Origin of the sequence: Litoreibacter roseus (genome assembly GCF_009811795.1) — a bacterium.
In the GTDB taxonomy this organism is placed as follows: domain Bacteria; phylum Pseudomonadota; class Alphaproteobacteria; order Rhodobacterales; family Rhodobacteraceae; genus Litoreibacter; species Litoreibacter roseus.
The window spans coordinates 1-56,691 of sequence record NZ_BLJE01000004.1 but is presented as its reverse complement, the minus strand read 5'-3'; the positions used below and the strand labels follow the sequence as shown (position 1 = coordinate 56,691).

General features: G+C 57.7%; 54 protein-coding genes and 4 pseudogenes (1 of these 58 only partly in view). 27 read left to right on the top strand and 31 right to left on the bottom strand.

Annotated features, from left to right (window positions below; all coding sequences use genetic code 11):
* Positions 1 to 781 carry the 3' portion of a hypothetical protein gene (locus KIN_RS16320; RefSeq protein ID WP_159809067.1) on the top strand. Its footprint begins 356 nt before the window's first position, so 781 of the gene's 1,137 nt are visible here — the last part of the coding sequence; its start codon lies beyond the left edge, outside the window; its stop codon occupies positions 779 to 781.
* 62 nt (positions 782 to 843) lie between these two features.
* Positions 844 to 1,131 (top strand): DUF7056 domain-containing protein, encoded by a 288-nt coding sequence (locus KIN_RS16315; RefSeq protein ID WP_159809065.1) that lies wholly within the window; start codon positions 844 to 846, stop codon positions 1,129 to 1,131.
* Here the strand turns inward: KIN_RS16315 and KIN_RS16310 are convergent.
* From KIN_RS16310 to KIN_RS16290, 5 genes and pseudogenes are all read right to left on the bottom strand, one after another.
* Positions 1,122 to 2,207: a lysylphosphatidylglycerol synthase domain-containing protein gene (locus tag KIN_RS16310; RefSeq protein ID WP_159809063.1), complete on the bottom strand. Its 1,086-nt coding sequence runs from the start codon at positions 2,205 to 2,207 to the stop codon at positions 1,122 to 1,124. The two genes, KIN_RS16315 and KIN_RS16310, sit on opposite strands and share 10 nt — an antisense overlap.
* A gap of 202 nt (positions 2,208 to 2,409) precedes the next feature.
* Positions 2,410 to 3,258: pseudogene (locus KIN_RS16305) on the bottom strand (glycosyltransferase family 2 protein); the annotation flags it as partial.
* A 552-nt stretch (positions 3,259 to 3,810) separates the two neighbouring features.
* On the bottom strand, positions 3,811 to 5,325 hold the full coding sequence (locus KIN_RS16300; RefSeq protein WP_159809061.1) for a tripartite tricarboxylate transporter permease: 1,515 nt from the start codon (positions 5,323 to 5,325) through the stop codon (positions 3,811 to 3,813).
* Between the two features lies 1 nt (position 5,326).
* Complete coding sequence (locus KIN_RS16295; RefSeq protein WP_159809059.1) at positions 5,327 to 5,809, bottom strand: tripartite tricarboxylate transporter TctB family protein; 483 nt, start codon at positions 5,807 to 5,809, stop codon at positions 5,327 to 5,329.
* Positions 5,810 to 5,864: 55 nt separating this feature from the next.
* Positions 5,865 to 6,851 carry a tripartite tricarboxylate transporter substrate binding protein gene (locus KIN_RS16290; protein WP_159809057.1) on the bottom strand — a complete coding sequence of 329 codons (987 nt, stop codon included), beginning with the start codon at positions 6,849 to 6,851 and terminating at the stop codon, positions 5,865 to 5,867.
* Positions 6,852 to 6,958: 107 nt separating this feature from the next.
* On the opposite strand from KIN_RS16290, the gene KIN_RS16285 reads away from it, so the two are divergent.
* The 5 genes from KIN_RS16285 to KIN_RS16265 all read left to right on the top strand — a co-directional run bounded on the left by KIN_RS16285 (position 6,959) and on the right by KIN_RS16265 (position 12,811).
* Entirely contained in the window at positions 6,959 to 7,627 is a 669-nt protein-coding gene (locus KIN_RS16285) for a response regulator transcription factor (RefSeq protein WP_159809055.1), read from the top strand.
* The gene (locus KIN_RS16280) at positions 7,617 to 8,984 is read left to right on the top strand and encodes a sensor histidine kinase (RefSeq protein WP_159809054.1); all 1,368 of its coding nucleotides are present in this window, start codon (positions 7,617 to 7,619) and stop codon (positions 8,982 to 8,984) included. Before KIN_RS16285 ends, KIN_RS16280 begins: the two co-directional genes overlap by 11 nt.
* Complete coding sequence (locus KIN_RS16275; RefSeq protein ID WP_159809052.1) at positions 8,963 to 9,967, top strand: ABC transporter substrate-binding protein; 1,005 nt, start codon at positions 8,963 to 8,965, stop codon at positions 9,965 to 9,967. The genes KIN_RS16280 and KIN_RS16275 overlap by 22 nt, the downstream gene beginning before the upstream one ends.
* A 194-nt stretch (positions 9,968 to 10,161) precedes the next feature.
* Entirely contained in the window at positions 10,162 to 10,614 is a 453-nt protein-coding gene (locus KIN_RS16270; protein WP_159809050.1) for a (2Fe-2S)-binding protein, read from the top strand.
* A 1-nt stretch (position 10,615) separates the two neighbouring features.
* Positions 10,616 to 12,811, top strand: coding sequence for a xanthine dehydrogenase family protein molybdopterin-binding subunit (locus KIN_RS16265; protein ID WP_159809048.1), 2,196 nt, complete (start codon positions 10,616 to 10,618; stop codon positions 12,809 to 12,811).
* A 1,004-nt stretch (positions 12,812 to 13,815) separates the two neighbouring features.
* Here the strand turns inward: KIN_RS16265 and KIN_RS16260 are convergent.
* Complete coding sequence (locus tag KIN_RS16260) at positions 13,816 to 14,319, bottom strand: ABC transporter permease (protein WP_207710141.1); 504 nt, start codon at positions 14,317 to 14,319, stop codon at positions 13,816 to 13,818.
* Positions 14,320 to 14,421: 102 nt separating this feature from the next.
* On the opposite strand from KIN_RS16260, the pseudogene KIN_RS22805 reads away from it, so the two are divergent.
* Both KIN_RS22805 and KIN_RS16250 read left to right on the top strand, forming a co-directional pair.
* Positions 14,422 to 15,119: pseudogene (locus tag KIN_RS22805) on the top strand (IS6 family transposase).
* Positions 15,120 to 15,362: 243 nt separating this feature from the next.
* Positions 15,363 to 15,791 (top strand): cupin domain-containing protein, encoded by a 429-nt coding sequence (locus KIN_RS16250; RefSeq protein WP_159809046.1) that lies wholly within the window; start codon positions 15,363 to 15,365, stop codon positions 15,789 to 15,791.
* A 468-nt stretch (positions 15,792 to 16,259) separates the two neighbouring features.
* On the opposite strand, the gene KIN_RS22580 is transcribed toward KIN_RS16250, so the two are convergent.
* Entirely contained in the window at positions 16,260 to 16,895 is a 636-nt protein-coding gene (locus tag KIN_RS22580) for a TetR/AcrR family transcriptional regulator (protein ID WP_159809044.1), read from the bottom strand.
* A 93-nt stretch (positions 16,896 to 16,988) separates the two neighbouring features.
* Between KIN_RS22580 and KIN_RS16240 the strand changes: the two genes are divergently transcribed.
* The 7 genes from KIN_RS16240 to KIN_RS16205 all read left to right on the top strand — a co-directional run bounded on the left by KIN_RS16240 (position 16,989) and on the right by KIN_RS16205 (position 25,002).
* Complete coding sequence (locus KIN_RS16240) at positions 16,989 to 18,122, top strand: efflux RND transporter periplasmic adaptor subunit (RefSeq protein WP_159809042.1); 1,134 nt, start codon at positions 16,989 to 16,991, stop codon at positions 18,120 to 18,122.
* Positions 18,119 to 21,193 (top strand): efflux RND transporter permease subunit, encoded by a 3,075-nt coding sequence (locus KIN_RS16235; protein ID WP_159809040.1) that lies wholly within the window; start codon positions 18,119 to 18,121, stop codon positions 21,191 to 21,193. The genes KIN_RS16240 and KIN_RS16235 overlap by 4 nt, the downstream gene beginning before the upstream one ends.
* On the top strand, positions 21,190 to 21,393 hold the full coding sequence (locus KIN_RS16230; protein WP_159809038.1) for a hypothetical protein: 204 nt from the start codon (positions 21,190 to 21,192) through the stop codon (positions 21,391 to 21,393). Before KIN_RS16235 ends, KIN_RS16230 begins: the two co-directional genes overlap by 4 nt.
* 15 nt (positions 21,394 to 21,408) lie before the next feature.
* A complete protein-coding gene (locus KIN_RS16225; RefSeq protein WP_159809036.1) occupies positions 21,409 to 21,789 on the top strand; it encodes a DoxX family protein in 381 nt (126 codons plus the stop codon).
* Positions 21,786 to 22,844 (top strand): patatin-like phospholipase family protein, encoded by a 1,059-nt coding sequence (locus tag KIN_RS16220; protein WP_159809034.1) that lies wholly within the window; start codon positions 21,786 to 21,788, stop codon positions 22,842 to 22,844. Before KIN_RS16225 ends, KIN_RS16220 begins: the two co-directional genes overlap by 4 nt.
* Positions 22,845 to 22,856: 12 nt before the next feature.
* Positions 22,857 to 24,215, top strand: coding sequence for a short-chain fatty acid transporter (locus KIN_RS16215; protein ID WP_159809032.1), 1,359 nt, complete (start codon positions 22,857 to 22,859; stop codon positions 24,213 to 24,215).
* Positions 24,216 to 24,660: 445 nt separating this feature from the next.
* Positions 24,661 to 25,002, top strand: a complete 342-nt coding sequence (locus KIN_RS16205) for an alpha/beta hydrolase (RefSeq protein ID WP_243144952.1) — start codon at positions 24,661 to 24,663, stop codon at positions 25,000 to 25,002.
* A 342-nt stretch (positions 25,003 to 25,344) separates the two neighbouring features.
* Here KIN_RS16205 and KIN_RS16200 read toward each other — a convergent pair whose 3' ends face one another.
* Positions 25,345 to 25,605 carry a hypothetical protein gene (locus KIN_RS16200; protein WP_159809026.1) on the bottom strand — a complete coding sequence of 87 codons (261 nt, stop codon included), beginning with the start codon at positions 25,603 to 25,605 and terminating at the stop codon, positions 25,345 to 25,347.
* Between KIN_RS16200 and KIN_RS16195 the strand changes: the two genes are divergently transcribed.
* A complete protein-coding gene (locus tag KIN_RS16195) occupies positions 25,604 to 26,569 on the top strand; it encodes a PDR/VanB family oxidoreductase (protein WP_159809024.1) in 966 nt (321 codons plus the stop codon). The genes KIN_RS16200 and KIN_RS16195 overlap by 2 nt on opposite strands.
* On the opposite strand, the gene KIN_RS16190 is transcribed toward KIN_RS16195, so the two are convergent.
* The 8 genes from KIN_RS16190 to KIN_RS16155 form a co-directional block, all read right to left on the bottom strand.
* Positions 26,566 to 27,456 (bottom strand): AraC family transcriptional regulator, encoded by an 891-nt coding sequence (locus tag KIN_RS16190; protein WP_159809022.1) that lies wholly within the window; start codon positions 27,454 to 27,456, stop codon positions 26,566 to 26,568. The two genes, KIN_RS16195 and KIN_RS16190, sit on opposite strands and share 4 nt — an antisense overlap.
* Before the next feature lie 295 nt (positions 27,457 to 27,751).
* Entirely contained in the window at positions 27,752 to 28,063 is a 312-nt protein-coding gene (locus KIN_RS16185; protein ID WP_159809020.1) for a YciI family protein, read from the bottom strand.
* An 89-nt stretch (positions 28,064 to 28,152) separates the two neighbouring features.
* A complete protein-coding gene (locus tag KIN_RS16180) occupies positions 28,153 to 28,515 on the bottom strand; it encodes a hypothetical protein (protein ID WP_159809018.1) in 363 nt (120 codons plus the stop codon).
* Between the two features lie 61 nt (positions 28,516 to 28,576).
* Positions 28,577 to 29,725: an OmpP1/FadL family transporter gene (locus KIN_RS16175; RefSeq protein ID WP_159809016.1), complete on the bottom strand. Its 1,149-nt coding sequence runs from the start codon at positions 29,723 to 29,725 to the stop codon at positions 28,577 to 28,579.
* Between the two features lie 157 nt (positions 29,726 to 29,882).
* Positions 29,883 to 31,265, bottom strand: a complete 1,383-nt coding sequence (locus tag KIN_RS16170; RefSeq protein WP_159809014.1) for a Rieske 2Fe-2S domain-containing protein — start codon at positions 31,263 to 31,265, stop codon at positions 29,883 to 29,885.
* A 225-nt stretch (positions 31,266 to 31,490) separates the two neighbouring features.
* A complete protein-coding gene (locus tag KIN_RS16165) occupies positions 31,491 to 33,269 on the bottom strand; it encodes an FAD-dependent oxidoreductase (protein WP_159809012.1) in 1,779 nt (592 codons plus the stop codon).
* 126 nt (positions 33,270 to 33,395) lie between these two features.
* Positions 33,396 to 34,175, bottom strand: a complete 780-nt coding sequence (locus KIN_RS16160) for a chlorocatechol 1,2-dioxygenase (RefSeq protein ID WP_159809010.1) — start codon at positions 34,173 to 34,175, stop codon at positions 33,396 to 33,398.
* Between the two features lie 56 nt (positions 34,176 to 34,231).
* Positions 34,232 to 35,170, bottom strand: a complete 939-nt coding sequence (locus KIN_RS16155) for a LysR family transcriptional regulator (protein WP_159809008.1) — start codon at positions 35,168 to 35,170, stop codon at positions 34,232 to 34,234.
* Between the two features lie 98 nt (positions 35,171 to 35,268).
* Between KIN_RS16155 and KIN_RS16150 the strand changes: the two genes are divergently transcribed.
* On the top strand, positions 35,269 to 36,420 hold the full coding sequence (locus tag KIN_RS16150; protein ID WP_159809006.1) for a muconate/chloromuconate family cycloisomerase: 1,152 nt from the start codon (positions 35,269 to 35,271) through the stop codon (positions 36,418 to 36,420).
* 9 nt (positions 36,421 to 36,429) lie between these two features.
* On the opposite strand, the gene KIN_RS16145 is transcribed toward KIN_RS16150, so the two are convergent.
* From KIN_RS16145 to KIN_RS16130, 4 genes are all read right to left on the bottom strand, one after another.
* A complete protein-coding gene (locus KIN_RS16145; RefSeq protein WP_159809004.1) occupies positions 36,430 to 36,714 on the bottom strand; it encodes a muconolactone Delta-isomerase in 285 nt (94 codons plus the stop codon).
* Entirely contained in the window at positions 36,714 to 37,856 is a 1,143-nt protein-coding gene (locus tag KIN_RS16140; protein ID WP_159809002.1) for a muconate/chloromuconate family cycloisomerase, read from the bottom strand. Before KIN_RS16140 ends, KIN_RS16145 begins: the two co-directional genes overlap by 1 nt.
* A gap of 5 nt (positions 37,857 to 37,861) precedes the next feature.
* Positions 37,862 to 38,764, bottom strand: coding sequence for an MBL fold metallo-hydrolase (locus tag KIN_RS16135; protein WP_159809000.1), 903 nt, complete (start codon positions 38,762 to 38,764; stop codon positions 37,862 to 37,864).
* A gap of 86 nt (positions 38,765 to 38,850) precedes the next feature.
* Complete coding sequence (locus KIN_RS16130) at positions 38,851 to 39,789, bottom strand: LysR substrate-binding domain-containing protein (RefSeq protein WP_159808998.1); 939 nt, start codon at positions 39,787 to 39,789, stop codon at positions 38,851 to 38,853.
* 92 nt (positions 39,790 to 39,881) lie between these two features.
* Between KIN_RS16130 and KIN_RS16125 the strand changes: the two genes are divergently transcribed.
* From KIN_RS16125 to nrtS, 5 genes are all read left to right on the top strand, one after another.
* Complete coding sequence (locus tag KIN_RS16125; RefSeq protein WP_159808996.1) at positions 39,882 to 40,736, top strand: CoA transferase subunit A; 855 nt, start codon at positions 39,882 to 39,884, stop codon at positions 40,734 to 40,736.
* Positions 40,733 to 41,509 carry a CoA-transferase subunit beta gene (locus KIN_RS16120; protein WP_159808994.1) on the top strand — a complete coding sequence of 259 codons (777 nt, stop codon included), beginning with the start codon at positions 40,733 to 40,735 and terminating at the stop codon, positions 41,507 to 41,509. Before KIN_RS16125 ends, KIN_RS16120 begins: the two co-directional genes overlap by 4 nt.
* Positions 41,509 to 42,711, top strand: a complete 1,203-nt coding sequence (gene pcaF / locus KIN_RS16115; RefSeq protein WP_159808992.1) for a 3-oxoadipyl-CoA thiolase — start codon at positions 41,509 to 41,511, stop codon at positions 42,709 to 42,711. The genes KIN_RS16120 and pcaF overlap by 1 nt, the downstream gene beginning before the upstream one ends.
* Positions 42,712 to 42,808: 97 nt before the next feature.
* Positions 42,809 to 43,870, top strand: a complete 1,062-nt coding sequence (locus KIN_RS16110) for a maleylacetate reductase (protein WP_159808990.1) — start codon at positions 42,809 to 42,811, stop codon at positions 43,868 to 43,870.
* Positions 43,854 to 44,156, top strand: coding sequence for a nitrate/nitrite transporter NrtS (nrtS, locus tag KIN_RS16105; protein ID WP_159808988.1), 303 nt, complete (start codon positions 43,854 to 43,856; stop codon positions 44,154 to 44,156). Before KIN_RS16110 ends, nrtS begins: the two co-directional genes overlap by 17 nt.
* A gap of 125 nt (positions 44,157 to 44,281) precedes the next feature.
* On the opposite strand, the gene KIN_RS16100 is transcribed toward nrtS, so the two are convergent.
* Positions 44,282 to 45,220, bottom strand: a complete 939-nt coding sequence (locus KIN_RS16100) for a helix-turn-helix transcriptional regulator (RefSeq protein ID WP_159808986.1) — start codon at positions 45,218 to 45,220, stop codon at positions 44,282 to 44,284.
* A gap of 72 nt (positions 45,221 to 45,292) precedes the next feature.
* Between KIN_RS16100 and KIN_RS16095 the strand changes: the two genes are divergently transcribed.
* Positions 45,293 to 45,772, top strand: coding sequence for a 2,4'-dihydroxyacetophenone dioxygenase family protein (locus KIN_RS16095; RefSeq protein WP_159808984.1), 480 nt, complete (start codon positions 45,293 to 45,295; stop codon positions 45,770 to 45,772).
* A 137-nt stretch (positions 45,773 to 45,909) separates the two neighbouring features.
* On the opposite strand, the gene KIN_RS22710 is transcribed toward KIN_RS16095, so the two are convergent.
* The 10 genes from KIN_RS22710 to KIN_RS16050 all read right to left on the bottom strand — a co-directional run bounded on the left by KIN_RS22710 (position 45,910) and on the right by KIN_RS16050 (position 53,821).
* Positions 45,910 to 46,278 (bottom strand): integrase core domain-containing protein, encoded by a 369-nt coding sequence (locus KIN_RS22710; protein ID WP_159808982.1) that lies wholly within the window; start codon positions 46,276 to 46,278, stop codon positions 45,910 to 45,912.
* 251 nt (positions 46,279 to 46,529) lie between these two features.
* Positions 46,530 to 47,057, bottom strand: a complete 528-nt coding sequence (locus KIN_RS16085) for a hypothetical protein (protein WP_159808980.1) — start codon at positions 47,055 to 47,057, stop codon at positions 46,530 to 46,532.
* Positions 47,054 to 47,848 (bottom strand): ABC transporter permease, encoded by a 795-nt coding sequence (locus KIN_RS16080; RefSeq protein ID WP_159808978.1) that lies wholly within the window; start codon positions 47,846 to 47,848, stop codon positions 47,054 to 47,056. The genes KIN_RS16085 and KIN_RS16080 overlap by 4 nt, the downstream gene beginning before the upstream one ends.
* Positions 47,841 to 48,779, bottom strand: coding sequence for an ABC transporter permease (locus KIN_RS16075; RefSeq protein ID WP_159808976.1), 939 nt, complete (start codon positions 48,777 to 48,779; stop codon positions 47,841 to 47,843). Before KIN_RS16075 ends, KIN_RS16080 begins: the two co-directional genes overlap by 8 nt.
* The gene (locus KIN_RS16070; RefSeq protein ID WP_159808974.1) at positions 48,776 to 49,501 is read right to left on the bottom strand and encodes an ABC transporter ATP-binding protein; all 726 of its coding nucleotides are present in this window, start codon (positions 49,499 to 49,501) and stop codon (positions 48,776 to 48,778) included. Before KIN_RS16070 ends, KIN_RS16075 begins: the two co-directional genes overlap by 4 nt.
* A complete protein-coding gene (locus KIN_RS16065; protein ID WP_159808972.1) occupies positions 49,495 to 50,178 on the bottom strand; it encodes an ATP-binding cassette domain-containing protein in 684 nt (227 codons plus the stop codon). Before KIN_RS16065 ends, KIN_RS16070 begins: the two co-directional genes overlap by 7 nt.
* Positions 50,175 to 51,698, bottom strand: a complete 1,524-nt coding sequence (locus KIN_RS16060; RefSeq protein ID WP_159808970.1) for an ABC transporter substrate-binding protein — start codon at positions 51,696 to 51,698, stop codon at positions 50,175 to 50,177. Before KIN_RS16060 ends, KIN_RS16065 begins: the two co-directional genes overlap by 4 nt.
* 10 nt (positions 51,699 to 51,708) lie before the next feature.
* A complete protein-coding gene (locus tag KIN_RS22460) occupies positions 51,709 to 51,981 on the bottom strand; it encodes a DUF6525 family protein (protein WP_243144951.1) in 273 nt (90 codons plus the stop codon).
* Positions 51,978 to 52,613: a DUF1826 domain-containing protein gene (locus tag KIN_RS16055; protein ID WP_159808968.1), complete on the bottom strand. Its 636-nt coding sequence runs from the start codon at positions 52,611 to 52,613 to the stop codon at positions 51,978 to 51,980. The genes KIN_RS22460 and KIN_RS16055 overlap by 4 nt, the downstream gene beginning before the upstream one ends.
* Positions 52,610 to 53,821, bottom strand: coding sequence for a GTP-binding protein (locus KIN_RS16050; RefSeq protein WP_159808966.1), 1,212 nt, complete (start codon positions 53,819 to 53,821; stop codon positions 52,610 to 52,612). The genes KIN_RS16055 and KIN_RS16050 overlap by 4 nt, the downstream gene beginning before the upstream one ends.
* 105 nt (positions 53,822 to 53,926) lie before the next feature.
* On the opposite strand from KIN_RS16050, the gene KIN_RS16045 reads away from it, so the two are divergent.
* The 3 genes and pseudogenes from KIN_RS16045 (at position 53,927) to KIN_RS16035 (ending at position 56,225) form a co-directional block, all read left to right on the top strand.
* The gene (locus KIN_RS16045; protein WP_159808964.1) at positions 53,927 to 54,355 is read left to right on the top strand and encodes an Rrf2 family transcriptional regulator; all 429 of its coding nucleotides are present in this window, start codon (positions 53,927 to 53,929) and stop codon (positions 54,353 to 54,355) included.
* A 156-nt stretch (positions 54,356 to 54,511) separates the two neighbouring features.
* Positions 54,512 to 55,089: pseudogene (locus KIN_RS16040) on the top strand (tyrosine-type recombinase/integrase).
* Positions 55,090 to 55,263: 174 nt separating this feature from the next.
* Positions 55,264 to 56,225: pseudogene (locus KIN_RS16035) on the top strand (IS110 family RNA-guided transposase).
* Positions 56,226 to 56,691: the final 466 nt, after the last annotated feature.

The window sequence follows — 56,691 nt, the reverse complement described above, 5'->3', positions numbered from 1 at the left end:
GACCGCCCTTGTTGCTGTCGCGCTTTTACTAAGCATTTCCACCTTCATCGAGAGAGGCTTTCGACTACGGTCTGAACCGCTGGCCATACTTCTTGCGGCATGCGCAGTGCTGGCGGTGATGTCAGATCGTACGGACCGAACCCGAGCACTGCTGATCGCAGGACTCCTGAGCGGCTTCGCCTTTGTAACCACCCAAAAATCGGTCTACTTCAATGTCGCGCTCGGCGCAGGTCTCGTCACAGATGCCTTGTTGGCGCGCGACATCTTGAAAGGCATCAAACGCGGTGGGTTGCTTGTCATCGGATGGGCGTTGGCCTTGGCGATCTACTGCATAGGGTTTGGGGGCGCTCAAGCCGGCGATGTTCTACATGCCCTCGTTACAGGTCCCCTTGGCCTGGCGGTGAACGGCGGAAACTTCTACGAAGGCCTAAGCACTTTTGTGTTGCAGACGTTCACGCGAAATCTCGTTGGTTGGGGCTTGATGGCTGTAGGCCTGCTTTTGATCGCCGCACGTATATTCCGAATGGACGGTGCGCCCCGGGTTTATCTCGTTCACACGATCCTGCTGACACTCTTTGTCTTCTTTCACAACCAGACGTGGCCCTACGTTTTCACGATGGTTCTGCCCTTCCTTGCCCCCTATGGCGCGCATAGCTTGATGAAGATTATCAGCCGCGCGGGTGGCAGCCTCGTCATCCCTGCAGCGCTTGTTGCGGCAGTGGCGATCCCAAGCGCGGCCAAAAATATCCGCTACGTCGGCATGACAATCGCGACCAGTTAGCGACAGTTCAGACTGCAGAGGCCTTGCTGGCTTCGGGCGACACCTATTTCGATGGCATTGGAATGGTACCACCTCGCCGGATGGAGCCGCGGCTGTGGCTTGATGCGGAACGTGTCCGCCGAACTATGGCGGAAGGTGAGGATGGAGATTTGCCAACCGCGCTGCAAGGCGATGGGCGACCGGATTTGGTTATCGAAAGCTATCGGACTGATGCATTGAAGGATTTACTCCACGGGCCGCTGGCAAAGGGATACCGGCGGGAAACGCCTCATATTCTGATGCGAGACCCGAGAGGCGGCGCAAAGTTTGACCCCAATCGCCCTTACCTGTTCTCAGGGATTTACCGCTGATTTCGCGCAAAGACCGCTGAAACGCGCTCGTTGAACGCCAAGTATGGATAGACCAGCAAAAAGGAGGCCAACGACACGACACGAAGCGCCAATGCTGTTTCCGCAGCACCCGCAGCGTCGGCGCCGTTGAGAATGAGTACACTTGCCCATGTGAGTTCTGTTGCACCTAGCCCAGCCGGTAGAAATGGAAGGGACGACACCAGCAAGATCAACGGAAAGGCTTGAACCAGCGGCAACAGAGGGATCTGCGGCAAGATCATCTTCACAATGGCCAAATTGAGCCCAAGCAAAAGCAGATAGCGCAGAAGACTCAAGTTCATTAGGCGCGCCAGAATCGATCTGTTTTGAGCTGCCGCCAATGACAGGCCATCCGCGATAACTTTCGTAAATTTCCCTAAACGTGCTGGAAGAACAGTCCCCGCACGCACTAAAGCTTTAGTCAACGCTGCAAGTATCGGGCGAATGGCAATCGTCACGAGAACAATCAGCCCAAAGACGACAATTAGCGCCACCGGAAGAGCGCCACCCGCCGCAACCATGACCACACTTGCCGTTGCGACGATGCCCAGCGTCACAAGCTCTAGGGATTGTTCGAATAACGATGTGCCCGCGGCGGCGCGCGCACTGATACCAAAGCGGCGCGCAACCCAAGCCCTGACAATCGGCGTGCTGACCTGAATGGAGATGGTCTGCCCGATCAGCGCCCCGTTTGCTGTCGCCGCGACAGCAGCACCAAGCGGAATGGACTGCCCGCTTACCCGTGTCTCGGCCAGCACCATTTTCCATTTCAACGCAGCAAGACTGACGATACCCGCCTGCACGACGGCCATGTACAGATAGGCTATTGCGGGAAGGGGCGCCTCAGCGTTGGCGGAAAGCACGGCTGGTTCCAAAAGGATAGAGGAAAGAGAACTCCGCAGCATAAAAAGTGACGCTACCGCACCGATCAAACCGGATCCCAAGGCGATCCAAAGTGCTTGAAACGGAGCACAGGCCAGTGTCAGGGGTACGGAGGCGATCGTCCATCCAGCGAAAAACCCTAGCCAAAGCAACATCACGTCACTGGCTGTGCGCATTGCGGCAGGGGGCCTACCGCTCATAATCTCAGGGGCGATAAAGAGGTCGATCGGCGCGAATGCGGTGCTGGCTCGCGCACACTAGACGGCATCGACGGATGCCAAGGCAACATCGCAGAATCAGCTTTGCCCGCCTCAAGACAAGCGCTCTGTGGATTGGCTATTCTATTTAGTGCTGTGTTTGTAAGAATATGCGTGGTCATCACTTCGACTCATTCTCATTCGCTAATAGCCCCGGCGATTGCGGAGAGAGCGAGGCGATCACCGCTTGGCGCTGAACACGGCGGCGCGGCTCGGCGGATATATCGTAGCTGAAGAAGAACAGCAGCATCTGTAAGCCAGAGATCACTGGCAGCACGGACATCATCACAGTACCGGTCGTCGCCGGGACACCACTTCGGATCGATGCACCCCATTCAACGGCGCCAAAGATTACGCCAAACAGCAAAAGCAATCCGCCAAAGAACAGGTTGAGGGAAGCCAGCGAAAATCCACGCAAGAAATAGAGGTACACGATCCTCTTGAAGGTCGCGGCAAGATGTTTGCCCAGGAACTCGGTCACAACCGCGCGGATCTTAAGCCCGCTGACTTCGTCGGCATAAACCGCACGCATGGGAATATCGAGCACGACCGCGCGCAAGTCACCAAGCCGGATCAGCATGTCGCTTTCAAAGAAATAACGTTCGGACAGGCGGTCAAGCTCCAGCGCTGCGACGGCACGGGTATGAATAGCAGTGTAGCCATTTGTCGGATCAAAAATGCTCCAATATCCACTTGAAAGTTTGGCCATGAAGCTGAGCATCGCATTGCCCAGCAGCCGAACGCCCGGCATGCCTCGCACCGCGCGCGCAGAAAAAAAGCGGTTTCCCTTGGAGTAATCGGCATCCCCGGACAGGATAGGTTCCGTGAACAGCGGAATGAGATCGGGGTTCATCTGACCGTCGCCATCAGGCTTCACGACGATATCCATGCCGTCCGCCAAAGCCTGCCGGTACCCGGTTATCACCGCACCACCCACACCTTTGTTAACCTCGTGTCGGATCACAGTAACCCGCGCATCCTTGGTGTTCGCCTCGACTTAATCGCCTGAGTTGTCTGGGCATGCGTCATCCACCGCATAGATACGTTCGACCGAGGGGCCGATTTTCTCGATCAAGCCCATGACGTGGGCTGTCACCCTGTAGCAAGGAATTACCACGCTGATGCGCATTGAAAGTGCCTGCCTTTTTGCGACGAGTGTCCGCCGATCAATAGTAGATGTTTTCTATACGGGCCGCTTAGCTGCGCAAAGCTGACGCATAAGGGAAGCTTTGAAGCGTTGCAGGAAATCCCTTTTACAAATACCAGCCATGCGACGGCATTTGTTAGGCAATGGCACGTCGTAATTGGGGAAAGTCATACCTCGAACGTCACATTGGGCACATTATCGTTGTAGTTGGAAAAATCGGCGCGGTCACGTATGCACCGAGGCGAAGATTTTATGTTCATCGCATATTTGCCAGCAGTCCCGGCGAAGGTGTCCGGCACGCGCGCATTCCAAGCCGGTAGAGCCATCCCGTCATGCGCACAAGTGGGGGCCAACGACGGCATATCGCATGGACTGCTAGTCGCCGTCCGCCACTCCGCTGGCCTTACGTTTCGCAACACGTGAGCGGTAGCTGGGCAGCACGATCAATATTGCCGCGATCACCAAAAGACCCAAAGTCATCGGGCGTTCCCAGATAAAACTGATGCCGTCATAAAGTTGCATCGAGCGGGCGAAGTTATCTTCCAACATGCCGCCCAGAATAAAACCGATCAGCAGAGGGGCCAGCGGATAATCTGCGAATTTAAGAGCGGTGGCGCAGATCCCAAAGCCCACAAGCAGCAGCAATTCCGTCGCATTGTTCTGGCCGATATAGGCGCCCATCAGCGTAAAAAACAGAATGAAGGGGATCAGGTAGTTTCGCGGAATGGACAGAACCTTGGCAATGTACGGGATCAGCGGCAGATTAAGAACCAACAATACAAGATTGCCGATGAACATTGACATGATCACAGCCCAGAAGATCTGCGGATCATCCAGCATCAAGCGCGGGCCAGGCGTGACGTTCAGCGCGATGAGCGCGCCCAGCAGGATTGCTGTTGTGCCGGAACCCGGGATGCCCAGCGTCAGAAGTGGCACGAACGACCCTGTGCAAGCGGCATTGTTTGCGGTTTCAGGCGCGGCCAAACCCTTGATGGAGCCTTTGCCAAACTCCTCCTGCTCTGCTTTTGTCGCGATGTTGCGTTCAACCGCATAGCCAAGAAAGCTTGCAATCGTAGCGCCCGCGCCGGGCAAAACCCCGATGAAAAATCCCTGCAAAGACTGTCGGCCTATCACTGGGGCAATGGCCTTCGCCTCGGCACGCGTTATACGCAAGTCTTTGATCTCGCCGTCGCCCTCGCCTTCGATCTTGCGCGGCTTCAGGACTAGAAACAAAGCCTCGGGCAGCGCGAACATGGCCATCGCCAAAGTAATAAAGCCAAAGCCCGTCTGCAGATCCATGATCCCCATGGTGAAGCGTGGCAGGTTGAACAGCGCGCCTTCTCCAACGGTTGCCATGATCAGGCCCAAGACGGTCATCAGCAATGCTTTGGCCACCTGCCCCGTTCCAGCAAATGCTGCGATGGCAGAAAGCCCCACGACCATAAGCGCGAAGTATTCGGCGGAATGGAACAGGAGCGCCACGGACGACAAGGCAGGCGCAAACACCATCAAAAGGATCGCACCGATGGTGCCGCCTGCGAAGCTGGCAATGGCCGCAATGGTCAGCGCCTTCCCGGCTTTCCCTTGCCGGGCCATAGGATAGCCATCAAAACTACTGGCAACAGTCCCCGCCACACCAGGTGCATTCAGCAAGATGGAAGATGTAGAGCCGCCGAAGATGGCACCATAATAGACGCCGGCCAGCAGGATCAGCGCGGCGGACGGATCCCCTATGGAAATTGCCACCGGGATCATAATTGCAATGATCGACATCGGGCCAAGACCCGGCAGCATACCAATAAATGTCCCGATCAAACATCCGCCGACCACCATCAGAAGATTCTGGACAGAAAGAGCCGTCTGAAGGCCGATCAGAAGTCCTTCAAGCATATTAGCCTCCGAAAAAGCCCGGCAGCGGGCGCATGTAGATGCCAAGAACTTGTTGGACGAGATACCAGACGATCAGCGTCGCAACCAATGCGATGGGCACCATCATCAGCCATTTACGCTCGCCCAATATGTAAGAGCCCACGATCAAAAACGCGGTCGTTGAGAAGAGAAACCCCAGCGGGCGGAGGCACAGCGCGTAGGCCACCATCAGAGCCAGAAGTGTCAGCGCCTGACCGATGTGGTAGTCACCAAGGCGACGATAATCGATTTCGCCCTCTTTCGCTTCGCCCTTCTCCAAACCGAGAAGGATGATGAGCGCGGTGATAATCCCCAGAACGGACAGAACTTTCGGGAAAGTGCTTGGCCAGATCGGATTTCGCCTCATGAAAGGCGCAAGGCTGCTATCCATCGTAAACCACGCGGCATAGCCATACGCTAAACAGATCCCGAGCAAGATCAGCGCGATCCAGCGATCAAGTGCCATGTTCCCCTCCCCCGAACGAAGAGGCAGAGCAGTTGCCCGCTCTGCCAGATGGATTTTACAGGAAACCCAGCTTTTTCATGAGATCGCCGATGACCTGTTCCTGCGCTTCGAGAAACGCTTCGAACTCTTCGCCTGAGTTGTGGATGTTTACCCAACCGTTACGGGCGCGCACCTCTTCCCATTCGGGCGTTTCGTACATCTTGTCGATAGCGTCCTGATACATGGCCAGCTTGTCTTCCGGCAAACCGGGCGCTCCGAAGAACCCACGCCAATTGACGAAGGTTGTGTCGATGCCTTGCTCTTTCATGGTCATCGCGTCGGGTGCCGCGTCGACACGTTCCTCTGAGGTTACGCCGATGATTTTAACTTCGCCCGCATTCGCCAGATCAACAGCTTCGGAAAACCCGGTCGACAGGGCGGCAATCTCGCCAGACAGCAACGCTGCCATAGCTTTACCGCCAGCGTCATATGGAATGTACTTTACATTGAGCGCGTCCTTGCCCGCAGCTTCCATTGCCATTGCCGCAACAAGGTGATCCATACCGCCCGGCACGGAGCCGCCACCGATGGCCGTGGCCGATGGATCCGCGTCATAGGCCGCCAACAGGTCCGCCATATTATTGATCGGGCTGTCCTTACCCACCACGATCGCTGCGTAATCACCGATTGTACCTGCCACCAGCGTCAGGTCGCGGAAACTCTGCGGGAATACCCCGGTCAGCGAGCGGATCACGATGGGGGTCGAGTTGACCATGAGCGTGCCGTGGTTGCTTTCGGCGTTCTCGATCAGATAACCGATGGCTTTACCGCCGCCGCCGCCGGACATGTTCTCATAAGATGCGCTGCCGACCAGACCTGCTTCTGTGAGCGCTTCACCTGTACCGCGGGCGGTGCCGTCCCAACCGCCACCAGCGCCGCCGGGGATCAGGAAGTGGATGCTGTCCAGAACCTTGTGGCCATCAGCCGATACAGGGCTGGCAAACCCAAGCGCTGCAACGGCAGCAGCAATCAGGGCGCGACGGCCCAGTTTCAATGTCGTCATTTTTTCCTCCCATTTGACAACCGACCGCATGGCGGCTCAGTTGAGAGCAACAAAACACGATAACCTGACACCGACCTGTCACAGACCCAGAATGGCTGGCGCCCTTCATGAAATTCCTTCTTGTCGAAGATAACCAAGAACTCGCGAATGCCATTTTGTCACGCATGTGTCTGGATGGGCATGTCATTGATCATGCAGCGAATTTGCAAGACGCCACCGCGTTTGTTGAAACCGGCGAATACGATCTGATCCTGCTCGACATTATGCTGCCCGACGGCGACGGACGGTCGTTTCTAAAGCAGCACCGTGCCAGCGATCTGGACACGCCGGTGATCGTTCTGACGGCTCGCAGCCAAGTATCAGATCGAATCGGTTCCCTCGATCTGGGGGCGGATGACTACGTCACAAAACCGTTCGATCATGCCGAGCTTGAAGCCCGTTGCCGGGCCGTCCTGCGCCGGAAGGCGGGTAAGGCCACATCAACCGTCGAGATCGGCGGAATTGTATTCGATCCCGTTGCCGGGCATCTGGCCGTCAAGGGCGAAGTGGTCAATTTGCGCAACCGGGAGCTTCGCCTTTTGGAGCTTCTGATCAACGCGACCGGCAAGATATTTTCGAAACAAAAGCTGGCGGACAGACTGTTTTCCTTCGACGATGACGCCTCTGAAAACGCTATCGAAGTCTACATCGCACGCCTGCGGAAGCACCTTGAGGGCTCCGAGCTGAAAATCACGACCTTGCGCGGGCTGGGGTATCGGTTGGATCATGACAGCTAGCCTGATCGCGTCTGGATCGCTCAGAAACCGTCTGGTGCTGACGCTGATCGGTGGAGCCGCAATCCTGACGCTTTTGCTGTTCTTTGCGATCCGAAACTACGCGATCCAGATTGCTCAACAGGGGCAAGACAATATCCTTGGCGCTTCGGCGACATCGATCCTCGATGCTGCGTCCATCCGGGATGGGACACTTGAGATCGACATCCCCTACGCCTCCTTCTCCATGCTCAGCACTCCGTCGGACGACCGGGTTTTTTACGCGATCTACCAAGATGGCAATTTTCTGTCAGGGTACGCTGGACTGTCCAACCCGTCCGTTAACCCGGGGAGACGAAGCAGCTTCGAAACGACCCAGTTTCAAGGCGAAACTGTTCGTGTGGCGACAGCGGCACGCACATTGATCGGGGCAGAGAACCGCACACAAATCCGGGTGTATCTGGCCCAAACCCAAGATGCACTTTCCGGAACGCTGGATAAGATCTCGCGCAATGCGGCTCTGTTTGGCGCCGGGTTCTTTGCGCTCGCGACGCTCCTTTCTTTTTGGGCCTCTTCTACAACCATCGGTCAACTCAAACGTCTGACAACCTCCGTCACACGACGGGGGCCGCAAGATCTGCGCCCGTTCGAAAAGCCTGTTCCGTCTGAGATGTTGGCGCTTGTGACATCGCTCAACTCACTCATGGGCCGATTGGACCAGTCGCTGAGACAGTCCGAAGATTTTATTGCAGAGGCCGCACATCGGGTACGTACACCGCTTGCCACGGTCCGGTCTTACGCAGAAGCGACCTTGCAACGGGTAGACAAACAGGAGAACCGGCAAGCCATGCGGTCGATGATACGGGCGATCGACGAAAGCTCCCGCGCCGCTGGGCAGCTTCTTGACCACGCCATGACTACGTTTCGGGCAGATCATCTTGAGCGCCAAGAGATCGACCTGGTCGAGTTGGTTGGAGAGCTTGTGGAGCGTTTGACGCCGATTGCCGACATGAAGGACGTCAGGCTCAATCTGCGCAGCGAAGGCAAAATCACCTGTTCCGGCGATCCGATCCTGATCCAGAACGCTGTGCGCAACTTGATCGACAATGCACTGAAATATGCGCCCGGCGAAAGTGCCGTCGACATTGCAATGATAATGAACCCGGACATTCAGATCAAAGTGTGTGACAGCGGCCCCGGATTTCCGCCGAACGAGATCGACATACTAGCGACCCGTTTCACCCGCGGCCAGAACGCAGCGGGCACCATCGGATCTGGTCTGGGTCTGACTATTGCGCAGGACGTCGCGATGGCCCACGGGGGTGATCTGTTGCTGTCAAACCGACCGGAGGGCGGCGCATGCGCTACATTATCGCTTTAATCGTCTGTATTTACCCTCTCTTGGGCTCGGCGCAGGAATGGGAGGATCAACAGCGCTTCAATGATGGGGTATCCGGACCACCACTTCGGATCATCGCAAGTACCGATACCGCGCTGTTCGCGCCCATTATCGAAAGCTTTATTTCCGAAAACCCGACTACCGCTATCGAATATCTTGTCACTGGGACAGCGGACATTGATCGCCGTTTCAGGGCGGACCCAAATGACTTTGATCTGGTCATTTCCAGCGCGATGGATCTGCAACTCAAACTGACCAATGACGGGCTGGCATTGCCGCTTGAAGATATCTTCGCGCCGGCTTGGGCTCAATGGCGACAAAGTCTGTTTGCCTTCACCTCAGAACCCGCCGCCATCGTCATCAATCGGGCCGCCTTTACGGGTCATGCCGTCCCGCAATCCCGCCAGGATCTGATCCAAGCGATGCGCGCGCGACCGGAGATATTTCGCAACCGGATTGGCACATACGACGTGCGTCAATCAGGTCTTGGCTATCTGTTTGCAACCCAAGATGCACGCGCCTCGGAAACATATTGGCGGCTGATGGAGGTTATGGGCAGTCTTGACGTGCGCCTCTACTGTTGTTCCGGCGATATGATCGATGACCTTGCAGACGGCACCATCGCTGTCGCTTATAATGTCCTCGGCAGCTACGCCGCCGCCCGGATCGAAAGCAAGGATACGCTCGAAATCATCCTTCCATCGGACTTCCCGACCACCATGATGCGCACGGCGATGGTCTCACGGGATGCACCGAACCCCGCTCTTGCAGAAATGTTCATCCGGCATCTTATTACCCGGCAGTCGAGACCGAATGAGGATAGTCTTTTACCGCCACTCAGCGGCCCTCTAAACAAGGCTGAACGCGCGACCATTGCGCTGGAACCGGCACTGATGACTTTTTTGGATGGACTCAAGCGGCGCAAATTCCTTGCCGAGTGGGAAGACGCGGTCATCCAAAAATAAGCGTCGATCGGCGAAATTCCTCCACCCACAAATCAGTGATCTGCCAAGGCCTGAGCGTCCCGGGACACGGGAGCGCTTCGCCCTATCTTTGAAGGGGAGGCGTTTCAGCGACGCGGCGGTGCCGTGCAGGGCGCCTGACCTCTTAAAAGCCGATAACCAGAAATTGCACCCAGCGCCAAAGGAGAAATTTGAACATGACACAATTCACGCTCAATGGTCGACCGGTGGAAGTCGACAGACCGACGGATGAACTTCTGCTGCTCGTTATCCGTGACGCGCTGGGTCTGAAGGGTACGAAGTATGGTTGCGGCGCGGCCATGTGCGGGGCCTGTACTGTTCATGTCGACGGCGCACCTGAGTTTTCATGCCAGCTGGCAGTTGGCGATATCGAAGGGGCAGAAGTCACCACGATCGAAGGTCTGTCCGAGGATGGAACCCACCCGCTGCAAAAGGCTTGGATTGATCAGCAGGTGCCACAGTGCGGCTACTGCCAATCCGGGCAAATCATGCGCGCCGCCGCCCTTCTGTCCGAAAACCCCGAGCCGTCTCGCACCGAGATTGCAAACTACATGAGCGCAAATCTCTGCCGGTGCGGCACCTACAATCGAATTTTCAAGGCGGTCGAGCAAGCCGCGCTGGAGGTGTGAGATGACCGCACAGATCCTAAGGCCCAACCTCTCACGCCGCACCCTCCTGAAAGGTGGCGCAGGTCTGGTATTTGTCCTTGGTGTAGGCGGACTGTCCGCTGTTGAAGTGAATGCGCAAGACGCAACGCTTGACGTAAACCAATGGCTGACGATCTCGCCGAATGGCGCCATCACGATTGTATTCCCCTCCACGGAGATGGGGCAGAGCAGCTACAGCACCCTTCCGCAGATGCTCGCAGAAGAGCTTGATGCGGACTGGAATGATGTGGTGATCGCGCAATTGAACGAAGATGATCGCGCCTTTGGGAATCCGATTTTCGGCGGAGTTCTCTACACCGCAGGAAGCACCGCCGTGCAAGGATACTACGATCCGATGCGCCGCGCCGGTGCCCAGGTGCGCGATGTTCTTTTGCAGATAGCAGCGCAACAGTTGGGCGTTGCCAAAGACAGCCTGCGCACCGAAACAAGCACCGTTATTGCAGAGGACGGCACCCGGCTGAGCTACGGCGCGCTGGCGGCGACAGGTCTGGATGGCGTGCAAATTCCCGATGCTGAAGCTGTGACACTGAAAGACCCGCAATCATTCCGCATCATCGGACAGGATATTCCGCGCCGCGACGTGCCTGCGAAAAGCACCGGCAAGGCCGAATACGCGATTGATGTTGAACTGGACAACATGGCTCACGCGGTTGTCTTGAGAACCCCGGTCGAGGGGGAAACCCCGACTGCGGTCGATGATGCCGAGGCCCGCACGGTCGAAGGCGTGATTGATATCGTGACCTTACCCGATGGCGTATCCGTTGTTGCCGAAACGCTCTGGGCCGCCCTTGGCGCACGTGATCTGTTGCAGGTCGAGTGGTCCACCACGTCGCCTGCGCGGAATTTTAACAGCGAAACGACGCTTGCATCCTACGCAGAGGCCGTGCGCGATCCTGAGGCCGATGTCGCGGTCTGGGCTGAAAAAGGCGATGCCACTTCAGCTATCAAGAATGCGGACAGCACGGTCAGCCACCTCTACCTTTCGGACTACGCCTACCACGCGCAGATCGAACCCATGGCTGCGGTCGCTTCTGTTGATCCTGACGGATTGGGGGTTGAGGTTTGGGCAGGCACACAGACGCAGTCTTGGACGACCCATACGATCATGGAGACATTGGGCACGACGCAGGATCGTATCCGTCTGCACATGATGACAATGGGCGGCAGCTTCGGGCGACGTACCGCCTTCGTTCAGGATTACGTGCGCGACGCCGTGCTGTCCTCAAGGGCGGTGGGACGCCCGGTCAAAGTCACCTGGACGCGTGAGGATGATGTTAAGAATGGCACGTTCCGCCCTGCCGCAGCCCAACAGCTGGAGGCCGGTCTGACCACCGATGGGCAACTGACGGGCTGGCATCACAAAGTGGCCACACCCACCGTAATCGGGTTTTTCAATCCCGGCCGGTGGGAGATTGTGAAACCCAACGACGTGATCTCGATGCGCGGGGCCGAGAGCAAGTTCTACGACATCGCAGATTTCCGCGCGGATCATATCATCACCGAGCGGCAAGCGCGGCTGGCCCCCTATCGAGGGATCGGTGCGGCCTATACCAGCTTTGCTGCTGAGGCCTTTATGGACGAACTTGCCGAAGCAGCGGGACGCGATCCATTAGAGTTCAGACTGGATCTCGTTCGCGACAACCAACGCGGGCAATACCTGCTGGAAAAGGTCGCAGATATGTCTGGCTGGCAAGATCGGGGCGACCGTGCCCTTGGGCTGTCCTTCGCGGGGTATAGCTCCTCGATGGCTGCCGGGGTCGCTGAGATTGAGGTCGATGACAGCAGCGGCGAGATCCTCGTGACGCATATCTGGGCGGCCGTCGATGCCGGTCGCATCGTTTCACCGGACAACGCTCACAATCAGATCGAGGGGGGCATCGTCTTTGGCCTTTCCAGCGCGCTGAGTGAGCGGATCGACATCGAGAAAGGTGAGGTCGTGCAGAGCAATTTTTACGATTACGAAATTGTCCGCGCCGATAGGGTGCCGCCAATTGACATTCATATCGCGTCCGTCGATGCACCTCCGACGGGTGTGGGCGAGGTCGGGACACCAATGGTGTCTTCGGCGATTGCCAACGCATTCTACGCGGCTAGGGGTCAGAGATTGAGGCATATGCCATTTACCCGCGACCGGGTCCGCAGTGTGCTGCAAAGCTAGAGGCCGCCCAACATGTCTCGCAAGGTCCGCGCTCTGAATTGAGAGTGCGGAATCTTCGGTTTTAATTAGCAGATATCCAGTTTCCCTTTAACTATCGACGTGTCGTTCAGATTTGTGTTGCGATGGATTGGACACCCGTTAAGCGCGTATGCAATAATCGGATCTTCTTCGCAATTTTCCATCTGCGCGATTATGCACATTGGAGTGAGATAGCCAGTCGGGACAGGTTTGTTCAACAGAACTCCCGACGGCATCATATAAAAAAGCTCTTGAGAACGGTGGTGTTGCGTTGGGCACGCGCTTGGTGATGATCGCTCTCCGGAGCGAAAGCCGCATAGTCGGGCTTGATGAACCCCGAACAGTTCCTTAGCTATCACAATGCTTAAGCTACTACTCAATAGCGGTTTATCTGAGACTCCACCGGGTCGGCATCCAACGCCCAGCTATTGAACCTCCGTTCAATTGGATAGTAATTCATTCGAGATGCTCATAGGCAAACAAAATTATCTGTATATTGAAAATAGGTACGGTTCACCTAGCTATCTTGTGTAGGATAAGTGTGGTTATCGGTAGCCAGGGAGATCTTGCGACAAATACAGCACGACCTCGATAGCATTATGAGATGCACCAGTATGTCAATCGCCTGCTATGAGTGTACAATCATGAAAAGACTAACCATGGGTATCGGCTATGTGACCCCGATACAGAAATTGTAAGCGGCTTAGATTCTACTGACGCGCCTCTAAAAATCGGAATTATCGCTGTCAGTTATGCTGGGTGTCCTGTTCCGCAAACGCGTCCCGTAAAACGTCGCCCACCATATTGATTGCCATCATGCATGCGACTATGGTGAGCTCAAGCCAAATTATTTCGAGCGGCGTCGAGCGCATGTGGATGCGCGCGTCCAGTAGTATGGTCCCCCATCTGGGCAACGGCGGCTGCACGCCAAAACCAAGAAAATCTAAGGCGGGAATGCCAAGAATTGCGCGGGCGAATATACCCGCCTAGAGGATTGTCAGAGATGGTAAGAGTGATGGTAGATAGTGCCGGCGGGCAATACTGATCGGTGACATGCCTGCCAAACACATCCGCGCGTTTGCAGTGACAGCCCGAATACCCCGCGCGTACCGCGTCCATCCGGTTATTGTCAGGCCGAAGATCAAACCTTCGGTTTCCGCCCCCAACATGCCTGCGATTACGACGGCGGTAACGAGATCGGGAAAGGCGAGGAAGGTGTCTGTTGTGCGCATGACGATCCAATCTACCAACCCGCCACTTCGAGCCGCTGCAAGGCCCGCGAGCGTACCAACGCACAGGCCGATAACGGAGATGAGAAATGCAAAGCCAAGCGACCACCGCGCGCCATGTAGAAGCCTTGATAGAATGTCGCGCCCTAAGGCGTCAGTTCCTAAAAGCCACCCGGCGCTCGGCGGACTGAGACGGCTTGGGATATCAATCGCTAGATTGATGACCACGAACAGAACTGCTTTTAAGAGGGGCTTTTGCATTAATCGATTTGTATGGCGAAATTCGGGCTTTCGAGGTTGAGCATGCCCCGTCGGCCCCCATTCAAGCATAACCGCTTCCCGCGCGAGGTTATACTCTGAGCCGTGCGTTGGTACCTGTGCTATTCGCTGTCCTATCAGAATGTCGCTGATCTCATGGCAGAACGCGGCATCGCCATTGATCGCTCGATTGTGTATCGCTGGGTGCAGAAGTTCGGTCCCGAGCTGGCGAAACGGACCAAGAAGCACCAGCGGCGGGCGAGCGTCGACTGGCACATCCCCTCTCGGTAGATCACTGCGTGATCGCCTGCCTGGCGCGGGATGAGACCTACATCCGCGTCGGCGACAAATGGCGCTACCTATGGCGAGCCATCGATGCAAAGGGACAGATGGTCGACTTCCGGCTCACAGCACGGCGAGATGCAAAAGCAGCGAAGACCTTTCTGAATAGAGCGGTCGAACGCGTTCGCCTGCACCGACCGGTCACGATCTGTACTGACAAGGCCCACACCTACCGGCGCGTCATCCGTGAGATCGACTACCGATAGGATCCACATTTTGACAGCATCCGACATATCGACAAAAAGTGGCGAAACAATCTCATTGAAAGCGATCATGCCGCGATGAAACGGCTGCTTTGATACCGCCAGAGTTTCCGGTCCTTACGATCAGCCAAGGCAACCCTGAGTGGGATAGAAACCATCCGAACCATCAAACGCGGCCATATCCATCACAGGCGACCAAGCTTCACGGGCAAGATCGAATTCATCAGCATGCTGTTCGATATTGCCGCGTGCCCCTAGGTCTGCACTGACGCCAGCCTCGACCAAAAGGAATTAACGCAACAGTACCCTCAAACAGATCGCTAATGGTCGTCTCCGCAAAACCCTTTTCCCAAAACCTATCGGTGACCGCATCGATAATTTTACCGTCATCTGTGATCGCCGGGCGATCGCGCTGAATATTGTTGAACCCACCAGTCTTTTAATTCTCGCGATTTATGAACTAACGAGCATGTTAAATATAACTAGCAGGAGATTAATTCCGTGACCTTCTTCCGGACCACCGCAATGATCACGGTTGCAGCAATGCCTACGGTACTGATCGCTGAAGTGTCAAAGCTGAGCCTTACCGAAATGCCGCTGAACCAAACACCGATTGAAGGCGTGTCGTCGGCCATAATGTCCGGAGCGATGGATGCCGAAGGTGCTTTCGGCGCGAATGCGATTATGAAAGCCTGCAGCATTTTTCCACCGCACAGCCATCCCAACGCCCGTATGTCCTTGGTCGTCGAGGACACCATGTATCTGGGGGTCGGGACTTCCATCGATCCAGATGCGGAACAGGTGTTCGAGGCTGGTACGGTTGTACTCACACCCGAGGGCGTTCCGCACCGGATGGCGGCGCGAGACGGCGACGTCCAAATGCTTGAGATAAGGACTGGGCCGACCACGACTGACTGGACAAACGAATAGTCAGACCTGCAACCATATCAAATACTGACGAAAGCCGCACGTATGCCAGCGTACCACGAGGCATTAACGGGATATTGAGCGGCCATATCTCAACGACAACTTTGGCGCCATGGATCCCATCATAATTTTCCGCGAATCTATTAGGAGCGATGATGATCTTCGGATCGAAACGCTGTGCGCTTCAAACACAGGAACAGACGTAAACAAACCGACTTTCATTCGTCTTGCATATCGGCCTGATCTCGTTGAAAAACTTATCCGATCTTATCAGCTTGGAGCGGTTATCAAGGCAATCCGTTTGGCCTGTGGATTCTCCACTTGCTTCGTCAGGTGGAGCCCGGAACTATTGGCCCGAGCTTCATCAGTTTGCGGGGATTCTGGGCGGCAGCTGTGAGAGCCATCTCGATTTTCTTGCGACAATTGTAAGCTGTCAGGTTGAGCTCCGAGTGACGCACGAATAGACCGATTTCAACGCGGCAAAGCACCGTGTAGGAACAAGAGCACTGCTTTGGATACCTGGCGTCTAATTTGCTTTGTCGAAACTTCATAGTCACCCGTCATCATTGCCTTTAACTCCAGCCCCCCTTTGATCATCTCGGTAAGGGCGCGAGAAGCGACTTCAACGTCAGGCAGGTCCAGTTTGCCTTCGGCGACAAGCGCTGAGAAATAGGTTTCAAGCCGTTCGTAGAGAACAGCGGGACCCGCAGCGTACGCTTGTTGCCCCAAATCTGGTCGCTCTCCCGCCGCAACGATGAATTGGCGCAAGGTTCGCAAGACAGTCGGCTGGAGCAATCCCATCAGGAACTCGGTCCCGATTGCCTCAAGCTGCGATTGGATGGATACCCCGTCCTCCGCGGATTTGGGGACGTGCGTTCCTGATAGGATCCTTCCAAGTTGATCCTTCATGACCGCTTCAAACAAGCCCTCCTTGTTACCGAAAAGATCATAGATATTCCGCCGGGATCCACCCGTACGCGCGATGATCATATCCAGTGATGTCTGCTCAAACCCCTTTTCGATGAATAGTGTCCGGGCGGCATCGAGGATCACCCGCTTTCGCCTGTCTTGAGCAAGGTTAACGGCCTGAGATTTATCGGCACACATCTGACGTTCCCAAAATTCTTCTTGACTTGGTATTTATCAGTACCATATCTGATCGGCAAGACGGTACTGGCAAATACCACGAAAGGTAACGCAATGATCCGCCCCCTCGCCGCCCTATCTGCCGTGCTTCTTCTTATGGCCTGTCTTCCGGGCAACGAAGACGAGACGACACAGTCCGACGATCCGGTGCGAGCCGTCAAAACAGTGGTGGCACAGCATTCGTCTTCGACACAGCTTCGAACCTTTCCTGCCATACTGGAGCCTCCGCAAATTACACAACTGGCATTCGAGGTCGGCGGGCGCTTGGGAGCTGTTGACCTGCAAATTGGTCAGAACGTTGCCAAGGGCGACGTGCTGTTGACGATTAATCCCGAAGACTTCGATTTGCAGAAACAACAGGCGGAAGCCGCGTTGGCCGAAGCGGAAAGCGGGTTGCAAAACGCGCGCGACGAGGCCGACCGTCAAATTCAGCTATTTGAAAGAAACGTTGCATCCCGCGTGGCACGGGATCGTGCCGTTACGGCCCGCGATCAGGCGTTGGCCCGTGTTGAGCAGCTTCGCAGGACTCTTGATCTTGTGCGCGGTAGCAACGCCGACACTCAGCTACTGGCGCCTTTCGATTCAATTGTGAACAGCATCGAGGTTCAGAATTTTGGTGCGGTCCAGCCCGGCCAGCCTGTTGTCACACTCTACCAGGACAACGGGCTTCAGGCCCGCATCCTTGTCAGTTATCATGTCGTCTCCCAACTTTCCCTTGGCGATGCGGTAGTGATACGTTCCGCAGATCAGCCCGATGTCTCCCTTCCTGCCCGAATTTCTGAAATAGCGCGGCGCGCGCCTGCCGTTTCCGCGTTTCCGGTTATCGTCAAACTTGAGGAAACACCCGAAAATTTGCGGTCCGGAATGGCGGTTGAGACGGTCATCGAACTGCCCATTGAGCAAGACACTCAAGGCATCTTGCTGCCCGTAAGCGCCCTTGCCACGCACCTCACGGTAGACCTCGCACGTGTCAGGGCAGACGGACAGAAGCGGAGTGGGCAAGTCTTTGTCGTGAAAGATGGCGTTCTTGCAAAGCGTGACGTGGTAATCGCCGGCATTGACGGCACGGAGATGATTGTCAGCGGCGGTTTGAAGCCCGGTGACCGCGTTGTGACAGCCGGGGTCCCATTTCTCTACCCGGATCAACGTGTCAGCCTGTGGAATGAAACGGCGGAGGTCACTCAATGACCTCTCTCACCGGAATGGGTCTGAAGAACACGCGGGTCACGACGCTGATGATGATTTTGATCGTGGCGTTAGGCCTAGGCACATACTTGGGCTTTCCCAAGCGTGAGGACCCTGCGATCACCGTTCGGACCGCCGTGGTCGTTGCGGCCAACCCCGGTCTTACCCTGACGCAGCTCGAAGAGCTTGTGGCAAGACCGCTGGAAGAGACCGCGCGCGCGATCCCCGGCGTGGATGAAGTGCGCACGCAACTGATCTCGGGCGTGGCGATCCTTCAGATTGATCTGGAGACCTCCGTGCCCGAGGATGGCATTGATGCCGTGTTTTCCGAGATCGACGACGATATGCAGGACGCCGGGCGCGGCATGCCTGCAAACACCCAAGGGCCGATTGTAAACACTGATTTCGGCGATGTCGCGATTGCAACCATCGCTCTGACCGCCGATGGTTTCACGCCCCGACAGGCCGAACGGTTTGCCGAGGACCTGCGCGACCGTATCTATGGCATGGATGAGATTTCTGCCGTTACTCTCTATGGGGTTCAGGAGGAACGCATCTTGCTTGAGGTGGACCGCGAGCGTCTGGCCACCATCGGCACAACGATAAACCCCGTCATCAACGCGCTGCGTGAACAGAACGTGCGGCTCCCTGCCGGGTCCGTCGTTTCGGATGGGCAAAGGATCGCGCTTGAAACCTCCGGTGATTTCGCATCCATCGAAGACATTGAAAACACCCTTGTCGAGTTGTCGGGTATCGGTTTGGTCAGGTTGGGGGATCTGGTCACTGTCCAGCGCGGCCTTGCCGATCCCGTTCAGCAACCGATCTACTTCAATGGCACCCGTGCGATCCTGCTCTCCGCCGAAATGTATGCGGGCGAGGATATCGTAGCAGTGGGCGCGGATCTGCGGGAACTGCTCGCGGACTTTGAGGCAGATCAACCCTGGGGCGTCGAGGTCGCCTTTTCCACTTTCCAGCCAGAAGTAGTGGAGGAGTCCGTCAACAATGCCCTAAACAACATGCTTCAAACCTTCGTTGTGGTCCTGCTGGTGATGTTCGTTTTTTTGGGTTACCAGCAGGCGCTAGTCATTGCCTCAATTGTGCCCTTTGCCGTCGCCTTTGCATTTACACTCATGCCTGCCTTCGGCGTGGAGCTCCAGCAGGTCTCCATTGCGGCAATAATAATCTCCCTCGGACTGCTGGTCGACAACGGCCTGGTGATCATCGAAGACATGGACCGCCGGATCCGCGAGGGTGCTGCGCGTAAGGAAGCAGCACTCGCTGCGGGCCGCCAGTACACCCTACCGCTGCTGATCGCCTCGATCACGACAGTCTCGGCTTTCCTGCCGTTGTTCCTGCTGGATGGCACGGAAGGGGAATACGGCTATTCTCTGGGTGCAGTTGTCGCACTTATGTTGACTGGGTCTTTTCTGTCCGCGCTTTATTTGCTGCCTCTGCTTGCCGTTTGGATCCTGCCGGAACCTCAGAAAAACCAGAAACCGGGTCCTTTTGACCATCTTGCACGCGCATACGGACGCGTTGTGGCCTGGATCATGCGCGCCCCATGGATCGCGGTGCTGGTGACGGTCGGCGTGCTTGCCCTGTCGATCAGCCAGATGGGCAACGTCCGCCAGCAACTGTTTCCGCTGTCGGAGCGCAACCAATTCCTAGTTTATTTAGATCTGCCGAGGGGCACCGATATCTCGGAGACTGAACATGCAACCAAACGGCTCAGCGACTGGCTGATCGATCAAGAGATCAATCCCGAAGTGGTCGATGCCACAGCTTTCGTCGGCTTTGGCGGCCCCCGCTTTGTCTTGACGCTGGACCCTGCGGATACTGATCCAGCCTCCGCCTTCTTCATCGTCAACACAACCACCTTCGAGGCGTCGGCGGACGTCATCGACCGCGCTAACGCTCACATCGCGCAGGCGTTTCCAAACGCCCGTGCGCGGCTCAAACGTCTGGCCATGGGTGGGCGCGAACCAGGGATCGAGGTAGAAATCTCTGGCCCCGACGCCGACAAGCTCCTCGCAGCAGCCTACGAGGTCGAGCAGTCATTCACTTCCGCGCCTGGCATGGTCGAAAATCAGAACGATTGGGGCAGCCGTCTCTTGCGGGGTCGCATCGTGATTGCGCAAGATCGCGTGCGCGAATATGGCCTCAGTTCGCAGACGGTGTCGGAGGCGCTGGAGGGGTTCCTTGACGGCGCGCAAGTATCCGTCTTCCGCGATACCGACAGGCAGATCCCCATCGTTCTTCGCGGCGAGGAATCCGCGCGTGATAGTTTCGAGGACATTGCCAATCTATCCATCGCAACGGATGACCAGATTGTATCTCTCGATCAGATTGCCCAGCTTGAGCCAGATCTGGAATTCTCATCGCAGCGCCGACTGGATCAGCGCCGCACCGTCACCATCAGCGCGATTTCCTCTGAACTCTCGGCTTTCGATCTGGTCAAACACATCCAGCCGACCCTCGACAGGCTGTCAGAGGAGTTGGGCGCTGCCTATGAAGTTAAAATCGGCGGTGAGGTTGAACAGGCTGGCGAAGTCCGCACGAAACTGGGCGCAGGATTTCCGGCTGCGATCACCGTGATGCTGCTCGCGTTGATGATCCAGTTCAACTCGTTCCGCCGTGTCGGTCTGACGTTGCTCTGCGTGCCGCTGGTGGTCGCCGGCGTCCCTCTTGCGCTGATCGGATTTGGCCAACCGCTGAGCTTTTTTGGCACGTTGGGAATGATCGCGCTGAGCGGGATCATCATTAACAATGCCATCGTTCTGATTGACCAGATCGACATCGAACGTGAAGCCCTGCCACTGGACGACGCTATTGTACGGGCCGCGCAGACACGGTTTCGACCTATTCTGCTGACCTCGCTGACCACGGTGCTTGGCCTTGCCCCTATGGCCATCGGCGGCGGTGCCCTGTGGGAGCCGATGGCAACGCTCATGATTGGCGGCCTCGGCATCGCGTCGATCCTGGCGCTCTTCTACGTTCCTGCACTGTACCGATTGCTTTTTTGGGAATCCGACAAGGGATCGCAGCCAGCCAGAACCGCGGGACAAACGGCATGATCAAGGAGAGAGCGGATATCGCTGTCGTCCATGCACGCCCAACCGCGGGGGTCAGGATGCGCGGGGTCGAGTTTGCATCCATCTGGTTGGGGCGAACATTTGATGGTGGAGAGAAACCACGACGCGGAATTTCTAAGCCCCCTGCCATCAGTGCTGCGTTTGCATTCACCAGCAAGGCCGCAGACATGCGCGCCGTCTGAACGAAGGGAATGACGATGACCAATCTTGCAACGCAAGCCAACAGATCAAAGCGCGGCTGGGCGACGACCATGCACGTGTTGCTGGCGCTGATCTTCGCGGTGGCGGGCATCGCCGAACTGCTGGGAATCGAAGCTCTGGTTGCGACCTTCGACACACTGGGATTCGGACAATGGCTGCGGTGGGTCACGGCCGTTCTGGAGATACTTGACGCCGGTCTGATCTTGCTGCCGGGCAGCGTGCTGCTCGCCGCACTGCTGATGATCGGGATATCTGTGGGTGTCACGATAAGCCAGTTGCACTTCATCGGAAACAGCCCTGTCCCGCCACTTGTCCTTATGATCTTGTCATGCACCGCTGCATGGCTATCACGTCTTTCAGATGAGCCACGGTCATGAGCCGTTCGTCACCAGACACGGTGCCAGTGATGCTGGCCTTGCAGGGCGGTGGATCCCACGGGGCGCTTGCCTGGGGTGTTCTTGACTGTCTTTTGACGCATCCGGGAACGACCATCACCGCGCTCAGCGGGACAAGCGCCGGCGCGATGAACGCATCCCTGACCGCTGCGGGTCTTGCCACTGGCGGTCCCGACGCGGCACGCGCTGCGCTGAATGAGTATTGGCATGCAGTCTCTCGCGCTGGCAGGTTCTCTCCGGTCCAGCGGACCGTCTTCGACCGTTTGTCCGACAACTGGAGCCTTGATCGCAACCCAGCCTATCTCGCACTCGACTTTCTCAGCCGGGCCTTTTCGCCCTATCAGTCCAATCCTGCCAACTTCCATCCGCTGAGACGGCTTCTTGAAGAGCAGCTCGATATTGACGCCCTGAACCACCCATCGGCGCCGCGCGTCTTCCTAACAGCAACGAATGTCCGGACTGGCATGCCGCATGTCTTTACGCAGCCTGATCTTTCCATCGATGTGCTTCTGGCCTCTGCGGCATTGCCAAACCTGTTTCAGGCCGTGGAAATCGGCGGCGAAGCATATTGGGATGGCGGATATACAGGCAACCCTGCGCTCTATCCGCTGGTGCGCAGCGGCCTCGGGCAGGATTTGATCCTTGTACAGACCAACCCGTTCTTCAGACCGGATGTGCCACGTACTGCCCGTGAGATCGCAAACCGATTGAACGAAGTAACCTTCAACGCTGCCCTGTTGAAGGAGTTGCGATTTGCAATGCATTTCCGCGATTTAGTGCCTGACATCGACGCCACCCGCTTGCACCGGGTCCTGAGCGATGACGATTTGGCCGGATACGCACCATCGTCCAAGATGAACGTCGAACAGGCTTATCTGGACCGGCTCTTTCGTCAAGGTCATGCCAGGGCGGAGGTTTTTCTGGCCAAGCATGGACAATCGCTTGGGGTCGCGCAGACTTTCGACCCATCACCACTTTTCGCAGAACTGATGTCTGGCGCCGGTATCCCCGACACAGTCACCGCTGCCGCTGAATAGGATGATCTTAAAATGAGCCTGAGCACCGATGTTGCCCACCGTCCATCATTGTTTGGTCGCCTGACGGGCGCGCTGGACAAGATGATGCAGAACTATCTGCCCGATCCATTGGTCATCGTCATTCTGTTGACGTTGATCGTTTTCGGTCTTGGCATCGCAATCGAGGGTGAAACGCCTGTTAGGATGATCACCCACTTCGGCGATGGGTTCTGGGCGCTGCTTGAATTCTCCATGCAAATGGCACTGGTCCTGGTAACAGGGTTCATTTTGGCTTCCAGCCCATTCTTTGATCGGCTTATGGGTCAGTTGGCAAGGCTGGCCAAAACGCCAGGCCAGGCCATCGTACTGGTGACAGTCGTGGCCCTTGGTGCCAGTTGGCTGAATTGGGGCTTCGGACTGGTGATCGGCGCGCTATTCGCCAAGCGGTTGGGCCGCGAAGTGCCCGATGTCGACTACCGCGTGCTGGTCGCTGCTGCCTATTCAGGGTTTGTCATTCAGCATGCCGGGCTGTCGGGTTCCGTGCCGCTCACAGCGGCAACACCGGGCAACTTTCTCGAAGCGGATATCGGGCTTTTCCCCGTGTCGGAAACCCTGTTCGCGCCGTTCAATCTGCTCCTGTTGGTCTGCGTCTGCATCGCCGTGCCGGTCTTAAACTGCCTGATGCTCAACCACGGCGGTCCGGTCGTTCGCGCGGGCGACGTCAGATTCGAAACCGAAGCGGTCCAGGTACCCTCGAAAGGAAAACCGACACCCGCACAATGGATAGAACGCACACCTTTGCTGGGATGGAGCATCGGCGCATTTGGTTTGTCGTTCATCGTCCTGCAGACCGTGAACGGTACATTTTCACTGACACTAAATACCATAAATTTCCTGCTATTGTTCCTAGGCCTTGCCCTGCACGGGTCTGCACGTGCTTTCCTTGCAGCAATGCGGGAGGCGGTTCAGGGCGTTGGCGGAATCCTGATCCAGTTTCCGTTTTATGCAGGTATCATGGGCATGATGATGGGGTCAGGCCTTGCAGCCGGCCTGACCGACCTGTTCGTCAACGGCGCGAGCGCCGAGACCTTGCCGATATTGGCATTCTTCAGTGCGGCGGCGGTCAACATTCTGGTGCCGTCCGGCGGCGGGCAATGGGCTATTCAGGGCCCTATCGTGATGCCCGCGGCACAGGCTCTTGGCGCCGATCAGATCCGCGTGCTGATGGCCGTTGCCTGGGGTGACGCATGGACCAACATGATCCAGCCTTTCTGGGCGCTGCCGGCGTTGGCAGTGGCGGGCCTTTCGGCGCGGGATATCATGGGATTCTGCGTTATCGTTCTTTTGGTAACCGGTGCCATTCTCGTGCCCGGTCTGTTGTGGTTTCCATGACGGTTGTCCTGAACAGGCGCAGTGCCATTTTGGGCGGCGCGGCCATGAAGTTCTGTCGATTGTCCACCGGATTCCGGTAGGCGAGCAAGGCAAGCCTCCGACCCGCTTCAGCACACGCTGATCGTCATTACCCTACTTCGCATCCTATGATGTTTCGGTGCGGCCGATGCACCGCAAGGGACGACTTGAACTCAACTCACCGGCTGCTCCAGACAGGCACGCCGCTATGCAAGCGGCATGAGGACATTCCGCTGCGGACTTTGCCAAAGCTCTGAGAACCGGCGGGGCGGCCGATGCGGAGCTAACCCTTTTCGTTTACGGGTTCAGTTACACCCACGCTGAAAGTGTGATGCACCAGGGACAGATCAAGCAGGACTTTGACCTGCGCGCGGTCCCCAACTGCTGTTCTCCTGACACTCGTTGGGATTGCCCGTCGGCTACGCCTATGACCGCGGCAGCGCCGCCTATTCACGTGACGGGCTGGAGGCCGCGATCAGAATGGTACGGAATAGCAACCGCGACCCGTGTTTCTGATCGGGCATTTCATGGGGGCATGGCTTGTGACGGAAACCCTCACGCAAATCGCGATATCGCGCCGCCCCCTCCGACGACCGCTTGGCGGGCGCTCGCGCTTATCGCGCCCGATATCGACATTTCGGCGTTCCGTCAGCAGGTTACCCGGATTGGCAAGCAGCCTGACCTGACCTTGGTGATCGTCTCTCAAGCAGACCGCGCGTTGCAGGTATCCGCCTGTCTTTCTGGCAGACTCAACGGTTGGGAGACCTGAGCGATCTAGACAAGCTGCGGCGGATGGGGTTGGTCCCGGTGGACCTGAGTGCACTCTCCGACGGAGATTGGGGCGACACTTCAACGCTGCCACCTCACCCACCGCAATTACGCTGCTGGACGGTCTGCGCAGCGGCGTGTTCCTCGACGCCAGCCCGACCCAAATCTTGGCCCGGGCCACGAGCGATACCCGGTAGGATAGCTTGTGCAGTGATGCCGCCGGAAATCTGAAGCAACCAGAACTGAAAAGGGTGTGCTATGACCACGATCAAAGGCGATCACGCCCATGTTTACTTTGACGCGTCAACACTGGACGCGGCGAGGACGCTTTGCGGAAGCCTGCTCACTCATCAGCGCCGAACTGGCATTCTCCTTTCTGGGTGACGCGCAAGAGAAGAGTGATGTCGGCCAACCTGCCTTGTATCTGCTGTCCGGAGTGACCGGACAAATCCACCACGTCGACGCGCCGGATCTTGCCAAAGTGGACGCGGTCGAGACCTGAGCCAAACCCGCGCTTTGGACGCAGGAACAAGGCAACCGGACGAACCGGCAAAACCGGATCAGTGAACTCTGCAAGACTGAACCAAAAGGGGAGGTCCATCATGTCAAACACACTCAAGGTCACCGTGATCGGCAAAGCCATCGTAGGAGAGGATACAGTCGCCTTTAGGTTGGCAGGCCAGGACACCGCCCTGCCCGCGTGTGAAGCCGGGGCCCATATTGACGTGCATCTGCCATCCGGCCTGATCCGGCAGTATTCGCTGACCCGCGCAACCGAAGACAACGGACGCTACGAGATCGGCGTTTTGCGCGACGCAGGTGGGCGCGGCGGTTCCGTCGAAATATGCGATACGGTGCGCGTGGGCGACACGGTCGAGATATCCCCGCCACGCAACAACTTTGGCCTGCACCCAAGCCACGGCAAATCCGTTCTGTTGGCCGGGGGTATCGGCGTCACCCCGCTGCTATCCATGGCCCGAACTCTTGAAGCAAGGGGAGCGGGCTACGAACTGCGCATCTGTGCCAGAACACCGGAACGCGCTGCCTTCCGCTGTGAAATACAAGACGAGGCAATTGCCGCCAATATCATCTACCACTATGACGAGGTCGACGACCCCAACCCGCTGGATATCGCCGCATTCGTCGGTGGTTTGCGCAGCAACGACCATCTCTATGCTTGCGGGCCCACCGGGTTTCTTGACGCGGTGCAGGAGGCGGCTTCACGGCTGCCTGCTGGACACTTTCATCAGGAACGTTTCAAGGCGAACCTCGCCCCGTTGTCCGCCGAGGATGCCGGAGAATTCGAAGTTCAACTCAAGGGCGATGGCCCAGTCTATCCCGTGGCAAAGGAATGCTCGATCCTGGAGACCCTGAGAGAGCAGGGTGTCTCGGTCCCTCAATCCTGCCTGGAGGGCGTCTGCGGCACCTGCATCGTTCAGGTGTTGGACAGCGGCGAGATCATCCATCGCGATACGAGCCTCTATCCTGACGAACAAGAACAGAACTCCGCGATTGCGCTGTGCGTGTCACGCGGTGCGCCCGGATCAAGGATCGTGCTGGATCTCTAGGCAGGAGCACCCTGAGTTTGCGCCCGCCGGTACGCGCCAGGGCTAACCCCGACAATGCGTCGGAACGCCTTTATGAACGCTGCGTCCGACTGATAACCCGATTGCCACGCGATCTCGGAAATCGACAGGTTGGGAGTGCCAAGCAAATGGGTCGCGGCGTCGATGCGGACTCTTGTCAGATACTGGTAGGGGGTCTGCCCGGTCGAATTTCGGAACGTTTCGGCAAACGCGGATCGGCTCAACCCGACCTCCTTTGCGAGACTGTTGAGCGACCAATCTTCTGCGGGGCGTTCGTGCATCGCCCGGATAGCGTTGCGCAACCGCATATCGTGAAAGGCACCGTCCACACTGGCACCTTCGGGCGCAGAACGCTCCATGACACGCTCGATCAAGACAAGCGCGAGCGCTTCGGACATCCGTACAAAAACTGCATCGTGGGTATTGGTACCGGTATCGGCGAGCTCACAGATGACCGACACAGTTGATTTTAGCCTGGGATCTGCGGCGATCTCGGCGCACGTGGCGCTAATCAGGGTTGGCACCAGATCAGGAATTGGATTGATGGACACGGCATGGCGCGCCGCAAAAACCCTTTCGGCCATTCGATTTCGGGTGCGCAGGGCGGCAAACGGCGGCGCGATCGTGCCACGGGCCTGTTGTGGCTCTCCGGGCAGGCGCAGACGGTGCGCGGTGCCTTTGGGCAATCCCACCAGGCCGCCGCGTTCGACACGCTCAAACGCGCCGCCTTCGACAGAGACCTCTATATGGCAGGTCTGCGGAATGTAGAGAGAACTGAACTGTTGCACGGGTACGTCGTAGTGATGTCCTTTTTCAATATGCACGTACCCCGCGTCGATCCGTGACATCCGGATATCCAATAGTGACATCTCTCCTCCTCCCCAAGATTTGGACGAAACTCGATACGCTTCCGGCATCGGGTTTTACCCAAAATGGTATTTATAAATACCATACAGGATTCGGTTTGATGTATCAAATCTCATGTGACAGCGGGATGGGCTTATCCGACAACTTGCGACCAGATGTAAGCTGCTCGAAAACACAACGCAGACGTGGCTTCCCCCTTAGATACAAGATGTCGCTCGGCGCACGTCGGCCCGTAAGAACACACCATTGCTACCGATCGCTTTGCACAACAGCCAGTACCAAGGATGTCGAGTGCTCCTAACTGGGCTGGTGCGCAGGTGCGTCCGGATTGCCGATCACCCACTTCCAAGGGTCGATGCGGCTGGATAAAAACAGACCTGACTGCGCCATCGGATCGTCTTGCTGAAACTGCTCGACAGCGGCGATATCATCTGCGGCGACGACCAGGTGAGATCCGATCATCTCCCCGTGACCGTCCAGAAGAGGGCCCGCCATCACCAGCTTGGCGCCCGGATGATCCGACTTGAGATAGGCGATATGTGCCTCGCGAACCTCCATGCGAAGGGCCGCTTTGTCGGGGTTGTCGTGATTGTTAATGATATAGTGCATGTTTGAAGTCTCCGATTTGTCAAAACTGAAAGGTCTGGGGATCGCCGGAGCCGGCGCATGCGACAAGGTCCGGCCATGCATGCCGACGATCAGGCCCCGCTGACGACGCGCAGCAGTGGGCCGCCTTGCAGCCGGTAGCCATCCTTTTCGCGCGAAAATGTGGCACAGTTTTCTTTGCCGCCGCGAAATTCATTCCACGTCAGGCACATCTGCTGCCCGTTGATCCGCCATTTACCGACGTCGTCCTTCACGGTCGATTGCATCTTGGCGTGTCCGTCGCTGCTGAGCTGAAGAACAAATGTCATCCCGAGGCGCTTCCCCTTGAGCGTCTTGTTCAGAAGTTCTGAGCGCATCTCGGACTCGGTCAGTGGTCCGGCAAGGGCGGGTGTCGCGCCGGAGATCATCAGGGCAAGGGTTGCTGCCGTAAGGGAAAAGGCGGGTGTCCGTTTCATGGTTTTTCCTGTCTTGGGTCGGGTTCAGATTTTTGTGGTAAGACGGTTGCGATTGAGAAAATCAGAAGTAGTAACCGATCTTGAAGGCGATGCCTTCGGCACTGTTGTCGGTAAAGACACCACCACTTGTCGTCGTCGCATCATCAAATTTGACGTAAGTATAAGCTGCCTGAAGCACGACATTGTCGTTCAGAATGTACCGTCCGCCCAACACCAGACCGATTGAGTTCTCGAATGGTGTCAGCCCTGGTTTCGGGCTTGCGCCGCCGGTGCGGTATTCGACCATTCCGGTCAGCGCCAAATTTTCCGTAACGACGCGACCCAATCCCAGTGCGAAATGCTGGGAGTCTGTGAATTGGGTCGGGTTCAGCCCATTGAACGAGATGTCAGCCTCTGACCAGTCAGCCCAGCGATAGCGGCCAAATATCAGGTTCTTCCCGTCCCCGATCGGCAGTTGGCTTCGGAAGTTCAGGGTCAGGGACTGCGGCGTGCGATGTATTGTGTCATTTTCAAGCGGCGTGCCAGTGACCGCCGGCACAAAGGATACCCCGACAGGCGATTCAACATCGGCGATTGCCACCAGACCGTCGTGACGGGGTTTCGTCACATGGGTGTGCTTCACAGCGGATGTGTACTCGGCCGTGAACAACAAGCGGCGCTCAGGTATCTCGAAGGCGTAGCCAAGCGAATACCCCAGCTCAGTGCTGCTGCCGAAATCAAAGCGGACACCGCCACGGTTCAGATACCCTGAGTAGCGTTGAACGCGGACCGATCCGAACGCACTGTGATTGCGCGTGAACTTGTAGCGTGCGGAGATACCCACTTCATCCGCACCGAAATCACCGCCGGTGCCTTGCGCCGGGACCGGCGCACCGGGAGGCGTGCCAAGAGGATACTGCGCCAATAGGCCGTAGGGTTGCGAGAATTGCAGGCCAAAAGACAACTTTTCGTTGACATCGTATTTGATCGCAAATTGAGGCGTGAAAAAATCGCGACCGATATTCCCGGTTGCGACATCACCGCCCGGCGCCGGAAATACGCCGGTGATTTCGGGCATCAGATAGCCCGCACCGATCTCGGCATAACCGCCGGGCTGAAACAGAAATTCGGTGTTGGGCAACGCGCGGTCAAATCCCTCGGCCCCCGCTGTTTCGGACAATACGCATATGCCAATGGTTAGGCCCAAAAGGCCTTTGGTTGAATTTTTCATTGGGGTCCCTCCCTGGGTCCGCCCCTTTTTGCTGGGGTCGGTTCTTATTGGCGGAGCGGTGCTGTTTCAGCTGGTGCTCCGGTCTTGGTCGTTGAAATCTGGGGTTTTGCCAGGCATCATCACTGGGGCGGCGATGCCTGGAACGTGGGCTCGACGATCAACCCGTCGACGCGACCCGTTTTGTGGGCGCGCGGTGTACAAGCGGGTCCAGCCCCATATCTTCACGCAGTTTCATTTCTGCCTTATGTGCATCTTTCATGATCTGCCGCACTTTGACGATGGCCCGGTCCGTCCGGGCCAGATAGTCCAGATCCCAGCGCGCAACGCGGCCTTGTGCCATTTGCATCGGAGCATCTCCCCCGACAAAACAGGCCATCCCCGGCAGCGCGTCCGATTGCAGGGCGCGCGTCAGTACCGTCTGGATCATCTTGGCTCCGACCTTACCGGCTTTCTCGGTCTTGATTGAGCCCATCATCCAGGCTTTGAAGCTGCCGACATCTTCGGGGACGAACCACAGATAGAGCCCGTTTACCTTGCCCTCCATGAACTCTTCGCCGTGGTGCACGAGGTTGGGCATGAACCATCGGATGTCGTCGATCGCCTTGTCACCGCCATGTCCACCAGTGTCGCGGAGATGGGCGTAGATACCGTTGCCCGGGAGTTCCTCAAATGCGACCCCGCCACCCATTTTCTGATCTCCGAACAGGTAACAGCTGCGGTGCAGACATCCGACATGTGTCATGTCGACGGTGTTGTCGAGGCTGTTCAGATAGCTGTAAGGAACATGGAGGGTGTTGCGGATTTCCGTGCCCGGCGCGAACACTTCGTGCGCGTGCGGCATCGAATCGAGGAAAGGTTTGGGTTCCTGCACCCCCATATAAACAAAGATGATCCCCCCCACCTCTTCGGCGGGGTAGGACTTTGCCTTGACCTTGGCACAGGCCGGGCTGTTGGGACCATCGGCCAGAAACGCGACGCAGTTGCCCTGCCCGTCGAAGGTCATCCCGTGATAGCGGCAGGTGATCGTACCAACGTCCCAGACATTTGTCTGACCCAGCGACAGCAGGGGGCCGCGGTGCGGGCAACGGTTTTCCAGGGCGTTCGGCGTCCCGTCGGCATTGCGAAACAGGACGATATTGTCCCCCAGCAATTTGACCGATTGGTGCTCGTTGTGTTTCAGATCATCGGACATAAGCGCCGGATACCAGTATTCTCGCAAGCCCCAGAACGGGACTTCATGCTGATGGGCCTCGATGTAGTCCCACGGAACCTCGGCAAGCGAGTCCGGCTTGTCGCCGTCACCAAAAGGCTTTTTGTACCAATCCGCCATGAAACCGGCGTCAGACGTCAATTCTTGCAATTCAGGTTTTGGGTTGGCGTTTTTCAATCCGCCAAATCCGGGCACGCGACCCACGCTGTTTGCCAGCTTCTTGCCAGTGTATTTTTTCAGATCGCTGCGCAGCCGCCGAAAATAGCTGGTCGTTGGCGCAACGGACGAGAACTGGTCTTCATCTTCCAATGCTTCGCGGATGATGGACATGTCTTTCCTCCCTTAACTTGCATGTTCCTTGATTAGAAACACAATCCCACGCCCGGGATTTGCAAACAGGATCATTCGTCCGTTTTCACTGCCCATTCGTACAAAGGAAGAACTTATTATGACAATATTTTCAGATGTTTAGCGCTATTTTTCAAATGCGGAAACACAACAGGTCCCAGAGCGGAAACCGCTCTGGGACCTCAGTTTTCAACGCCAGTTTGCGTGCTATTCAGCGGCCCGTATCTGGCGACCGGTCGCGCGGCCCAAGACGGCGGACATTGCATTGACAAGATCGTTGGCGGCAGTTCCCGAATAGGTTTCCGCGCGATATGCGATATGAAAATCCGGCCGCACAAGCAGTGCACCGCTGTCAACTGTCCCACGTATTGCTGCAAAATCGCCGTAGTGATCCTCAAAAGCCTGACCTGGCCCAATCACACGGACGTCAATCTCGACACCCAAGGATTCGCGCACCGCATCCGCAGCCTTGCGCCATCCTTCGCCGCCCAGTCCCGTCAACAGCGTAAAGCGGCCCTGCCCACACAGATCCTTGGTCGATACACGATGCCCATCGGCGCGGTACACCCATACATGTGGGACCGGCGCGCCAGGACGCGATGACGCCTGATGATAGAGTTCTTCATCGCGGAACTCTTCTGGATCGGATCCATCTGAAACGATGGCCGTGCTGTCGTAGCGTTGGTTCATCTCAACGCCATGCGCATTGTAGACATAGTCGGTGCCCGCGATCGCGGCGCGCAATTGAGCGCGTTGTGTCTCTGCCTCGGTCGTGGATTCCTTGCGCTTGGCCATGTTGGCGTACATCTCGTCGACGCTCTTTGCCTGTGGCAAACCGAGGGCCATGGCGATCGGTGGGAAATCACCGAGCGATTTATTGGCACGTTTGACGATCTGCTTGGCCACCGGCGCACGCTCTGTTGTATAGGTTTCAAGCAGGCTTTCGTCGGCCTGTCCGCGCAGGACCATCGCAATTTTCCAGCACAGATTGAAACTGTCCTGAATGGACGTGTTGGAGCCGAGGCCGTTTGTCGGCGGGTGGCGGTGGATCGCGTCTCCGGCACAAAACACCCGCCCCTTCTGAAGGTTGGTGGCGTACATATCGTTGACCGTCCAGGTGGACGTGCCTTCGATCTTGACCGGAACGCTGTCGTCACCGATCAACTTGTGTACGATCTCGGTGGCAAAGGCATCGTCCAGATCGGGCGGCCCCTGTTCGACATCATATCCCCAGATGGCCAGCCATTTGTTCCACGGGCGCACCATACGCACGACCCCGATGCCAAGCCCGCCGATGTCCGATCCGGGCTGGATCACCCAATAGAGAACGGACGGGCGGTGTGCTACGTACTTCGACAGATCCGCCTCGAACACCATATTAATGGAGCCGGATTTCCCCATCTGTCCTTCAAGCGGCAAGCCAAGATCGGCGAGGACTTGGGAATTGGCCCCGTCCGCACCGATCATGTATTTGGCCCGAACCTCGAAGTCTTCTCCGCTCAGCCGGTCGCGTAGCAAGGCCGTGACCCCGCTTGCGTCCTGCTGGTGCGAAACGTATTCGGTATCGAACCGCACCTTACCCCCATCCAGCGCGGCAGATTTCACAAGGATCGGTTCCAGCAGGTTCTGGGGAATGTCGCACATCGACGTCGGCGAACATTCGTCGTAATCCGCGCGGCGGCGCACGTCCGTGCCCCATGTCCTGATCCGGCCGAACTCCTCGCCCGCCAGACTTGCGCAGATGGTATTCTCCCCCATCTGATCGTTGGGAACCGCATATCTCTTCGCGTCTTCCTCAAGTCCAAGGTCGCGGATCACCTCCATCGTGCGCTGATTGGTGATGTGAGCGCGCGGCGTAGGGGCCGTCCAGCCATACCTGTTCACAATCATCGTCTTGATGTCGTATTTGGCCAGAAGTGCTGCGGCTGCGGCCCCAGCAGGGCCTGTCCCGATGATAAGGACTTCGGTTTCGTAACGTGCCGTCATTGGAATCCTCCCAGAATGACGAAACGCGCCTGCGACTTGCATCACATGCCGCATATTCCGTCACCAATGATGTGTTGCTTGAAACTTTGGACGGTGCCGCGACACGGCACCGTTCTAATCAGCGGTTTATTCAGCGGCCTGCATCTTGGCCGCTGCGGGCTCGAGTTCGAAATTAACCTCCATGACCCGCACGTCGCCATCGTAGGCTTCGGCCACCATGAATTCGCTGCCACCGCCGTTGCAGCTGTCGTTTTCGATGTACTGATCACCCTCGAAATAGGCTTGACTGATCACGTCGCGCAGGCCGTCCGCGTGAACCCAGTAGTGGATATGCGCGGGGCGCCAGGAATGGCCGCCCATGTATTCCTCAAGCAACTGGCCTGTCGGGCCCTTGTTGGGAATTTGATAGGGGACCGGCAGGATCGAATAGCACTCGTAGTTGCCGTTTGCGTCTGTCGTGATCTTGCCACGGTAGTACTTCTTGTCGATCTCGCCGTGTTTGGCGATGCCGGAATAGCGGCCTTCGGGCGTTGAGTGCCAGACGTCGATTACCGCACCGGCAACGGGCTGACCGTCCGTGCCTTTCACCTTTCCCCGCATCACCATGCGAGGCTGGTCATTGTCTTCGTCGCGAATGGCAAGCTGACCGTCCACAAGCGGCGCATCTTCAACAAAGTAAGGGCCCTGGATCGCGGCGCGCGATCCCTTGCGGGTCTTGTTCTCAATGTCCACGACTGTGGAGTTGAAGAATACGTCGATCAAAAGCGGGATTTCCCCGGCCTGCTGTGTCTTTGCAAGGTGCATGAACCCGGCGCGGTATTCTGGAAAAGTCACATTGTGCTTGCGCAACACATCGCGTGTGGCCTCGACGATATCCATTGTGATTTCCTTGACGCGTTCTGACATTCTCTTCCTCCCTGGAACGGTTAATGGTTCCTCTATTGGGTAGCCCAGGCCAATCATTACGCTCCAATACTTTTGAAACCGCCCCTCGATGCATTTTCCGTATCGACCGAAGCGGATACAGACACGCTTCTGAGAACCTTGAGAAATTCCTTGAGGACGGGGGGCTGATCCTCAGCCAGATACACACACGAACTGGGTGCAAGCGTGCTACAGTTCTTGATCAGTACAAATTCCAGCGCGGGAAACCGAAGCGCTGCAATCGCTTCGGGAACGATGGTGCAGCGTGTCCCACTGGCGATTAGCGCAAGTGCCGCGGTCGAGTCAGTGGCAACACTGTCCACATCGAATTCGACATCCGCCTCCCGGAAAAGGGATATGATTTCATCGGCAAAACTCGGACGATCGCCGGCGGGATAGAGCACGACAGGCAAGGACGCGAGGTCGGACAGAGGCACCTCATCCTGTTTGGCAAGGGCCAGATCTGCGGGAATTGCCGCGTATAGGGGTTCTCTTGAGATGAGCTCGATCTCCAGTCCCGCAGCCTGATTATAGTAGCGCCCAAAGCCGATATGGATACGCCCATCGCGCAGTGCATTGACCTGCTCGGCCTTGCCCATGCGGGTCAGTGACACTTCGATCTCTGACTGTGCCCGATGAAACGCTCGCAGCATCAAGGGCACGGTCTGATAGACCGTCGATCCAAAAAATGCGATGTCCAACCGGCCCAATTCCCCACGTTCGGCGGCACGGGTACGATCCATCGCGTTCTTGGCCTGCGACAGGACCTTTTGAGCGTCGGCGTAGAATACGCGGCCCGCCTCGGTCAAGTCCACGCCCTTGGGGGTCCGGGTCAGCAATACCGCCCCCAGCTCATATTCCAGCGCCTGGATCTGCCGGCTGATCGGCGGTTGTGACACATTCAAGCGATGCGCCGCGCGCCCGATGTTACCTTCCTCAGCGACCGCAACGAAATACCGCAGCTGTCTGAATTCCATCGCCATACTCCTTCGGTATCAACCAAGTTCCGCAACGGTATTTTACCGTAAGGCAATTCAAAGGCTAGACAAGCGTAACTCTGAAACAAGGCTAGACCATGAATGTTATTTCGGCCCAGATTCCCGCACCTCCTGCGACTGTCGAACGCATTGAAACCGCAATACTCGATGTGCCTTTCAAACGCACCCAGCGCTTTGCAAGGTTCGAGGCAACGGCGCAGACAACGGTCCTTGTCCGGCTGACTGCCTCGAACGGCATGCAAGGCATTGGCGAGGCGACTGTGCCTTGCGGGCCGTGGTGGTCCGGTGACGCGGTTGAGACCATGAAGCTGATGATTGATCAGTATTTTGCGCCGGAATTTGTAGGTCTGGATCTGCGCAATGTGGAACATGCGCTGGCCGGCATTGCCCGCGTTGCGCGCGGAAACTCCTTCGCCAAAGCAGGTGTCGAAATGGCGCTGCTGGATCTGTTGGGGCGTCACGTCGGCCTGCCTGTCTGGGCTCTTCTGGGAGGAAAGTTTAGGGATGAATGTGCGGTGGCATGGCCGCTTGCCAGCGGCGACTTAGATACCGACTTGCAGGAAATCGACACGATGCTTTCAACGGGCCGGGCGAGCGCGTTCAAAGTCAAGATGGGGTCCGAAACGCTGCGCCGTGACTTGGACCGTGTGCAGGCTTACGTCACTCATTTGAACGGGCGCGCAGGTGTGCGGGTCGATCCAAACGAAGCGTGGAGCTTTACCGACGCTAAGCTGGCCCTGCCCCGCCTACAGGAAATGGGTATCGACATGATCGAACAGCCCTTCGACCGCGTGCAGCTGGATTGGATGTCCAGAATGTCCGCGCGCTCTGGCGTGCCGATCATGATCGACGAGGGGGCACAGTCTGAAGCGGATGTGCTGCGCGCAGTCCAGAGCGGCGCGGCGCATCTGTTGTCGCTCAAGATAATGAAGGCGGGCGGCCTGCGGGCCAGCCGTCGCATGGCCGATCTGGCCGAGACGGGCGGTATGTCCCTCTACATGGGAACTTTCCTTGAGACCTCGCTAGGCACTGCAGCGGGCCTGCATCTGGCGGCCACTTGCAAGGCACTGCCGTTGGGTGGCGAGGTGATTGGTCCGATGCTGATGGCCGACGACATAGCGGCAAACCCTGTGGCTTATACAGGAGGTGCGGCGCACCTGCCGGACGGACCTGGATTGGGCATTGATCTGGATGAAGATCGGGTCGCGGCTATGACGCGAAAGACCTGAGAGGCCGGGTCACTCAGGTGCTACACGGCTCGGATGCGCACAAAGCGGCGTGATCTCGATCTCGAGAAACGGAAAAAATGGCAAGCCGGTGAGCGCCGTATGCAAGGTGTCGAGGTCCTCCACAGAGAATACGCTGACGTTTGCGTAGTGCCCGGCCACACGCCAAAGATGCAGCCAAGTGCCCTCACATTGCAGCTTTTGCGCATAAAGCTTTTCTTGGTGCTTGAGCGTTTCGGCCTCTTGATCACTCAGATCAGAGGGCAAACACACATCCATGCGGACAAGAAACAGCATCAAACGCGCGTGTAGTGGCGCAGCTTGTCGTCATCGATCTGCACCCCCAAACCCGCCCCCTCAGGCAGCCATACGGCCCCCTGCTTGTACTGCATGGGATCTCTCAGCAGATCGTCTTGCATCAGAAGAGGACCAAAGATCTCTCCCCCGAAGGGCAAGCTGGGCAGGGTCGCCGCCAAATGCATCCCAGCGGCCGTGCCGATGCCGGTTTCCAGAAAAGTTCCCATATAGAGGGGCATGCCTGCGGTGTGGGCAAGATCAGCCACGCGACGAGCGGCGCCCATACCCCCGGACTTCATGATCTTGATCGACACCATATGCGCGGCCTCAGCTTCAATGCAGTGGGCCATGTCGGTGTCTGTCTGTACACCTTCGTCTATCATAATCGGCACGGAAGACCGCGCGGTGATGCGGCCCATCACGGCCATTTGTTCTCGTGGAACGGGCTGTTCGATCAGTTCGACACCCATGGCCACCAGTTGCGGCAGTGCGACAAGCGCGTGCATTTCTGACCAGCTTTCGTTCGGGTCGATCCGCAGGGGCGCCCGCCCGGCAAGCGCGGCGGTCAGATCGGCTATCCGGCGCAGGTCGGACTGCAAGTCATCTGCGCCCGCCTTCACCTTGAAAGCGCTGGCGCGACCGGTGGACAGCATATCCTCAATTTCAGTCCGGTCCTGTGCCGGATCACCGCTGGCAAGGGGCCAGGCGATAGGGCAGCTTTCACGGCGTTTTCCACCCAGAAGGACATGCACCGGCACATCCAACGATTTGCCGATCAAATCAAGACAGGCCATTTCAAGCCCAGCCTTGGCCAACAAATTGCCACGGGCCACCCGGGCGAGCGTATCGAAGATCGCGTTAAACCGGCTTAGCTCACACCCGATCATCGCCGGAGCGAGGTAGGTGTCGATGATGATCTTCATCGACTCCACACTGTCGCCGGACCACCACGGTCCACAGGGAACGATGGCCTCTCCGATCCCTTGCGCCCCATGCTGATCGGTGATCCGTATCAACAACGATGTCTGAGCACGGGCATCCAGGCGGGCGAACCGTTGCAACCGTTTGAACGGTAGATCGACAAGAAAGGTCTCGACCCGGTCAACTTTTCCCAGATGGTGTTCGACGAGAGACTTCAGCATGCGCCTTACCCCGTCACCGGAACGAACATGTAGCCGTCACCGCGCGGCACGGCGTGGCCTGCACATTCGCCCGGAAAGTGGTTGCAGAACATCAGTGTCTTGTCCTTGGCATATTGCGCCAGCTTGTCGCGCCGCGTTGCGACCGCTGCCGCGGGATCGGCGCAGAACATCGTGGCGCAGCCGGGCGCGGCCATCTGGACCGGACTGTGCATCAGGTCGGCGTTGAAGGCGGCCAGAACCTGTCCATCCTGACGGTATTCCAATCCAATCATGCCCGGTGAATGCCCCGCCAGATCGACGACAAACAAGTCAGTCGCAATCTCAGTCTCCGGTGCGATGGGCGCGAACAGGCCCGCCTCGATCACGGGAGTGACAGAATCCGGGATCGAACTGGCCATATAGGGGAACTCTTCGTGCTTCTTGGGCCAGAATTCCAGTTCGGTCGCGCTGGTCACATGGCGGGCCTTGGGGAAACTTGGCACCCAGCCGTCCTTTGTCTTGCGGGTCAGCCAGCCGGTGTGGTCCAGATGCAAATGGGTCAGAAACACGGTGTCAATGTCTTCGGGCGGATGGCCCGCCTGCCCCAGATGGTTCAGCCAGTCAGATTTCCCGAGATGCCAGTCGGGACGTGCGGGAAAGTTGCCGTCTTCACCCACCGCGCAATCGACCAGAATGACCTTGCCGCCCAATTCGATCAGAAAGGACTGGTAGGCCATGATCATCAGCCCCGTATCCGGCGCGACATAGTTTGGCACAAGCCAGTCCTTATGCTGATCGACAATCGCATCAGGCACATCGCGCAACATCTCGACCGGTTTTCGGGTGGGCCCAACGGAATCCAAGAGCGCATGAACACGCATAGCCCCTACGATCTTTGGCGTCATTCGGGGCAAAGGTCCGATCGTCATGTCGTTCTCCGTCACATATGTTTGACTCCTATTTGCCTGGCAAACATCATGCCGTCCAATACCAACTCTTTGCTTGCTCAATACCTCTATGGTATCGCATCACCTCCGCCGGCAGTGTTCGGAACCGCTGCATCGTATAGGCAATCTGCAAAGGCGTTCATTTCCGGAGACTGTTCATCGCTACGCTGCATCAGACCGATCGCACCGATCGTGTCGGCGGCATCTATCAACAGAAAGGTCAACCGCCCCTCGGCCACCAACGCCTCTGCCACACCGCGTGAAATGATCCAGATCGCATCGGTTTCGCGCAAAATAGCCGTCGCAACCGATTGGTCGGTCGTCTCAATGCGGTCCTCGGGCAATCCGATGCCACGCGCGGCAAGAAACGCATCGACGACGGGGCGGATCACGGCGTTCTGCGGCGGCATCACGAGCGGATACCGCGCAAGCGCGCTTGCAGAGGTTTTGGCATCGGCAAGCGGATGCGTTACCCGGGTGACGAAGGCCAGCCGGTCGCGAAACAGCGGGTCAAAACGAAGCCCTGTCATCTGATCAGTGGCCGCCATGCGCCCGACGACGCAATTCAGTTGCCCGCTACGCAAACGCGGCAGCAATTGATCGCCTGACCCTGTTTCGATCCGGATCAAAAGGTCTGGCACCGCCACCCGCATCCGCAAAACAGCACGCGGCACAACGGTCCCAGTAACCGTGGGCAGCGCACCGATGACCAGCGCCGGACGATTACCTGCGCCGGCACCTGCAATCAGGTCAAGCCCCGCGCCAAGTTTCTGCAATGCAGCCTCGGCATGGCGCAGCAACAAAGTCGCCGTGACGTTGGGCATCAATCGCCGCCCAGACCGTGTGAACAGCCGGGTATCAAGCAGCGTCTCAAGGTCCGAGATCCGGCGGCTTGCGGCCGATTGCGTGATGCCCAAGGCCTCAGCGGCGTCCGCGACGCTGTGCGTATGATAGGTCTCGACGAAACAGCGCAGCTGCTTAAGCGTGATGCTGGACAGCAGATTCATGATTTTTTCTCATCCGAAGCTCGCGTTTTGAATTTATATTCCATCTTTTTGCATTCTACCCAAGGCAAATCGCAACTTGAGCATCTGCTACCATGGCCAAATTCCACGCACTTCAGGACGCCGTAAGAACGATCATTCGACCCGGCATGTCGGTCGCATTCGAAGGGTTCACCCATCTGATCCCCCATGCCGCGGCGCACGAAGTCATTCGCCAGGGCATCGACGACCTGACCCTGATCCGGATGACGCCCGATCTGGTCTATGACCAGATGATCGGCATGGGACTGGCGCGCAAGGCCGTCTTCTCCTATGCGGGCAATCCCGGCGTTGGCCTGTTGCGCCGGCTGCGAGACGCGGTCGAAAACGACTGGCCACGTGCGCTTGAGATCGAGGAACACTCCCACGCAGCGATGGCCAACGCTTACGAGGCTGGGGCCGCCGGGCTGCCCATGGCGGTGTTTCGGGGATACCTCGGTGCCGGGCTCAAAGACGTGAACCCGAACATCCGCAGCGTCACCTGTCCCTTTACGGGTGAGGCTTTGTCCGCAGTCCCGGCGATCCGCCCCGATGTCAGCGTTATCCATGCCCAGAAAGCCGACCGGCGGGGCAACGTGCTGATTGAGGGGATCGTGGGTGTCCAAAAAGAGGCGGTGCTGGCCGCCAAATCCGCAATCGTCACCGTCGAAGAGGTAGTTGAACAGCTGGATGCGCACACTAACGTCTGCGTCCTGCCGTACTGGACCATTGACGCTCTCGTCCACGTTCCAGGCGGAGCACACCCATCCTATGCCCATGGGTACTATCCCCGAGACAACGCCGCCTACCTCAACTGGGACAAGATCGCGGCAGATCGAGACACGTTCGGCAAATGGATGCACGAAAATGTCCTGAACGCCGACGCGTCCGCCTTCGCGTCGCGCGTCAGCCAGCTCAAAGGTGAAACATGACCCAGTATATCGCAGATGAACTCATGACAGTTGCCGCCGCCCGCGCGCTGTCGAACAACGATGTCTGTTTTGTGGGCATCGGCGCGCCCTCCGCCGCGTGCAACCTGGCGCGACTGACCCATGCGCCTGACATCACCCTGATTTACGAATCCGGCACCATTGGCACCGCTCCAGAGGTCCTCCCCCTCTCGATCGGTGATGGCGAGCTGTGTGACACAGCCGTCACGACGGTGCCGGTCCCTGAGATGTTCCGGTACTGGCTGCAGGGCGGACGGATCACCGTCGGCTTCCTGGGTGCGGCGCAGCTCGATCGGTTCGGGAACATCAACACGACCGTCGTGGGGGATTATCACGCACCCAAAGTCCGCCTGCCCGGTGGTGGAGGTGCGCCCGAGATCGCGTCGTCCTGTCAGCAGATATTCATAACAATGAAGCAGGCGAGACGAAGTTTTGTGCGGCAGATCGATTTTTTCACCTCCTTCGGGCATGGGCGCGGCGGGCCGCATCGACAAGAGCTTGGGATCACAACAGCGGGGCCAACCTTGCTGATCACCGATAAGGCCGTGTGGCGGCCGGACCCTGAGACCAAGGAGTTTACTGTCATGTCATTGCATCCCGGCGTGACACAGGCGGATATGGCCGACACCGTTGGATGGGACATTCGCTATGGCGCGGATGTCGAGGAAACGCCGCCGCCCACAACCGAAGAACTGGAAGTCTTGCGCGCGCTGAAGGCACGGACGGCCGCCGCACATGTAAAAGAGGTGGCGTAATGCCCGAAGCCTTCATCTGCGACTACATCCGAACGCCTATCGGGCGGTTCGGTGGCACGCTGGCCTCGGTCCGCGCTGATGATCTGGGAGCCGTTCCGTTGCGCGCTCTGATGGATCGCAATACGTCCCTTGATTGGGCGGTAGTGGACGAAGTGATCTATGGATGCGCCAACCAGGCGGGCGAAGATAACCGTAACGTCGCGCGTATGTCCCTTTTGTTGGCAGGCTTGCCCGAGGCCGTACCGGGCACCACGATAAACCGGCTCTGCGGGTCTGGCATGGATGCGGTCATCACCGCGGCGCGCGCCATTCGCGCGGGCGAAATGGACCTTGCTATCGCGGGCGGCGTGGAAAGCATGAGCCGCGCACCGTTTGTGATGCCAAAGGCCGAAGCAGCCTTTTCGCGCAGCAACTCGGTCTACGACACGACCATCGGCTGGCGTTTTGTCAATCCGGTGATGAAGGCGCAATACGGCGTCGACAGCATGCCCGAGACCGGTGAAAACGTAGCCGAAGACTTTGGCATTTCACGTGCCGATCAGGATAATTTTGCCCTGCGAAGCCAGACCCTTGCGGCAGACGCCATCGCCGCCGGACGGCTGGCGGAAGAAATCACGCCGGTCTCCATTCCCCAACGCAAGGGCAACGCACTGGTTTTCGACACCGACGAGCACCCACGCCCGTCCTCGCTCGAAAAACTGGCCAGCCTGCCAACCCCGTTCCGGGACGGTGGAACGGTCACGGCGGGCAATGCGTCAGGCGTGAATGACGGGGCAGCCGCGATGATCATTGCCTCAGCCGAGGCAATCAGGAGCCATGGCTTGACCCCGTTGGCCCGCATCGCAGGCGGAGCCACGGCGGGTGTACCACCCCGCATCATGGGCATCGGCCCCGCCCCCGCCACAATGAAGCTCTGCGCGCGGCTTGGGATCAGCCCAACCGATTTCGACGTGATCGAACTGAACGAAGCTTTTGCATCGCAAGGCATCGCGGTACTGCGGGAGCTTGGCCTGTCTGAGGCCGCGGATCACATCAACCCCAATGGCGGAGCGATTGCTCTCGGCCATCCGCTTGGGATGTCAGGCGCCCGGATCACGGGCACCGCTGCGCTGGAACTTGCGCGGCGCAGCGGCAAAATGGCGCTTGCAACCATGTGTATCGGTGTCGGCCAAGGCATCGCTGTCGCTCTCGAACGGGTCTGACTTCAATACGTTTTTGGCATGAAAGAAGGCTCCAAACCATATTGGACGCTATAATGCCTGACGGGCAGAATACGTTCATGATCCATAGGATGAAACGATGAACAGCTTCACATATACTGGTCTGCCCGCGCGTGTCGTTTTTGGCGTCGGCACCACTGCTGCCCTGCCGGATGAAGTGGGCGCCCTTGGCATCAAGAAAGCCTTGGTGCTTACAACGACCCACCAGAAAGCCGAGGGTGAAGCGCTGGCCGAGATCTTGGGAAACGCATCGGCAGGCGTGTTTTCCGAAGCGGCGATGCACACGCCCGTCGAGGTGACGGAACGCGCAATGGCGGCCTTTAAGACGGCGGGCGCGGATGGAATCGTGTCCATCGGTGGCGGGTCTACCATCGGATTGGGCAAGGCCATTGCGTTACGCAACGACGCACCACAGGTGGTGCTGCCGACCTCCTACGCGGGTTCCGAAATGACTCCGATCATCGGTCAGACCGAGGCTGGTAAAAAGACCACGCAACGCACGCTGAAGGTTTTACCGGAGACCGTCATCTACGACGTGAACTTTACGCTGACCCTACCCCCAAAAATGACTGTCACCAGCGGGATGAACGCCATCGCGCACGCGGTCGAGGCGCTCTACGCGCAAGAGGCGAATCCAGTGCTGTCGCTCATGGCAGAGGACGGCATTGCCAAAATGACCAGCGCGCTGGCCCGTGTTCAGGAGGCCCCCGCCGACATCGACGCTCGCTCCGATGCGCTCTATGGGGCATGGCTCTGCGCCGTGTGTCTGGGATCGGGCGGCGTGGCGCTGCACCACAAGCTGTGCCATGTTCTGGGCGGGTCGTTCGATCTGCCACATGCGGAAACGCATACCGTGATCCTGCCCCATGCCTTGGCCTACAACGCTCCCGCGATACCGCGGGCGATGGAGGCGCTGCGCCGTGCCACCGAGTCAGACAAACCTGCTGCCGCCCTCTTTCAGATCGCGCAATCTGCCGGAGTACCGACCTCGCTGGAAGAGCTGGGAATGCCGCAGGACGGAATAGCGCGTGCGGTCGACATCACGCTGGAGAACCCGTACTTCAACCCCCGAGCGCTGGAGCGTGACGCCCTTGTTACGCTCTTGGAAAACGCATGGCACGGACATGAACCCGCAACCTGAAGCCGAGCCGCTTTTTCGGCTTGTCACCCGCCGAACTGTGGTGCGGCGCGCGCTGATCATGGCACTGATTGTCGGGCATGTTCTGGCTGCGATCAATCACGGCGACAGAATCCTGTCAGGCACCATGTCACCCGGAGATTGGGGGAAAGTACTGCTGACGTTTCTGGTGCCTTACACCGTTTCCACGATTTCCTCGGTTCTGGCCATTTCCGAGCAAAGGCACGGATTGCATAAGCCGGCGCCCCAGAAATATGCGACCTGCCCGGCAGAAGGCGGTCAATCTTGACCCGCCAGATCGCTGATCCAGTTGCCAGGTAAGCACGATCCGCCTCGTCAATCTGATCGCGTGCTAAATCCCGGAAAAGCCATGGCGCGCTGTGCAACCAATTGGTTTCTGACTAGCAAGCCGGTCTACTGATCCATCCGCCGGTACCGCGACGGGGTCACACCAAAGCGCCGTTTGAAGGTCGCGGAAAAATGGCTGTGATCCGAAAAACCGCATTTCAGAGCAATCTGCGTGATCGACAGCCTGTTCTCCCGTAGATGATCTGCGGCATGGCTCAAGCGTCGCTCAGTGACCTCCGCCATCGGCGTTCTTTGAAACGACGATTTGAACGCGCGCAGAAAATGATACTTGCTCAGGCCAGCGACATCGGCCAATTGCGCCAAATCGATATCGTTGCAAAATTCTTCTTTCAGATACTCTTCGAGCCGGGCACGCTGCCAGGGTGTGAGCGATAGTCGATCGACTTGATCTGTGGGCGCATCAAACGCCCGCAGAATTTCCGTGACCATGCTCTGGCAGGACGTATCGATCTGGAGGCGGCGCAACCGGTCCTGTCCGGCATGGGCAGCAATCAAATCTGCAGCGTGTTTTACCACCGGATGGCCGCTGTTGGTGCCGTGCAGGTATGCCACCTTTTCGGGGATGATGCCGCCAAGGTCATAGGCATTGCAGGCATCCCGCAGCAAGCGAATGGGGATGTAGACATGCAGCAGGGAAAAAGCGCCAGATGTGACGGCATCGGGTGCACTGCCCGAAGCCACCAGCATCCATGATCCCCGCTTCATCCCACCGAAATACTGCCTGCGCCCTTCCAGACTGACATCGGCGTGGACAATGTCGCTGGCGTTTAGCGACAGGATCAGGTGCGTGTCGCTCAGATTGCAGGGCAGATGGTGTGACGCCGCGCAGCGCTTGTCCCAAAACGTGCCGGTTATCCCATTCGCCGCATCAAAGTCCCACGCGGTCGGCAGGTTCCAGCCCTTTTTCATGATGGCGACAGCGGCGTCGGCGTCTGGGGATACCGGGTCAGTGATCATAGGCAGTTTGTAGCAATATCCCGGCATTTTCGCAATTTCCTACAAGCCTCTGTTTCGCCGCATGCCCTATCAAATTGCGATGACTCGGGAGGAACGATCATGAACAAGCAATCAGCTGACACGACGCCTGCAAGTGCCATCCCGCTGACCAAGCACGACAAGCCCGCCTTTCTGAACCCCGAAACCCTACCCTGGATGCCGTGGGTCATGCCGGGAACGCACTACCGTCTGATGGACGTCGATGTCCGGTCGGGGGGGTTCACCCTCTTTCTCAAAGTCGATCCGGGTGCCGAAGCGCCACCACATGGGCATATCGGCGCGGTCGAAGGGGTTATTCTGGAAGGCGGATTTGCCTATGACGACGATGCGGGCAGCAAGGGGGATTACATCTGCGAACAGGCTGCGGCCATTCACCAGCCCGTATCGCCCGACGGCTGCGTGATGTTCGCCATCGTTCACGGCCCGCTTGTCGGCTACAACGAGGACGGCACCATCGCCGGGATCGTCGACGCAAAAACGATGTATGAAATGGCCACAGCGGACGGTGTTGCGGATCACATCAGCGCCGATTTTCATTAAACCGCTCCTGCATCGCGCGCTTTGAACGGAAGCGCGTTCCGGCAGGCGATGCGGGTTTCAATCAGCAAAGGTCACCCGCTGGCCTGCGTGCAGTGCCCCCGTCAAGACTTTGGCGTAGCACCTGTCCAGCCCCATTTCTATAGGTCACTTTTGTGCAGGGTTTCTGGGATGGGCGGGCGCGTGTTTAGGGCCTGACGTGGCGAAACACGATTGTACTGTCTGAGCCAGGTATTGATGATGATCCGTGCCTGTTTGGTAGTGTACAACCATTCGGCTTCCAGGACTTCTCGTCGCAGTGTGCCGAGGGTCCGTACATATCTACGCTGCTGACCTGCAATGCCAAAATCAGATAGACATACCCGCAAACGCCGATCAGGAACGGAATGCCGTGAATAGTCATTACCGGATCGCTCCGCTTGACGCCAAAACTTTATGAGCGAACTTTCATTGACGTTGCCGCATTGGTCAAGTTGGGCTCGCTGCTGCCGTTGAAGAAGGCTCGACATTCAAAGCTTTGACATGAGATCGAGCCCCGAGTACGGCCCATACCCCGTATTCATCGTTTAAGACCTTGCCGCAATGCAGCTTCGCCAAACCGGACCTCCGCTGCGAGAGCGCGATTTGGATACTGGTTTAGTACAGGCGATCCCGGCAGTAAGGCTGCTCAAGTCGAGCATGCGGAGATCTAGACAGCGACCTTAACCAATAGATTTCGTCGTTATGGACCGAAAAAATGACCTGACATAGGAGTGAGTGCCTACGGCAGTTTCAGTCCCGCCTTCCCTTCGAAAGCAGCCACACCGGCCCCCAACAGAACCAGTGGCAGGGCGAATAGAAAACTCGTGCCGAGCGGCAGATCAAAGATCAGCAAATCCGCGAGAACCGGCCAAAGAAGCGCGACGTATTCGAATGGTGCCAGCCGGGATGCTTCGGCGTAGCTGAACGAAAGTGTCATTGCGATATGGGCGCAACCACCGAAGAGACCCGCGAGCACCAGCAACATAAGAGTTTGCGCGTCAGGGAATGTCCAGCCCCATAGCAGCGTCAGTATCCCACCTGCCATGGACACGACCACGAAATAAAAGGCGATGGCTCCGGGGAACTCGTGGCGCGCCATCAAAAAGGTCACCAGCGGAATGAGCGCGAAGAAAGATCGGAAAAAAACGATCTGACCAAGTGGTACCGCATCGCTCAGAGCTTTCACGCAAACGACCATGCCAGTGAACAAAACACCCGAAAGAATGCGTAGGCTAATCCCGAGCGATGGATTGTCAGGCTGCGTCACGTCTTTGCATCCTGTTCTGCGAGCGCATCACGCAGGGCATCTCCGGCCAGATTAATCGCTAGAACTGAGATAACCACACAAAGTCCAGGCCAGATCATCTGCAATGGAGCGGAGCGCATGTGAACCCGGGCATCCAGCAGCATCGTCCCCCATTCCGGCATCGGGGGCTGCACGCCAAACCCCAGAAACCCCAGCGTCGATATACCCAGGATCGCGCGTGCAAGCATTCCGGTCCAGACGACGGTTAGCGATGGCAACAGCGACGGCAGATAATGCCAACGCGCAATCGCGAGGGGCGAGAGGCCAGCAAGTCGCGCCTGCACGACATATCCTCGGTTGCCGACGGACAGACCAATGCCTCGTGCGATGCGGGCGTAGCGCATCCAACCTGTCACTGTGAGCGCGAAGATGAGTGAGCCAGTGTTCGCCCCGAGGATACCCGCGATGACCACGGCCGCGATAAGCTCAGGAAAGGCTAGGAACGTGTCGGTGGTCCGCATAGCAATCCAATCGGCCACCCGCCCACCTTGGGCTGCAATCAAGCCAACTGTTGTCCCGATGATCAAACCCAGCAGCGAAACCACAAAGGCGAGCCCCAGCGACCAGCGCGCGCCGTGCAGAAGCCTTGAGAAGATGTCACGACCAAGGGCATCCGTGCCCAGAAGCCATTCGCCGCCGGGCGGGCGCAGCCGGTTGGGAATATTTATTGCCGTTGGATCATGCGACGCGAGCATTGGGCCGAATATCGCAAGCAGCAGGCAAACGGTAACGAGAACATAGAGGCTACGCATCGCGGCCACTTACTCTTGGATCAAGGCTGCGATAGATCAGGTCGATGGCAAGGTTCACCACCACGAAGATGACGGCGGCGAGTATGACGACTGCCTGCACTTTCGGGAAGTCGCGGGCAAAAATTGCGTTGACGAGAAAGCTTCCGAGACCAGGACGCGCAAAGATCACCTCGACCACGACAAGGCCTTCCAGCAGAAAGGCGAGTTCCAGACCGAGCACCGTAACGACGGGCACAACGGCGTGGGGGGCGACATGGTCGCGGGCAATATCGCGGCGAGCGACGCCCCGTCTGGTGAAGGCTGGCAGGAAAGGCTGTCCGCGTGCCTCTAAAATGCCCGAGCGAATAATGCGCGTGAGGGAAGCAGCAACACCGAACCCCAGCGTCATTGCGGGCAAAATGCTGTGCGCGGACGTCTCGGCCCCCATGGCGGGCAACCAGCCAAGCTGTACGGCAAAGAGCAGGATCAGCAGTAGCCCAAGCCAGAACGCCGGGATGGCAACCCCGACCGACGCGAGGGCCACAGCCCCGCGATCCAGCCAACTGCCCGGTTTGCGCGTTGCGATCAGGGCAAGAGGCACCGAGACGGCCAAGCCAAGTGCCAAGCTGACGAGCGCAAGTGGAAACGTGTAGGACATCGCCGTCACAACGTCAGGCCAGACCTCTCGGCCATTGACGGAAGACTGCCCGAAGTCACCCAGCATAAGCGGGGAGAGCCAGGCCCAAAACGCCGTCCAGAACCCGTCGTCAAAACCAGCCTCGGACCGGATGAAATCTAGAACCTCTTTGGACACATTCTGGCCATAGCGCGCTTCTGCAATCGCCAGAGCAGGATCACCCGGCGCATGCCATAATAGCGCGAAGGTCGCCAAGGCTGCACCAATGAGAACAACGATGGCGCGCAATAGAAACCCCGTAAAGACGCCGATCACGCGACACGCTCCAGTGCACCAAGGGCAAAGGCGGCATCGCGGAGCGTGCGTCCATAGTCGGTCTGCGGTGCTGCGATGAAAGCCTGTGCGGTTCCCATTTCTTCGATCCGACCCTCCCTGAGCGCTGCAATGTCATCGGCGAAGGCAGCGGCGTATCCGAGATCATGGGTTACGATCAGCGCCGCGAACCCTTCTTGCGCCTGCATATCGGCGATCAGGCGTGCGGTGTGTTTTTGCGTTACTGCATCCAGCGCGGACAGGGGTTCATCAAACAGCACCAGTGGCGGGGCGGCGATGAGGGCACGAAGAATACCCATGCGCTGTGCCTGCCCGATGGACACCTGATCCGGACGCCGCTCCAGAAGGTCGGGTTGAACCTCCAGAGCGCGGCACAGCATTGCCAACCGCTCCGGCTCAAAAACCAAGTTTTGGGCCACGACAGGTTCCATGACAGAGCGCCTGAGGGACAGGCGCGGATTAAAGGCCGCGCGCGGTTCCTGCATGACAAGTGCAGGGCGGCACCGCGAGACCGGTGCGCCGTTCCACGACACGCCGCCCGCTGAGCACCGGACCAGCCCAAGGATTGCGCTGATGAGGGTGGACTTGCCCGCACCACTTTCACCCACCACCGCCAGCGTGCGTCCCGGTTCGAGTGAGAATGAGACCTCTTCGAGCGTCGTTGAAACGCCGCGCCGGACCGAGATGTTGTCGACCGTCAGCATGGCAGTTCCAGCCAATTCCGATGCGCGCAAAGGGACTTGGCGACTCTTGTTTTCGGTGATGCGAGGAACGCTTCGGTCGGCGCATCCTCCACAATGCGCCCCGCATCCATCACTATCAATCGCGCGACCCGGCGCGCGGCAAGCCCCAGATCGTGCGTGATCAGCAGAAGCGCGGTTTGCCGGTCTTTGAGATAGTCATCAAGCAGATCCATGGTCCCCGCTGCCACCACGGGGTCGAGCGCGGAGGTAGGTTCATCCATGACCAACAGGTCAGGCGTACCGATCAAAGCCATTGCAATGACAAACCGTTGCTGCATCCCCCGGCTCCAGCCCCACGGACGTCTGCGCAGATCGCCACGCTCGATTTGAAGGGCCTTGAACAACAGTGTCCGCCGCGCGTCGTCGGGCGCAAGCCCCAAGGCCCGCTCAGCCTCGCGCCAATGAAACGCCATCGACCGCAACGGATCGAGTGCTTCATCCGGGCTCTGCGGGACATGGGCAACGCTGGCCCCTTGCGCGCGCAACGCGTCCACCAGTTCATGCCCAAGCGTAGACTTGCCAGACCCTGACGCACCGACAAGCCCGACGCGTTCGCCGGGCTTGAAGTCCACATTCGTGGGATGAAGTATGATCTGGCCCGAGCGCTCTGCACTCAGGCCGTGAACGTGAAGTGTCATTCAGCGAAGCGTGTCTCGTGGGTGATCCAGTAAGTCTCGGTCGGGTGGACCTGATAACCAGTCAGACCGGCACGGGCTACAACAGCCTGACTGACGTGGAAGACGGGGATCAGCGGGACATCGGCTGCAATGATCTGCTGAACCTCATCGTAAATCCGCTCACGCTCGGCTTGTTCAAACGTAGTCTGACCTTCCACCAGAAGCGCGTCCATTGCTGGATTTACATAGTTGCCTGCATTTGAGCCACCATCACTGGCCAACAGGAAACCCAGGATCGAACCGGGATCACCTTGTGGCAGCATCACCCAAGCTTGCAGGAACATATCGCCATCGCCTGCCTTGAGCGCATCGTTGCTTGCGCCGTACTCGCCCACGCGCACGGAAGCTGTGATGCCGATCTGCTGCAGGAAGGCTTGTGTGATCTCCGCTGTTGGCGGCAGCGCTGCCCGTGAAGAGTAAGTCAGAATCTCGATCTCAAGCGGTTCGCCATCGAGCGTCCAAGTCCCGCCCTGTTTGACGGCTCCAGCCTCAGCCAACAACGCCTCCGCCCGCGCGGGATCATAGGAAGGCGCAATGTCAGCCGCCCAGCTTTTGTCCGCCGGGTAGATCGTCCCCGCTGGCACACCGCCAACGCCGGAAAGAACAGCTTCAACAATGCCATCCCGGTCTATCGCCAAAGATACGGCTTGCCGGATCAAAGGGTTCGCCAGCGGGCCTGATGTCGTGTTCATCGAGTAGAAGTAGAGCCGCGCCGTTGGCGCCGTGAATCCTTGTGCGCCCGTTTCCTGAATGCGTGCAAAATCCGTCTCCGGATAGTTGATCACCATATCGACGTCACCTGCTTCAAAAGCGAGCGACGCAGTCGCTGGATCGGGTGAAGCGACAACACGCACCTCGTCAAAGCCAGGTTTACCCAGCCGGTAATCGGCATTTGCCTCAACACGATATGACTGTTCGGGAACAGCCTCCCGGAAGATATAGGGGCCGGTTGCGTTAATTGGGAAAGCGTCTGAAGGTGCGCCGAGAATGGCGACACCCGGATCAGACAGGCTCCATTGGAAGGCGGCGTTCGGGCTGTTGGTCTCGAACACCACAACACGATCACCATCCGCAGACATGCCTGCGAGATCAAGCACACCGGCGATGCGTTTGTTGAACGCTGGGTCCGCTTCATCCGAGATCGGCGCAATTGCATCGATGACCGCCTGTGCCGTCACAGGAGAGCCATCGTGGAATGTCAAACCGTCGCGCAAGGTCACGCGCCAGGTTGTCGGCGCGCTTTGCTCAATACTCTCTGCCAAGCGCGGGTAGAGATTGAGGTCATAGTCAACGCCCATGAGCGTTTCTGTGACGCCGGTCTGGTTTGACATCCAGCCGTTATAGCCGGCACGCGGGTCAGGCACCTCGGCCGTCGGGCCAAAGGTTACGGAAATGGTGAGCGTAGCGTCCTGGGCTGCGGCAGGCATTGCGGTGCCGAGCGCAATCAAGGCGACAGCGGTCATGCGGGTGAGAAATGACATAGACGTCCCTTCAGATATTCGTTTTCAGGTTGTTGGGGATTGAAAAGCGGTCACGTGCGAGAGTGCTGGCTTCTGCTTGTGACAGAAAGGATAGCGCGTCTTCAGGGCTGAGACCCTTCGCACGGGCGCGATTCCATTCCCGACGAGCTGACGTGGGCGACCACGGTAGCGCTGCCTTCGCCAGCCAGTGACGCAGCGGTGCTGGTAGTTCATCGTAGCTGCGCATCGGGTCAGCCGAGCGCCGCTTTCGTTTGAGCGAAGTCGACCCGAGGTTGTGGGTCAAATCTCGTCTTCCGGGCTGTCTACCGCATCCAGCACGAGAACGAGACGGGTCTCTCCCGTCCCTTCAATGGGTGGCGAGCGGTGCAGCAGACCTGAAGCCGGTTTTTCAGGCCAGAGCGTGCCGCGCAGAAGGATCGGCGCACCCGTTGCAACCGAGAAGACACGCGCCGGGTCCTCGCCGTCGGTTGAAATCCCGTATTGCGTTCCCTGCCCACGATAGGTGCAAACAAGCCGTGCTGTGATCGCATCGATATGGAATTTACGACAGGCATTTGTCGTGACGGCTTGCAACCTCAAGCGAAGATAGGGCGTATTCATCAAGTCGGCGAAGATCCCGGCCAAGGCGCTAACATCACCGATGAGTTGATCGCGTTCGTAGCAGTCTGGTGTTTCTGCCACATCGCAAAGCGCTGTTACTGCAGACGGCACCGCATCCGGTCGCAAGACGATCCGGCCTTGTAGGAGCACGGATGGATCAACGGTATCAATCCAGCTTTGGAACTTCGGCATCGGCTGCCTACGCCAGATCGCGGCTGCGCAACCGGGTTGGAGAAATGTTTTCAGATCTTCCGGCGTGTCGGCAACGGCGACGCCTATCGCCCCGTTGCGGACCAGGGCACGCGCCAGCGTCATGCCGCTTCCTCCTGCCGCCGCCATGCTGGAAACGGATCCGGATAGTCCGGCAAATCATCCGGCCCGCTCGTCGCGGTCGCCGGAACCAAGCAGGCATCCAGCCGCGCCTTAAGCGCAGGCCAATCGATGCCCGCACCAATGAACACAATCTCTTGCCGTCGATCTCCCCATGGCTCTTGCCAGTGCTGCTGCATGTAATTGTGCGCGCTTTCATGATCGGGCCAACGCTCCTTCGGCACGGAGGCCCACCAGGTTCCAAGTGGCTTGACGCTCGACAAGGCTCCGGCGAGCGAGAATTCGGCAACCCAACCGGGTCGTGTGGAAATCCAGAAATGCCCCTTGGCGCGAATTACGCCGGGCAAATCGCCGTTCATTACGCTCAGTATCTTCTCTGGAATGAACGGCAACCGGGCGCGGTAGACAAAAGAGGCCACACCGTACTCTTCGCTCTCGGGCGTGTGGTCGGCAAAGCCATACAGCTCTTTGGCCCACATCGGATGTTCATGGGCCTTCTCAAAATCGAACATGCCAGTGTCCAAGATCGCCTCGGCTGCGACCTTCGAATGATCCGTCTCGATGATCTTCGCGTCTGCGTTCAAGCTACGAATGATCTTGCGCGCGGCGTCCTTGCGCTCTGGACCAGCGTCCGTGACTTTGTTCAGGATCACGACATCGGCAAATTCGATCTGCTCAACAAGCAAGTTGACCAGTGTCCGGTCATCCTCTTCACCCAAGGTCTCGCCGCGGTCCCGCAGGAAATCGTGACTGGCGTAGTCGTTCAACAGGTTCACCGCGTCGACCACCGTCACCATCGTATCGAGCCGTGAAACATCCGACAGGCTGTCACCAAACTCATCGCGGAAATCGAACGTTGCTGCGACGGGCAGCGGCTCAGAAATCCCAGTGGATTCGATCAGCAGATAGTCAAAGCGCCCTTCGGCGGCGAGCCTGCGCACCTCATCCAACAGATCATCCCGCAATGTGCAGCAGATGCAGCCATTAGACATCTCCACAAGCGTCTCATCGGTGCGGCTTAGCTCCGTATCTGCCCGCACCAGATCAGCGTCGATGTTCACTTCGGACATGTCGTTGACGATGACCGCAACCCGGCGGCCCTCACGGTTGTTCAGAACGCGATTGAGAAGCGTCGTCTTTCCAGCGCCAAGGAAACCTGAAAGGACGGTGACGGGGAGGCGCGTGTCTGACATGTCTGATCTCCTGCAAGAAAGGCAACAATCACGCAACTTACTCAGTTACTAGACGAATGCAACATCCATTGTTACATATACTGGCAGAATTAAGGAACGCAGCCTATGAAGCGAAACAGCCGTCTGTCTCTCGCCCTGCACACTCTCAGCCACATGGCAGGTGAGCCAGGCCGAGTGCGCACATCGGCAGACATCGCCGATCATGCGGGGACTAACCCAGTCGTTGTTCGGCGTGTGCTTGGGAAGCTCCGTGAAGCGGGTCTTCTGAGTTCGGAAAAAGGGCATGCGGGTGGGTGGCAGCTGGCCAAGGATGCCGACAGCATCACACTTGCGGACGTTTATCTGGCTTTGGACGAGAGGCTTGTCGCAGGAAGCGGTGGCGACGCAGAACCGTCGCATTGTAGCGTCGAAACTGGCCTACAATCACGCGTTGCGGAAGTCCTTGATGACATCGAAGAAAGCCTTGTGGAAAGGCTGCGCGAAACGAAAATTACGGATGTGCATCCCAGCTCCTGTAGTTATTGCGGAAGCTGAACGCGCGCTGGCAAGTGTCTTCACTGCCTGCCCTGCCTTTCCGATATTGTCGTAGTGAAATCCGATACGCGAGAGAACTGGCGAAGCGCATTGTAGATTACCACGACAACACTGGGTTGTCGTTTTGGGCGAGCATGGCGGATCGGAGGATCAGTCATGGAATCTACACCAAACCTACCTGCCATTCCCGCACTTCGGCCGGCTTGGAACAAAGGATGCATCGTCGGTCAGAAACGCCCACTGAAGCCAAAACACGTCTGGGCGATCCGCGTCCGACTCGAATTGGCGGAGAACCATCGTGACCTCGCACTCTTTAACATGGCGATCGATAGCAAGCTTAGAGGCTGTGATCTGGTGAAGATGAAAGTCGTCGACGTGATGGCGTCAGGTCAAATCAAGAAACGCGCTTCCGTTCTTCAAAGTAAAACCCAGAAACCGGTGCGCTTCGAGATTTCCGAGGGCACGCGCGCCTCAATTGGGAATGGATGGAAGATGAACTGCTGGTTGGCTCAGAGTACCTATGGCCAGGACGCTTTCACGAGCGCCTGCACATCTCAACAAGTCAGTACGCGCGGATTGTCCGGGAATGGGTGACGTCGATTGGACTTGAGGCAAGTGCCTATGGAGCCCATTCGACGCGGCGAACGAACGTCACCCAGATTTACAAAAAGACAGTTAACCTTCGCGCTGTTCAACTTCTGCTCGGTCATACAAAAATGGTCAACACAGCATGATACCTTGGGGTCTAGCTAGAGGATGCGTTAGCAATCGCAGAAGCGATTGAAATCTGGACATTAGGGTCGCTGGAAAGGGCGGCCATTTGCGGATGAGGTGGATGGCTCCTGCTCCACCGGCGTCGAGTGTGCAAAAGCGCAGTTGTCATCGACTTCTAGGAAAGGAGCCACCCAATGACAGTAAAGACTGTAGGTCTGGATTTGGCCAAGGACGTTTTTCAAGTTCACGGGATTTCAGAGACCGGTCGGAAGGTTTTCAACAAGAAGATAAAGCGCGCGAAGCTATTGGCATTCTTTGAAACCCTGCCGCGCTGCGTCGTCGGTATGGAGGCTTGCGGATATGCTCATCATTGGGGCCGTCAATTGCGCGAGCTTGGCCACGATGTGCGGCTTATGCCAGCGGTATATGTGAAGCCGTATGTGAAGCGTGGCAAGACAGACGCCGCTGACGCAGAAGCGATCTGCGAAGCCGTTCGACGCCCGACAATGCGTTTCGTTGAGATCGAATCAAAGGATCAACAGGCCAGTTTGGCTATTCACCTTGCGCGGGATTTGGTCGTTCGGCAACGCACACAGATCGTGAACATAATCCGTAGTATTCTTCGAGAGCTTGGACACATCCTGCCCACGGGCATCGAAGCCGTAGCAACATTTGCCCACAAACATGGAACAGGGGATCAACTGAACATGCCAGGATTGATGGACTGACCAAGCTGATCGAGCAACATGCCTAGCTGGATACAGATGCACGGCGTTTTATGCGCATGCCGGGCATTGATCCGATCACAGCATCGGCAGTGGTTGCGGCAATCGGCGATGCTCACCAATTCAAAACTGGTCGTGATCTCGCTGCGTGGTTGGGCCTGACGCCTCTGAACAAGTCGAGTGGCGGTAAGGAAAGACTGGGTAAGATCAACAAGAAGGGCGATCGATACATCCGGAAGCTGCTGATAATCGGCATGACGTCCAGTGCATTAATGGCGAAGAACAAACCGGAAAAAGCGGACATCTGGACCGCCAAGATGCTTGCAGAGAAACCGCTCCGGCTTGCAACCGTCGCCATGGCCAATAAATCCGCCCGGATCATTTGGGCCATGCTCAGCAAAAGAGAGGAATACCGGCGGCCAGTCGCTTGACCCGACACTCCTGCCAATAGATGCAAGACGCTTGATGTGATGATGCGAAATGAAGTCAACCAAAGGCCATGACACTCCGACGAACGGCATGGACCTCTCAAGTCCGCTTAGCCGATTGGAACATCTCCTGCGGAACTCATCAGGGCCAGTGGCAGACCGCCACGCAAACAGGCCGGACACACGACTGTACTGACAGACCATCGCAATCTCGCAAAAAACTCTTGCAATGCAGGAGCCATCCACACCTGCCGTTCACCACGAGCTCGAAATGCTGCAGTCGCAGCCCACTTACCGGACATTCACTACAAGCAACAAATCAAAAGATCGCTTTAGGACTGCTGTGCGGGACAAAGCATGAGTTCGCTGCACGTGCTCCAGTTTCCCCTTTCGGGACATCTAGATGGATCACTCAACACGATCCGGCAAACCGCGATCGTTGTTCCACCACCTGTTTGGATTGTCGTTG

Bases quoted from the DNA above. Each gene is read 5' to 3' on its own strand.
- nrtS (WP_159808988.1), top strand. From the start codon at position 43,854: ATGAACCCGCAACCTGAAGCCGAGCCGCTTTTTCGGCTTGTCACCCGC.
- KIN_RS16150 (WP_159809006.1), top strand. From the start codon at position 35,269: ATGAATGTTATTTCGGCCCAGATTCCCGCACCTCCTGCGACTGTCGAA.
- KIN_RS22580 (WP_159809044.1), bottom strand. From the start codon at position 16,895: ATGTGTGCCGATAAATCTCAGGCCGTTAACCTTGCTCAAGACAGGCGA.
- KIN_RS16290 (WP_159809057.1), bottom strand. From the start codon at position 6,851: ATGACGACATTGAAACTGGGCCGTCGCGCCCTGATTGCTGCTGCCGTT.
- KIN_RS16270 (WP_159809050.1), top strand. From the start codon at position 10,162: ATGACACAATTCACGCTCAATGGTCGACCGGTGGAAGTCGACAGACCG.
- KIN_RS16285 (WP_159809055.1), top strand. From the start codon at position 6,959: ATGAAATTCCTTCTTGTCGAAGATAACCAAGAACTCGCGAATGCCATT.
- KIN_RS16240 (WP_159809042.1), top strand. From the start codon at position 16,989: ATGATCCGCCCCCTCGCCGCCCTATCTGCCGTGCTTCTTCTTATGGCC.
- KIN_RS16260 (WP_207710141.1), bottom strand. From the start codon at position 14,319: ATGCAAAAGCCCCTCTTAAAAGCAGTTCTGTTCGTGGTCATCAATCTA.
- pcaF (WP_159808992.1), top strand. From the start codon at position 41,509: ATGCCCGAAGCCTTCATCTGCGACTACATCCGAACGCCTATCGGGCGG.
- KIN_RS16215 (WP_159809032.1), top strand. From the start codon at position 22,857: ATGAGCCTGAGCACCGATGTTGCCCACCGTCCATCATTGTTTGGTCGC.
- KIN_RS16125 (WP_159808996.1), top strand. From the start codon at position 39,882: ATGGCCAAATTCCACGCACTTCAGGACGCCGTAAGAACGATCATTCGA.
- KIN_RS22710 (WP_159808982.1), bottom strand. From the start codon at position 46,278: ATGTCGAGCCTTCTTCAACGGCAGCAGCGAGCCCAACTTGACCAATGC.
- KIN_RS16175 (WP_159809016.1), bottom strand. From the start codon at position 29,725: ATGAAAAATTCAACCAAAGGCCTTTTGGGCCTAACCATTGGCATATGC.
- KIN_RS16280 (WP_159809054.1), top strand. From the start codon at position 7,617: ATGACAGCTAGCCTGATCGCGTCTGGATCGCTCAGAAACCGTCTGGTG.
- KIN_RS16315 (WP_159809065.1), top strand. From the start codon at position 844: ATGGTACCACCTCGCCGGATGGAGCCGCGGCTGTGGCTTGATGCGGAA.
- KIN_RS16135 (WP_159809000.1), bottom strand. From the start codon at position 38,764: ATGACGATCGGACCTTTGCCCCGAATGACGCCAAAGATCGTAGGGGCT.
- KIN_RS16060 (WP_159808970.1), bottom strand. From the start codon at position 51,698: ATGTCATTTCTCACCCGCATGACCGCTGTCGCCTTGATTGCGCTCGGC.
- KIN_RS16110 (WP_159808990.1), top strand. From the start codon at position 42,809: ATGAACAGCTTCACATATACTGGTCTGCCCGCGCGTGTCGTTTTTGGC.
- KIN_RS16180 (WP_159809018.1), bottom strand. From the start codon at position 28,515: ATGAAACGGACACCCGCCTTTTCCCTTACGGCAGCAACCCTTGCCCTG.
- KIN_RS16190 (WP_159809022.1), bottom strand. From the start codon at position 27,456: ATGTCACTATTGGATATCCGGATGTCACGGATCGACGCGGGGTACGTG.
- KIN_RS16050 (WP_159808966.1), bottom strand. From the start codon at position 53,821: ATGTCAGACACGCGCCTCCCCGTCACCGTCCTTTCAGGTTTCCTTGGC.
- KIN_RS16195 (WP_159809024.1), top strand. From the start codon at position 25,604: ATGTCAAACACACTCAAGGTCACCGTGATCGGCAAAGCCATCGTAGGA.
- KIN_RS16155 (WP_159809008.1), bottom strand. From the start codon at position 35,170: ATGGAATTCAGACAGCTGCGGTATTTCGTTGCGGTCGCTGAGGAAGGT.
- KIN_RS16225 (WP_159809036.1), top strand. From the start codon at position 21,409: ATGACCAATCTTGCAACGCAAGCCAACAGATCAAAGCGCGGCTGGGCG.
- KIN_RS16065 (WP_159808972.1), bottom strand. From the start codon at position 50,178: ATGACACTTCACGTTCACGGCCTGAGTGCAGAGCGCTCGGGCCAGATC.
- KIN_RS16070 (WP_159808974.1), bottom strand. From the start codon at position 49,501: ATGCTGACGGTCGACAACATCTCGGTCCGGCGCGGCGTTTCAACGACG.
- KIN_RS16080 (WP_159808978.1), bottom strand. From the start codon at position 47,848: ATGCGTAGCCTCTATGTTCTCGTTACCGTTTGCCTGCTGCTTGCGATA.
- KIN_RS16100 (WP_159808986.1), bottom strand. From the start codon at position 45,220: ATGCCGGGATATTGCTACAAACTGCCTATGATCACTGACCCGGTATCC.
- KIN_RS16275 (WP_159809052.1), top strand. From the start codon at position 8,963: ATGCGCTACATTATCGCTTTAATCGTCTGTATTTACCCTCTCTTGGGC.
- KIN_RS16265 (WP_159809048.1), top strand. From the start codon at position 10,616: ATGACCGCACAGATCCTAAGGCCCAACCTCTCACGCCGCACCCTCCTG.
- KIN_RS16310 (WP_159809063.1), bottom strand. From the start codon at position 2,207: ATGCGCACAGCCAGTGACGTGATGTTGCTTTGGCTAGGGTTTTTCGCT.
- KIN_RS16145 (WP_159809004.1), bottom strand. From the start codon at position 36,714: ATGCTGTTTCTTGTCCGCATGGATGTGTGTTTGCCCTCTGATCTGAGT.
- KIN_RS16160 (WP_159809010.1), bottom strand. From the start codon at position 34,175: ATGTCAGAACGCGTCAAGGAAATCACAATGGATATCGTCGAGGCCACA.
- KIN_RS16130 (WP_159808998.1), bottom strand. From the start codon at position 39,789: ATGAATCTGCTGTCCAGCATCACGCTTAAGCAGCTGCGCTGTTTCGTC.
- KIN_RS16205 (WP_243144952.1), top strand. From the start codon at position 24,661: ATGACCGCGGCAGCGCCGCCTATTCACGTGACGGGCTGGAGGCCGCGA.
- KIN_RS16220 (WP_159809034.1), top strand. From the start codon at position 21,786: ATGAGCCGTTCGTCACCAGACACGGTGCCAGTGATGCTGGCCTTGCAG.
- KIN_RS16045 (WP_159808964.1), top strand. From the start codon at position 53,927: ATGAAGCGAAACAGCCGTCTGTCTCTCGCCCTGCACACTCTCAGCCAC.
- KIN_RS16055 (WP_159808968.1), bottom strand. From the start codon at position 52,613: ATGACGCTGGCGCGTGCCCTGGTCCGCAACGGGGCGATAGGCGTCGCC.
- KIN_RS16185 (WP_159809020.1), bottom strand. From the start codon at position 28,063: ATGCACTATATCATTAACAATCACGACAACCCCGACAAAGCGGCCCTT.
- KIN_RS16120 (WP_159808994.1), top strand. From the start codon at position 40,733: ATGACCCAGTATATCGCAGATGAACTCATGACAGTTGCCGCCGCCCGC.
- KIN_RS16235 (WP_159809040.1), top strand. From the start codon at position 18,119: ATGACCTCTCTCACCGGAATGGGTCTGAAGAACACGCGGGTCACGACG.
- KIN_RS16095 (WP_159808984.1), top strand. From the start codon at position 45,293: ATGAACAAGCAATCAGCTGACACGACGCCTGCAAGTGCCATCCCGCTG.
- KIN_RS16170 (WP_159809014.1), bottom strand. From the start codon at position 31,265: ATGTCCATCATCCGCGAAGCATTGGAAGATGAAGACCAGTTCTCGTCC.
- KIN_RS16295 (WP_159809059.1), bottom strand. From the start codon at position 5,809: ATGGCACTTGATCGCTGGATCGCGCTGATCTTGCTCGGGATCTGTTTA.
- KIN_RS16165 (WP_159809012.1), bottom strand. From the start codon at position 33,269: ATGACGGCACGTTACGAAACCGAAGTCCTTATCATCGGGACAGGCCCT.
- KIN_RS16140 (WP_159809002.1), bottom strand. From the start codon at position 37,856: ATGCTGAAGTCTCTCGTCGAACACCATCTGGGAAAAGTTGACCGGGTC.
- KIN_RS16230 (WP_159809038.1), top strand. From the start codon at position 21,190: ATGATCAAGGAGAGAGCGGATATCGCTGTCGTCCATGCACGCCCAACC.
- KIN_RS16200 (WP_159809026.1), bottom strand. From the start codon at position 25,605: ATGATGGACCTCCCCTTTTGGTTCAGTCTTGCAGAGTTCACTGATCCG.
- KIN_RS16300 (WP_159809061.1), bottom strand. From the start codon at position 5,325: ATGCTTGAAGGACTTCTGATCGGCCTTCAGACGGCTCTTTCTGTCCAG.